The sequence below is a fragment of the Frankia sp. CgMI4 genome (assembly GCF_001756285.1).
In the GTDB taxonomy this organism is placed as follows: Bacteria; Actinomycetota; Actinomycetes; order Frankiales; family Frankiaceae; genus Frankia; species Frankia casuarinae.
Map to the genome: position 1 here is coordinate 1 of NZ_MAQZ01000077.1, position 52,820 is coordinate 52,820.

General features: G+C 67.5%; 33 protein-coding genes, 1 tRNA gene and 3 pseudogenes. 16 read left to right on the plus strand and 21 right to left on the minus strand.

The features are described 5' to 3' along the window. Positions 1 to 196: 196 nt before the first annotated feature. A complete protein-coding gene (locus Manayef4_RS13225) occupies positions 197 to 1,768 on the plus strand; it encodes an aldehyde dehydrogenase family protein (protein ID WP_070131808.1) in 1,572 nt (523 codons plus the stop codon). On the opposite strand, the gene Manayef4_RS13230 is transcribed toward Manayef4_RS13225, so the two are convergent. After that, a complete protein-coding gene (locus Manayef4_RS13230) occupies positions 1,753 to 2,529 on the minus strand; it encodes a polysaccharide deacetylase family protein (RefSeq protein WP_254665633.1) in 777 nt (258 codons plus the stop codon). The two genes, Manayef4_RS13225 and Manayef4_RS13230, sit on opposite strands and share 16 nt — an antisense overlap. A 348-nt stretch (positions 2,530 to 2,877) precedes the next feature. Here Manayef4_RS13230 and Manayef4_RS13235 point away from each other — a divergent pair, with 348 nt between their 5' ends. Further along, positions 2,878 to 3,615, plus strand: a complete 738-nt coding sequence (locus Manayef4_RS13235; RefSeq protein ID WP_070131792.1) for an SGNH hydrolase domain-containing protein — start codon at positions 2,878 to 2,880, stop codon at positions 3,613 to 3,615. Positions 3,616 to 3,721: 106 nt separating this feature from the next. On the opposite strand, the gene Manayef4_RS13240 is transcribed toward Manayef4_RS13235, so the two are convergent. Both Manayef4_RS13240 and Manayef4_RS13245 read right to left on the minus strand, forming a co-directional pair. Further along, complete coding sequence (locus tag Manayef4_RS13240; RefSeq protein WP_011435485.1) at positions 3,722 to 4,036, minus strand: hypothetical protein; 315 nt, start codon at positions 4,034 to 4,036, stop codon at positions 3,722 to 3,724. Between the two features lie 144 nt (positions 4,037 to 4,180). Then, positions 4,181 to 8,044 carry an ABC transporter ATP-binding protein gene (locus Manayef4_RS13245; RefSeq protein ID WP_070131809.1) on the minus strand — a complete coding sequence of 1,288 codons (3,864 nt, stop codon included), beginning with the start codon at positions 8,042 to 8,044 and terminating at the stop codon, positions 4,181 to 4,183. 663 nt (positions 8,045 to 8,707) lie between these two features. On the opposite strand from Manayef4_RS13245, the gene Manayef4_RS13250 reads away from it, so the two are divergent. Then, a tRNA-Lys gene (locus Manayef4_RS13250) sits at positions 8,708 to 8,780 on the plus strand. A gap of 26 nt (positions 8,781 to 8,806) precedes the next feature. Here Manayef4_RS13250 and Manayef4_RS26685 read toward each other — a convergent pair. The 6 genes from Manayef4_RS26685 to Manayef4_RS13275 all read right to left on the minus strand — a co-directional run bounded on the left by Manayef4_RS26685 (position 8,807) and on the right by Manayef4_RS13275 (position 15,264). Then, positions 8,807 to 9,268 (minus strand): tyrosine-type recombinase/integrase, encoded by a 462-nt coding sequence (locus Manayef4_RS26685; RefSeq protein WP_082456848.1) that lies wholly within the window; start codon positions 9,266 to 9,268, stop codon positions 8,807 to 8,809. Between the two features lie 87 nt (positions 9,269 to 9,355). Next, positions 9,356 to 10,345 carry an XRE family transcriptional regulator gene (locus Manayef4_RS13255; protein ID WP_254665634.1) on the minus strand — a complete coding sequence of 330 codons (990 nt, stop codon included), beginning with the start codon at positions 10,343 to 10,345 and terminating at the stop codon, positions 9,356 to 9,358. A gap of 339 nt (positions 10,346 to 10,684) precedes the next feature. Further along, complete coding sequence (locus tag Manayef4_RS13260) at positions 10,685 to 11,878, minus strand: hypothetical protein (protein ID WP_083282441.1); 1,194 nt, start codon at positions 11,876 to 11,878, stop codon at positions 10,685 to 10,687. Between the two features lie 23 nt (positions 11,879 to 11,901). Further along, a complete protein-coding gene (locus Manayef4_RS13265; RefSeq protein WP_011435464.1) occupies positions 11,902 to 12,174 on the minus strand; it encodes a hypothetical protein in 273 nt (90 codons plus the stop codon). Positions 12,175 to 12,176: 2 nt separating this feature from the next. Then, positions 12,177 to 13,580, minus strand: a complete 1,404-nt coding sequence (locus Manayef4_RS13270) for an SUMF1/EgtB/PvdO family nonheme iron enzyme (protein ID WP_070131795.1) — start codon at positions 13,578 to 13,580, stop codon at positions 12,177 to 12,179. A 232-nt stretch (positions 13,581 to 13,812) separates the two neighbouring features. Continuing rightward, a complete protein-coding gene (locus Manayef4_RS13275) occupies positions 13,813 to 15,264 on the minus strand; it encodes an alkaline phosphatase D family protein (protein WP_070131796.1) in 1,452 nt (483 codons plus the stop codon). Between the two features lie 493 nt (positions 15,265 to 15,757). Here Manayef4_RS13275 and Manayef4_RS13280 point away from each other — a divergent pair, with 493 nt between their 5' ends. After that, positions 15,758 to 16,966 carry an acyl-CoA dehydrogenase family protein gene (locus tag Manayef4_RS13280; RefSeq protein ID WP_023841286.1) on the plus strand — a complete coding sequence of 403 codons (1,209 nt, stop codon included), beginning with the start codon at positions 15,758 to 15,760 and terminating at the stop codon, positions 16,964 to 16,966. Positions 16,967 to 17,607: 641 nt separating this feature from the next. Then, positions 17,608 to 18,132 carry an arsenate reductase ArsC gene (locus tag Manayef4_RS26015; RefSeq protein ID WP_349257444.1) on the plus strand — a complete coding sequence of 175 codons (525 nt, stop codon included), beginning with the start codon at positions 17,608 to 17,610 and terminating at the stop codon, positions 18,130 to 18,132. Here the strand turns inward: Manayef4_RS26015 and Manayef4_RS13290 are convergent. The 8 genes and pseudogenes from Manayef4_RS13290 to Manayef4_RS13315 all read right to left on the minus strand — a co-directional run bounded on the left by Manayef4_RS13290 (position 18,087) and on the right by Manayef4_RS13315 (position 24,783). Beyond that, entirely contained in the window at positions 18,087 to 18,632 is a 546-nt protein-coding gene (locus Manayef4_RS13290) for an MOSC domain-containing protein (protein WP_070131798.1), read from the minus strand. The two genes, Manayef4_RS26015 and Manayef4_RS13290, sit on opposite strands and share 46 nt — an antisense overlap. A gap of 13 nt (positions 18,633 to 18,645) precedes the next feature. After that, positions 18,646 to 18,735, minus strand: a pseudogene (locus Manayef4_RS26020) (cyclase); the annotation flags it as partial. After that, positions 18,735 to 19,553 (minus strand): GvpL/GvpF family gas vesicle protein, encoded by an 819-nt coding sequence (locus tag Manayef4_RS13295; RefSeq protein WP_070131799.1) that lies wholly within the window; start codon positions 19,551 to 19,553, stop codon positions 18,735 to 18,737. The pseudogene Manayef4_RS26020 and the gene Manayef4_RS13295, both read right to left, overlap by 1 nt. Before the next feature lie 5 nt (positions 19,554 to 19,558). Beyond that, positions 19,559 to 19,990 (minus strand): gas vesicle structural protein GvpA, encoded by a 432-nt coding sequence (locus Manayef4_RS13300; protein WP_070131810.1) that lies wholly within the window; start codon positions 19,988 to 19,990, stop codon positions 19,559 to 19,561. 175 nt (positions 19,991 to 20,165) lie between these two features. Then, positions 20,166 to 21,017, minus strand: coding sequence for a GvpL/GvpF family gas vesicle protein (locus tag Manayef4_RS13305; RefSeq protein ID WP_011435456.1), 852 nt, complete (start codon positions 21,015 to 21,017; stop codon positions 20,166 to 20,168). A gap of 45 nt (positions 21,018 to 21,062) precedes the next feature. Further along, entirely contained in the window at positions 21,063 to 21,215 is a 153-nt protein-coding gene (locus tag Manayef4_RS25005) for a hypothetical protein (protein WP_157493315.1), read from the minus strand. A gap of 372 nt (positions 21,216 to 21,587) precedes the next feature. After that, on the minus strand, positions 21,588 to 23,765 hold the full coding sequence (locus tag Manayef4_RS13310) for an EAL domain-containing protein (RefSeq protein WP_070131811.1): 2,178 nt from the start codon (positions 23,763 to 23,765) through the stop codon (positions 21,588 to 21,590). A 199-nt stretch (positions 23,766 to 23,964) separates the two neighbouring features. Continuing rightward, positions 23,965 to 24,783: an SAM-dependent methyltransferase gene (locus Manayef4_RS13315; protein WP_035730986.1), complete on the minus strand. Its 819-nt coding sequence runs from the start codon at positions 24,781 to 24,783 to the stop codon at positions 23,965 to 23,967. 500 nt (positions 24,784 to 25,283) lie between these two features. Here Manayef4_RS13315 and Manayef4_RS13320 point away from each other — a divergent pair, with 500 nt between their 5' ends. Next, on the plus strand, positions 25,284 to 25,838 hold the full coding sequence (locus Manayef4_RS13320) for a flavodoxin family protein (protein WP_070131812.1): 555 nt from the start codon (positions 25,284 to 25,286) through the stop codon (positions 25,836 to 25,838). An 84-nt stretch (positions 25,839 to 25,922) separates the two neighbouring features. Here the strand turns inward: Manayef4_RS13320 and Manayef4_RS13325 are convergent, their stop codons facing one another. Further along, positions 25,923 to 26,678 (minus strand): group II intron maturase-specific domain-containing protein, encoded by a 756-nt coding sequence (locus tag Manayef4_RS13325; protein WP_070131800.1) that lies wholly within the window; start codon positions 26,676 to 26,678, stop codon positions 25,923 to 25,925. A gap of 961 nt (positions 26,679 to 27,639) precedes the next feature. Here Manayef4_RS13325 and Manayef4_RS13330 point away from each other — a divergent pair. From Manayef4_RS13330 to Manayef4_RS13345, 4 genes are all read left to right on the plus strand, one after another. Continuing rightward, positions 27,640 to 27,984: a helix-turn-helix domain-containing protein gene (locus Manayef4_RS13330; RefSeq protein ID WP_023841291.1), complete on the plus strand. Its 345-nt coding sequence runs from the start codon at positions 27,640 to 27,642 to the stop codon at positions 27,982 to 27,984. Between the two features lie 4 nt (positions 27,985 to 27,988). Further along, positions 27,989 to 29,767, plus strand: a complete 1,779-nt coding sequence (locus tag Manayef4_RS13335; RefSeq protein WP_070131801.1) for a 3-hydroxybutyryl-CoA dehydrogenase — start codon at positions 27,989 to 27,991, stop codon at positions 29,765 to 29,767. Positions 29,768 to 29,807: 40 nt separating this feature from the next. Next, the gene (gene ccrA, locus Manayef4_RS13340) at positions 29,808 to 31,145 is read left to right on the plus strand and encodes a crotonyl-CoA carboxylase/reductase (protein ID WP_070131802.1); all 1,338 of its coding nucleotides are present in this window, start codon (positions 29,808 to 29,810) and stop codon (positions 31,143 to 31,145) included. A gap of 955 nt (positions 31,146 to 32,100) precedes the next feature. Further along, positions 32,101 to 32,841 (plus strand): alpha/beta hydrolase, encoded by a 741-nt coding sequence (locus tag Manayef4_RS13345; protein WP_175443384.1) that lies wholly within the window; start codon positions 32,101 to 32,103, stop codon positions 32,839 to 32,841. Between the two features lie 1,295 nt (positions 32,842 to 34,136). On the opposite strand, the gene Manayef4_RS13350 is transcribed toward Manayef4_RS13345, so the two are convergent. The 3 genes from Manayef4_RS13350 to Manayef4_RS13360 form a co-directional block, all read right to left on the minus strand. After that, positions 34,137 to 35,495: a cation:proton antiporter gene (locus tag Manayef4_RS13350; protein ID WP_070131804.1), complete on the minus strand. Its 1,359-nt coding sequence runs from the start codon at positions 35,493 to 35,495 to the stop codon at positions 34,137 to 34,139. 158 nt (positions 35,496 to 35,653) lie between these two features. Further along, positions 35,654 to 36,628 (minus strand): hypothetical protein, encoded by a 975-nt coding sequence (locus Manayef4_RS13355; protein ID WP_011435445.1) that lies wholly within the window; start codon positions 36,626 to 36,628, stop codon positions 35,654 to 35,656. After that, positions 36,625 to 38,583 carry an FAD-dependent oxidoreductase gene (locus Manayef4_RS13360; protein WP_254665636.1) on the minus strand — a complete coding sequence of 653 codons (1,959 nt, stop codon included), beginning with the start codon at positions 38,581 to 38,583 and terminating at the stop codon, positions 36,625 to 36,627. Before Manayef4_RS13360 ends, Manayef4_RS13355 begins: the two co-directional genes overlap by 4 nt. A gap of 515 nt (positions 38,584 to 39,098) precedes the next feature. Here Manayef4_RS13360 and Manayef4_RS25390 point away from each other — a divergent pair. The 6 genes and pseudogenes from Manayef4_RS25390 to Manayef4_RS13385 form a co-directional block, all read left to right on the plus strand. After that, entirely contained in the window at positions 39,099 to 41,537 is a 2,439-nt protein-coding gene (locus Manayef4_RS25390; RefSeq protein WP_139140083.1) for a LuxR C-terminal-related transcriptional regulator, read from the plus strand. Positions 41,538 to 41,787: 250 nt separating this feature from the next. Further along, the gene (locus Manayef4_RS13370) at positions 41,788 to 45,018 is read left to right on the plus strand and encodes a type I polyketide synthase (RefSeq protein ID WP_070131807.1); all 3,231 of its coding nucleotides are present in this window, start codon (positions 41,788 to 41,790) and stop codon (positions 45,016 to 45,018) included. A 24-nt stretch (positions 45,019 to 45,042) separates the two neighbouring features. Further along, positions 45,043 to 46,026 carry a beta-ketoacyl-ACP synthase 3 gene (locus Manayef4_RS13375; RefSeq protein WP_254665637.1) on the plus strand — a complete coding sequence of 328 codons (984 nt, stop codon included), beginning with the start codon at positions 45,043 to 45,045 and terminating at the stop codon, positions 46,024 to 46,026. Between the two features lie 145 nt (positions 46,027 to 46,171). Next, a pseudogene (locus Manayef4_RS26690) lies at positions 46,172 to 51,648 on the plus strand (carboxyl transferase domain-containing protein). Between the two features lie 427 nt (positions 51,649 to 52,075). Then, positions 52,076 to 52,246, plus strand: a pseudogene (locus tag Manayef4_RS26695) (metalloregulator ArsR/SmtB family transcription factor); the annotation flags it as partial. Positions 52,247 to 52,558: 312 nt separating this feature from the next. Continuing rightward, the coding region (locus tag Manayef4_RS13385; protein WP_254665638.1) for a transposase at positions 52,559 to 52,820 on the plus strand (262 nt) is incomplete at its 3' end.

Sequence of the window (52,820 nt, forward strand, 5' to 3'; positions counted from 1 at the left end):
CAGCACCAGCAGCACCAGCAGCACCAGCAGCACCAGCAAGATCATTGGATATCGAGCGGGGGCGATGAGTGACCACATGACGATTTATGCAGGAAATTACCGAGAGTTATTAATCTGATACAGTCATCTAAGAATCCTCGAAATAGTGGGCCGCTTTGCCTGGCGTGATCGGCGGATGACCGTCAATATCACCGGTATGGCCGCAGCATCCAGCAGCTCCCAGCCACGACTCCACATTAAGCCGGGTACCACCTGGTCCGAGGCGTTCACCACCTGCCGCCAGGTTGCCCCCGAGGCGTTCGACGAGGACCGCCTCCGTAATCTCTGGGGCGGGCACTGGCATCGAACTGGAAATCCACTGCACAGCCTGTCCCCCGTCGACGGCACACCGATCGCCGGGCCCCCGATGATCGAGCAGGACGAGGCCCGGGATGCGATCCGGGCCGCTCTCGACGACCACAAGCACTGGCGCGACGTGGCGCTGCCCGAGYGCAAGGCCCGAGTACGCGCCGCCGTTGACGCCATGGACGCCCACCGCGACCTGCTGGCTCTCCTGCTCGTCTGGGAGATCGGCAAGCCCTGGCGACTGGCGCGCACCGACGTCGACCGTGCCCTCGACGGGGTGCGCTGGTACATCGACGAGATCGACGGCATGATCGCCGGGCGCACCCCGCTACCCGGTCCGGTGAGCAACATCGCCAGCTGGAACTACCCGATGAGCGTGCTCATGCATGCCGTGCTCGTCCAGATCCTCGCCGGCAACGGCACCATCGCCAAGACCCCGACCGACGGCGGCGCCGCCTGCCTGACCCTGGCGAGCGCACTGGCCCGCCGGGAGGGTCTGCCGGTCTCGCTGGTCTCCGGATCGGGTTCCCGGCTGAGCTCGGCGCTGGTCCGCGCCCCCGAGATCGGCTGCCTGGCCTTCGTGGGCGGCCGGTCGGCGGGTGGCCAGGTCGCCGCTGCCCTGGTCGACACCGGTAAGCGCCACTTCCTAGAGCAGGAGGGCCTCAACGCCTGGGGTATCTGGGATTTCTCCCAGTGGGACGTGCTCGCCGCCCATCTGAAGAAGGGCTTCGAGTACGGCAAGCAGCGCTGCACCGCCTACCCCCGCTACGTCGTCCAGCGCCAACTGTTCGACAGGTTCCTCCAGATGTACCTGCCGGTGGTCTCCGGCGTCCGGTTCGGCCATCCCCTCGCCGTCGCCGACGACACCGACCAGCTGCCCGAGCTGGACTACGGCCCGGTCATCACCGCGGACAAGGCGACCGAGCTGGCCGCGAAGATCGACGAGGCGATCACGAAGGGCGGCGTGCCGATCTACCGCGGAGACCTCGCGGACGGCCGGTTCATCCCCGGGCAGGACACCTCCGCCTACGTGCCGCCGGTGGCGATCCTGAGCCCGCCGGCGTCGTCCGCGCTGCACCACGCGGAGCCGTTCGGCCCGGTCGACACCATCGTCGTCGTCGACTCGGAGGCTGAGCTGCTGGCGGCGATGAACGCCTCCAACGGCGCGCTGGTTGCCTCACTGGCCTGCGACGACGAGTCCCATGCCCGCCGGCTCGCCGGGGAGCTGCAGGCGTTCAAGGTCGGAGTCAACAAGCCGCGCTCCCGCGGCGACCGGGACGAGCCGTTCGGTGGCCGCGGCGCCTCCTGGAAGGGGGCCTTCGTCGGCGGTGTCCATCTGGCCAGGGCCGTCACCGTAGGCACGGACGCCGACGAGCGGCTCGTCGGCAACTTCCCGAGCTACTCCCTCTACCCGGCCGTCTGACCTGCCCGGCCGCTCCTGCCAGAAGGAGGATTCGACCAGGCCGGTAGGCCGTGCTCGGCGAGTGGTCCAAGGCGCAGGCCGGCGTCGTCGCAGCGCGCGGCGATCCCGGGCAGAGCCCCGAGCGCGCTGCGCCAGGCCCCGGGGGCCGATGTGCAGTCACAGTCGTGCAGCAGCACCGTGGCGCCCCCGCACAGGTCGGGGGCGAGGGTGCCCAGCACGCTGCCCGGCGTCGCCTCGGCCGTCCAGTCGCGTCCCCATGCCGACCACAGGACGGGGCTGAGGTCGAGGCGGCGGGCCGCGACGAGCAGCCCGGCCGAGAGGATGCCGTGCGGCGGCCGGACGAACCGCGGCGCGCGACCGGTGATCTCGACGACCAGGTCCCGGGTGCGGGCGAGATGGTCGTGCGTGGAGCGGGGACCGCGCAACAGCATCGGGCGATGATCCCAGCCGTGCACGGCCAGCTCGTGCCCGGCGGCGGCCATCTCCCGCGCCAACGTCGGTGCGCGTTCCAGCAGACCACCGAGGACGAAGAACGTCGCCCGCACGTCGAGTTCGGCGAGCACGTCGAGAAACTGTGGCGTGGACACGGGATCCGGACCATCGTCGAAGGTGAGCGCGACGTGATCGGGCGCGCCGAGCCCTGCGAGCGCCGGCGTCCACCGCAGCCGTAGTCGACGCAGTGTGGTGAGCGACGGAATGCCGTAGGTGAGCCMGGCCGCGCCGCCCAGGGTCAACGCCGTGGCGGCGGCACGGCGTGCCATGGYGGGCCTGCGCGTCGCAACGGACCGCGTCATGGCAAAAACTCTCCCACAGATCCGGTCTCGCCTTCCGACCGGCGCCCCCATGCCCACCGCCACGGGTACCGCCATGYCCCGCCCCCAGCCTCCGTCTCGGCCACGACCGCCCGCGCTAGCGGAGCTACTCGGGTCTCTGGATAGAACAGCTATGGGCGGTACGTTCAGTAATGTCCGCTCGTGGGGACGGCACACCCGTCACCAGAACAGCGCCGGGCAGGAAGCACGATGAGGTGGTGGGCAGCCGGGCAGGGTCGGACGTGATCGGGGATCCGGTGATACCGGCCGGCGCGGCGGGGCAGGAAGGGGCGGACCGTGCGGATCGGACGGCGGGGACCGATCGGCTGGCTGTTCGTCGTCGCGATCGTCCTGGTCGGGGGTGCCCTGGTGGTGAACAGGACCTCCGACGACAGGCCACGGGTGGCGTTGTGGGGCGACTCGCTCGCCTGGGAGGCGGGTGACGCCTTCGACGAGGCGGCCCGCGCGGACGGCGGGACCGCCGTGCTGGTGCGCACCTGGGGTGGCAYGGCTCCCTGCGACTGGCTCATGGACATCCGCGACCAGGCGCGGCGTTGGCGGCCGACCACCGCGGTTCTGGTGTTCTCCGGCAACCAGGTGACGCCCTGTATGCAGGGTCGTGACCTGGTGACGGCCTACCGGGAGGACGTGACGAAGGCCGTCACGATGCTGACGAATCAGGGCATCGAAGTYGTCCTCGTGGATGCGCCGCCACGGCGTGACCAGACGGTCGACGAGGCCGGGATGACCCCGTTGGACCGCCTGTGGCGCCAGATCGCCGCGGAGCACGAACGTACCCGGGTGGTCCCCGCGGGTCGGGTCCTGACCATGGACGGCCGGTTCACCTCGACGATGCCCTGTGCCGCGGGCGAGACCTGCGAGCCCGGCGGGGTCGTCACGGTCCGCAGCCCCGACGGGGTCCACTTCTGTCCGTTGCCCCAGAAGCCGATGACAGCCTGCCCGGTCCCGTCCCCTGGCGCCGTCCGCTTCGGCACCGCGATCGCTCGGGAGACCCTCCAGCCGGCCGCGGGCTGACCGCCAGCCGACCGATCGGGGGCTGACCGAGGGCTGACCGGGCCGATCCACCATCTTCTAGGCTTCCCGGGCTTCCCGGGACCTCGTCGAGAATTCGCCGGAATGTTCAGGCGACCTTGCGGTGCATCCCGATCCGACGGCCGCTCAGCGAACGACGATGATCACCCAGCTCGTCGTGCCAGGAGAGGAACGTCTGATCGGGCGCGCCAACCTGGGAGAGCTTATAGGCGAGTTCGGCAGCRAGCGCCTCGACCTGGTGCGGCTGGTGGACCCGGACCCACAGACCGTGCTCGTCGAACGCGGCGACCCTGGCGCGGTCCCGCAGGTCGGCGTCCAGCCGGTCGGCGAGTTCACCTGGTGTGGCGATTCCGCTGGGCAGCCGTGGCCAGGCGATCTCCATCAACAGACCGTTCGCCTTCATGATCCCCTCCTCTGATCGCCGCCGGCCCCGGGTGACCGCTCGGTCGATCGGGGCGGCGGGCGGGCTCGCTCGTCGCCCCGTGAGGGCATCCCCTCAGACTTGAGGGCGAACCATGACATTACGGAATGAGGTCGCCCTCGCCGGTCAGCCAGCCGCTCGCCGGTCAGCACCGCTGTCCGCGGTCGGGCTGAGATCCACGGGCGTGACGGACTCCGCGGGCGTGACCGACTCCGCGGTGAAGGCGGCCCACAGGCGGGAATACGGGCCGCCGGCGTGCACCAGCTCGGCGTGCGGCCCCTGCTCGACCACCCGGCCGTCCGCCATCACGACCACCCGGTCGGCCCTGGCCGCCGTGGTGAGCCGATGGGCGACGATGATCGTGGTCCGCCGGGTGGCCACCGCCTCCGAGGCTGCCGTGACCGCAGCCTCCGTCGCGAGGTCGAGCGCCGCGGTCGCCTCGTCGAACAGCAGGATGTCCGGGTCGGCGAGCTCCGCGCGGGCGAGCGCCAGGAGCTGACGCTGGCCGGCGGACAGTCCCCGGCCGCGTTCGCCGACCAGATGATCGTAGCCGTCGGCCAGGCGGGTGATGAACGCGTGGGCGCCGACCGCCCGCGCCGCCGCCACGACCTCGGCGTCGGAGGCATCCGGCCGAGCGTAGGCGATGGCGTCCCGGACCGTGCCGGAGAACAAGAACGGCTCCTGCGGAACGACGCCGAGCCGTCGCCGGTAGGCGGGCAGGTCGAAGTCGCGCACGTCAACACCGTCCACCCGCACCGCGCCCTCGGTCACGTCGTAGAACCGGGCGATCAGCTTCACCACCGTGGACTTGCCCGCGCCGGTCTCCCCGACCAGGGCGACTGTCTCCCCCGGGGCGATGCGCAGGCTCACCCCGTTCACGGCGTTTCCCGCCGGCCCCGCGTTTCCCGCCGRCCCCGCGTTCTCCGTCCGCGCGGCAGTGCCTCCCACGTAGGCGAACCGGACGCCGTCCAGGACCACCTCGCCGGCCAGCCGTCCGACCGGTCGCGGGTACTCGGCCGACGGCGTCGAGGTCGGAGTCCGCAGCAGCTCGGAAAGCCGRCGCAGACCGACCCGGGCCTGCTGATAACCGTCGAACACCTGGGACAGTTGCTGCACCGGCGCGAAGAAGAGGTCCACGTAGAGCAGGAACGCGAGTAGTGCTCCCGGCGACAGGGATCCGCCGACGGCCAGGTGGGCRCCGATTCCCAGCACGAGAGCACCCGCGATCCGGGAGAGGAACTCGACGAACGGGAAGTAGAGAGCGATCATCCGTTGTGCCCGCAGCCGCGAGCGGCGGTAGCTGTCCGCGAGCTCGCGGAACCTCGCCTGGTTGACCGCTTCCCGGCCGAACGCCTGGGCGATGCGCAGCCCGGTCAGGTTCTCCTGCAGCGATGCGTTGACGGCGCTGACCCGTTCCCGGGACTCGGTGTAGGCGGCGGAGGAGCGACGCCGGAACACCACCGTCACCACGATCAGGATCGGCAGTACGGCGACGACGACCAGGGCGAGCTCGGCGTCCAGCACGATCAACGCCACCAGGACGCCGAAGAAGGACAGCAGGCTGACGATGGCGGTGGTCAGGCCGGTCTGCAGGAAGGTCGACAGGGCGTCGACGTCGGTCGTCATCCGGGTCATGATCCGGCCGGCGAGCTCGCGCTCGTAGTAGTCGAGCCCGAGGCGCTGCAGCTGCGCAAAGGTCTTCACCCGCAGGATGTAGAGCAGCCGCTCCCCCATCCGGCCCGTGACACGGGTCTGCCACACCTGCACCGCCCAGTTGACCAGCACCACCGCCAGCGCGACACCGGCGGTGGCGAACAGGACGTCACGTGCCCCGACGCTCACGCCGGCGTCGACGGCATGCCGCACCAACGCTGGCAGGGCGAGACCCGCGACGGCGTCTGCCGCCACCAGCAGCAGGCCCAGGATGAGCGGCCAGCGGACCACGGCCAGCAGCCGGTGCAGCGAGAATGCCGGGTCGGGGGCGGCCGCCGCAGCCTGGTCGACCCGCGGCTCGTCGAGCGCCGGGGGCAGGGCGTCGACCCGGGCGAGCAGGTCGGGGGTCGCCGGCATGTCACCGAAGGGGCCCCCGCCGCCGAGCCCCCGGCCGAGACCACCCCGGGTAGCACCACCCCGGAGAACATTTCCCTTTCTTTTCCCTTGCCTACTTCCTTTCYCTTGCCTACTTCCTTGCCTATCCAGAGCCTTTTGCGTCTGATTTATCCCTCTGGACAGGCAAGAAAGGCCGGGGTCGGGAGACGGGGACGGGGACGAGAGCTGGTCGGGAAGGCCCTCGCCGGGGCCGGCGAGCAGATGGCGGAACAGAGGACATCGGGCCGTCAGTTCGGCCTCGGTCCCGACGTCGACGATCCGGCCGGCGTCGAGCACGGCGATCCGGTCGGCAAGGCGCAGGGTGGAGCGYCGGTGCGCGATGAGCAGAGTGGTGCGGCCACGCATGATCGTCCGAAGCGTGTCATGGATCTCGGCCTCGATCCGGGCGTCCACGGCCGAGGTCGCGTCGTCGAGGAGCAGGACGCGGGGATCGGTGAGTAGCGCGCGGGCGAGCGCGACGCGCTGGCGCTGGCCGCCGGAGAGGGTCAGGCCCTGTTCTCCCACGACGGTGTCATAGCCGTCGGGCAGGCCGCGGATGAAGACGTCCGCCTGCGCCGCCCGCGCGGCCGCGATGATCTGGTCGTCCGTGGCACCCGGCCGGCCGTAGGCGATGTTCGCGCGCACCGTGTCGGAGAACAGGAAACTGTCCTCGAAGACGACCCCGATCTGCGCCCGCAGCGACGACAGTGTCACCGTGCGGATGTCCACACCGTCAAGGCGGACCGTCCCGGCCTGGGGGTCGTAGAACCGCGGCAGCAGCATCGCGACCGTCGACTTACCCGAACCGGACGTGCCGACGAGGGCGACCGTCTCCCCCGGTTCGATCCGCAGGCTCACGTCCCGCAGCACGGGGCGAGACGGAGCGTAGCCGAACGTGACACTGTCCAGGTCGACCAGCCCGCGGATCCGGCCAAGGCGCACGGCGTCCGGCCGGTCCGTGATCGCCGGCTGCGAATCGATGATCTCGAAGATGCGTATCGTGCTGGCCTTGGCCTGCTGGCCCACGGTGAGCAGACCGGCGAGGGTCCGCGTCGGCCCGATCAGGGCGCCGAGATAGGTGCTGAACGCGAGGAAGGTACCGAGGGTGATCCGGTCCGTCAGCGCCAGCCAGCCGCCGAGCGCCAGCACCGCGACCTGGCCGAGCGCGGGAACGGYCTGCATCGCCGCACCGAACCTGCTGGTGATGCGCACCGCACGCATCCGAAGCGCGAACAGCCACCGGGCGTCCACCGCCAGCCGGTCCAGCTCGCGGGCCTCCTGTCCGAACCCCTTCACCACCCGGACGCCGGCGACGGCCTCTTCGACCGCTCCGGCAACCTCGCCAGCCTGCTGCTGCGCCGCCCAGGTCGCCGGGAAGACCGTGCGTCGGGCGCTGTAGCCGACGATGAACAGCGCCGGCCCCAGCGCGAGCGCGATGACAGTGAGCAGCGGGGACAGCCAGGCCATCACCACAAGGGACACGACGAAGAGCACCAGGTTGCCGCTCATCATCGGCAGGTAGGACAGCAGACCCTGGACCACGGTGACGTCCGAGATCGCCCGGCTCACCACCTGCCCGGTCTGGAGCTGGTCCTGCCGGGCCCCGTCGAGGCGCTCGATGGCGCTGAAGACGGCGTCGCGCAGGTCGTACTGGACGTCGAGGGAGAGCCGACCACCGACGTAGCGTCGGACGAACGCGGCGGCGAAGACGACGACCCCGGCCCCGAGCAGAATGGCGACGTAGGGTGCGAGAGAGTGGCGGTGCGTGACTACGACGTTGTCGATGACCTGCCGCTCGACCAACGGGACGGCGGCCGTGACGAGCGTGCCGAGCAGCGCGGCGCCGAAGGCCAAGGCGGCGTTGCGGCGGTACACGAGGATCTCGCGGAGAATCCTGCGCAGCCAGCCGGCCGCCGGTTTCTCCGGCCCGGCCTCCTCGGCTTTCTCCGGCCCGGGCGCGGCAGGCTCCTCGGCTGGTTGGGGCCGTGGGCGTGGGCTGGGCAACTGCGATCGCTCGACGGGAGCCAGAGCCGGATGCGGACTGGGGTCCGGCCGATCCGGCGGTCCGTGCGAGGGACGGGCCGTGTCAGCGGACGATGCTTCGGAGCTCGCGGTGGGCCTCCAGGTCGTCAGGTCCGATTCGGTACCCGCGTGACGCCGGTCCGGATCGGACGCGAAGGCTGGGACGAGACGCCAAAGCCGCCGCGTCCCAGCCTCACCGCGGTGTCCCAGCCTGACCGTACGTCCGGCAGGCCCGCGGCGTCGGCCACGTCATGTCTATCAGCGAAACATTCCTGGAACCCCGCTGATGCCCGTCACGGCTCCGAGCCGAGACCACAGGAAGCCGCGGGTCCCGAGCAAGGTCCCGAGCGAGCAAGGTCCCGAGCAAGATCAGCCCCGGAGGACACGCAGGGACCCCGGAGGACACACAGGGACCCCGGAGCCCCCGCCATCGGCGATCTCCAAGGTGGCCGCCGGTACCGAGCGCCGCGCCCGCACCCCCCGGCCACTCGTCTCCAGCGCCTGGTAGAGTTCTGCATGTCGCCGCGGGGACGCGGAGGCAACGCGCCGCTAGCTCAATTGGCAGAGCAGCGGACTCTTAATCCGCGGGTTCGGGGTTCAAGTCCCTGGCGGCGCACCCGTACGCAGGCCCCTGACCTGCAGCTAAGCATTTCTCTCCCTATCCCCGGAATGCTCCTTGATCGTTGTGGGCGGCACGTGGGCGCGGGGAACTGCATTCGCGATTGCCTCCGCTGCGGCCCGGCCCGTCGACCGCAACAGATGGGCGTACAGATCCCCCGTGATCCGGGTAGAGCTGTGCCCGTGGCGTTTCGAGACGAGCGTGATGTCGACCCCCTCAGCGAGCTGGATCGAGGCCGAGCTGTGCCGCAGATCGTGTAACCGCCGCCGGGACAGCAGATCCCGGCCGAGCTCGTCACCGGGCAGGAGCTCGAAGGGAAGCGGGCCGTCGAGGGTGAGGGCCGCGCCCGCCCCGCGGCGGCGCGGGCTGCCACCTCGTAGTCGTAGGCGCTGACCTTCAGCGCATGCTCGCCCGCTTCGAGGAAGAGCCTGGCGAGGACCTGGAGCTGGGTGGTTGCCCGGCCGGGGAGGATTCTGGCGGCCCAGGGGACGAGGCTGGCCAAGGAGTCACGATCGACGGTGAGACGCACCCGCCCATTGTGCGCCTCGTACGAACGGATGTTCGGATACGGCTCAGGTGGCGGTTGGAGGAAGTGYGGGCCGTTCGGCGGCCTGGACGAGTACCCCCAGGTCGTGGACTGCGGGCAGGGCGGGCCAGCGGGCGTCCATCTGCCGCCACATCTGCCCGGCGACGTCGACAACCCAACTCGTTCGCTGTTCCCCGACAGCGGCCAGCGCGGAGCGTGCGGCATCGGCGGCCCGTTCGGGGTCCGGCTCGGGTCGGCGTAGGTAGCTGCGTGCGAGGGCGTTGTATGACCCCCCGAGGTTCCCGGCACGCCCGGAATCCGCGTAGGCCGCGATAGCGCGCCGGGCGTGCTCCTCGCTCGCGGGATCGGCGAGTTGAGAGAGGATCGCCGCGCTCTGGGCGAGGGCTTGATCCTCGTCAACGGCGACCGTTCCGGGCAGAGGGCCACCGGTCCACAGGTTTGCCCACATGTCGTCGAGGGCGTGGCGGGCTGCCGCCGGATCGCCCGCACGGGCCGCGGCGCGGGACTCGCAGGCGCCGAGCATGGGCCGGGCGTAGGGGTGGGCGTAGGGGTGGGCGTCCTGGCGCCGTTCGGCGGCGACGGCTTGGGCGCGGTGCGGCTGGTTACGGAAGAACGCGAACGAACTGTCGAGCACGGCGACGCAGTCCGCGAGGAGCCGATCCCCGGCCTCGTCTGCGTGCTGGCCGGCGAGGTCGAGGTAGGTGTCGGCTGCCTGGGTGTGGCCGAGGTCGTTAGCGGTCAACGCGAGGTAGAGCGCGTACTGGYCTGCGCGGGTGTCCAGGGTGGTGCGGGTCCGGCCGCGGACCCGGCCGTCGAGGAGCCGTTCTACGGCGAGCCAGCCCGTTTCGACCCGGGGCACCAGCAGGCCCGCGGGTGTGGCGGTATAGGCCGCGGCGATGTCGTGCACGTCCCGTTCGATCTCGCGGAGGGTGCGAGGAGCCACAGCCGATTCGGCGATGCGGTCGGAGATCGCCGCCGAGGTGTCCGCGGTGGCGAACAGGCCGGCTGCTGCCATGCTGCCGCCGATGAGAGTGCGTCGGTTCRTCGGGCTCGTCGGACTCACCTCCTCCGCTGGTTCCACTGTCGGGTCATTCCCCGTTGTCGCGCTACCCCTTCGCGCGAGATTGGGGCGGAAYCAAGTGGTCATGGCGACACATGCCCTGCCAGYGGATTGTCGAAAACTTCGACTGGCTTCGCACCGTTCAATGTCTGCTGTGGCGTCTGCCGYGGCCGTCCAGTCAACTGTGCGGCCGCAGTATCAAACTCCGCCGCCATCCCGGTGCGCTGGCGACGGAGCGTCCCTTTCCGGGGCGTGGCCGAGGTTCCGCTCGGCTTCGGGAGCCCGTTACTCCGGTTACCGGAGAGAACGGAGCAGGAGCCGGCCGAACCGGGTGAGGAGCAGGGCGCCGGAACCGGCGAGCGCGGCGAGCACGCCGATGAGGAGGTCTCGCGCCGAGTTCACGCCGAGGACCTGGAGTACCGCGAAGGCGGCGCCGAAGGGCAGGCCGACGACGGTGATGACGCCGAGYGCCGCGCCGACCTGCTGCCCCTCCTGGGTCTGGGCGATCCGGTTCAGGTCGACGATCTCGGTGAGCACGGCGTCGAACCGCTCGGGCAGATGGTGCTGTGCCTGATAGGCGGTGAGGATGTCGTTCGCCGGGCCGTGGGCGCTGGCGTCCCGGAGCCAGTAGATGTTGCGGAATCGCGCGGCCCGTTCTTCGAGACGAGCAAGATGACGGGTAAGGTCCTGGGCTTCGAACGCGCGGGCCGCCTCGGCGATCATCTCGGTGATGGCCACGTTCTGGATCATGCCGATCAGGACCGCGTCGAGGTAGGTGGTGTGGGCGTAGAGCTGGGCGAAGCCGAAGAACGCATCGTCGGCGCCGTCGTCGGGGCGTAGACCGAGAAAGGCGGCGCCGTCCCGGGTGACGAGCCCGCGCCAGTCTGCGGAGAGAATCACTCGTCTGTCGAGGAGCTGGTCGGCGTGGTCGGGATCCGGCGGGTAGTCGGCGTTGGCGGTACGGGATGCGAGATGCCACAGCCAGGTGTCCGCGGTCGACCAAGAGTCGATTCGGGCGGCGTCAACGGGTCGCGGCGGGTCGGCTTCGGGAAGGGTGGGGAAGGTCAGGAAGGCGATTGTGAACCTTCGGGCCGACGGCGCCAGGCGGGCCCAGGTGGGCAGCGCCGAGCCGAGGTCGGGGGGTGGGGTCGCACTGCCGCGCCGGCCGGCGACGGCGCGCAGGACGTCGAGGAGCTCGGACCCGCCGGTCTGGATATGGACATGGACGATGACGAAGGCGCGATCCGGCCGGTCCGGGTCGGGTAGGAGGATCTCCGTCCCGAAGATCGGGCTGTCCGTCTCGCCGGTGGGTGCGGTGCGCTGCCAGCGACTCGGCCGGTCAGGCGTGCCGTAGAGGATGCGTGCGCAGGCGGCGCTGAAATAGGTGCTGCGTGCGGCGGTGGTCGCTTCGATTTCCTTGTGGCGTAACGGCAGCGGACCTTCCGGCCAGTCCGGGGTGCCGGTGAGGAAGGCGGGACAGACGACCACGAAGGAATGCCGTCCCGGCTGGTCTACCGGTAGAATTCGTCGACCTCCGGAAGGTCCAGTCTGATCACGAAGTGAGCTCGGCCGGTGGACGGGTCGACCTCGAAACGCACACGCTCCCCGACGATGATCGTGCGGAATCCTTCGGTGACGATGTCGCTGTAGTCGAAGCCGTGGATCTCGCCGGTCTCRTCGTCGCGAACCAGGTAGGTGGCGGTGACCCGGTGGGGTCCGCTGCCCAGCGGCTGGCGGTCGACGATCCGGCCGAACCGCTGCCCGCTGTCCGGCTCGCCGGTCATGGTCACGCGACCTCCYGCACGCAGCGGAACCCGACGGCGTTACTGCTGCCCCGACGTAGGTACAGGGCCTTCGACGAAGTCTGCACCGCCCGGTACGGGTTGTCGTAGGAGCCGCCKCAGATCACCGCGGAGTTGATCCCGTCGAACACGGTCTCGGTCCATTCCCACACGTTGCCGGACATGCCGTGCACCCCGAACGGGGACAGGTTCGCCGCATGATCGGTCACCGGGGTCGGGGCGCAGYCCCGCAACCGGCCGCCGTCGATCTCCTGCTTCCAGACCTCGTAGGTCACCAACGGCCGGCCGCTCCACRCGTCGGCGCAGTTGACCGCGGCCAGGTCGACGCCGTCTCCCCAGGGGAACAGCCGGCCATCCGTGCCCCGGGCGGCGGCCTCCCACTCGACGCAGGTCGGCAGCCGCTTGCCCTCGAAGCGGGCGAAGGCGTAGGCACTCCACCAGTTGACGCAGTTCGCCGGGTAGTTATCGTACACCGGATCGGTGAAGTACTCCGGGTTGCGCAAGCGTTCCTGCCATGGTTCGTGGCTGTGGCCTGGCGGAGTGTCCGGATGATCCCACTGCGCGCAGCCCTGCTCGGCGACCGCGGCGAGGAACGCCTTGTACTGCCCGACCGTCACGGGGAACTCGTCGAACAGCACCGGCTTCTCGATCTTTCGAAGAAGGAGGCGGTGGCTCGGCCCGACCAGGTACGTCGCTGCCGGCAGCGTCCGCGGGGGCGCGGGGATCGTCTCGGCGCCGAGGTGGACGAGGAACTCCCGGACCTGCTCGGTCAGAATCGGTTCGGCGTTGCTGCCCGCGGCCTCCCGTCCGGCCGCGGTCCGCAGGTAGCGCGCGGCGAAATACTCCTGGAAAACGGTGTGCACCAACGCCACCGTGCCGGCGCCGGCCGGACGGAACAGGGGCGCGAGCAGTAACGTCTCCAGCGTGACCCGTCCCTCGGCGAAGCATTCGATGCCGACGTGGGTGCAGATGTCCGCCAGAGTGAACACCGCCTGATCGGCCAGGAACGCCGGGCCGAAGTAACTCTCCAGCCTGGGCTGGAGATCAGCGAGCCCGGCGGTGTTCAGGACCTGCCCGATGCGGGCCGGCACCAGGTCCGCGAGGTGCCTGGCCGCATCCACGGCGGGCCCCCGCGCGAGCTGGCCGGTCTGCTGAGCGAGCCGCAGTTCCAACGGCGAGACCGAGTAGACCCGCTCGTCCGCGTGCAGCTTCAGGTCACCGAGTCGGACCACGCTGAACTGCGGAAGCTCCAGCGGATCGACGCCGTTCGCGTGCAGCTGCTGGACGAGCTGCTCCGAGATCAGCGACGAGCTGTTCAGCAGCCGGCGGACCTCGGGCGAGTCGGCGAGGAACGAGTAGTGGTTACGGAATTCCACGTAGATCCGCACCGGCCGGCACCGGCGCTGGTGACCTCCGGTGGGTACCATCCGGACCTCAGCAGCGTCGGGTCCGTCCAGGAAGCCGTCCCGACCAGAATGTCACCCACGCCCGTCGCCTCCTCGCCGGGTTCCACGCTCACGAACCGGTACCCGCCCGCAAACGGCATGGTTGGYGCAGGACCCGTCAATCCGGGGCGGTGACCGGTCAGGAGGCGGTGACCGGTCAGGAGGCGGTGACCGGTCAGACGACGGCGAGCGTGGTCGACCAGAGCACCGCACCGCCGGAGTCCCGCAGCTCCACGGTGAGCCCGCCACCGGGATCGAGGTGCACGCGGCCGAAGAACTGCAGACCGGCCGAGGGCGGCAGGTTGGACTGACCCGCCGGAGGGGCCTTCACGAAAACAGCCTCGGGGCCGAAGGTGGGATCGAGCGTGTTCGGGCCGAACGTGCTGGCGTTCAACGGCCCGGAGACGAACTCCCAGAACGGGTCGAAATCGGTGAAGGCAGCCCGGTCCGGGTGGTAGTGGTGTGCCGCCGTGTAATGGACGTCAGCAGTCACCCAGACCACATTGCGGACCCGGTGCCGGCGGAGGCCGGCGAGGAGGTCCGCAATTTCCACCTCGCGCCCCAGCGGGGCACCCGRCCGGCCCTGCGCCACCGCCTCCACGCCGCTCGGGTTGTCCGGCACCAGCAGCCCGAGCGGGAGATCGGCGGCKACCACCTTCCAGGTGGCGCGGCTGGCGGCGAGCCCGGCCAGCAGCCACTCGCTCTGGTGGCGGCCGAGTATCGCCACGCCGGCGGGATCCTCCTGGGCGTCGGGATTCGGGTTCTTGAACGAGCGCATGTCCAGGACGAAGACATCGAGCAGCGGGCCGTAGGAGATCCTGCGGTAGATCCTCCCGCCCGGGTCGGCCCGACCGGGAATGAACGGGGTGTACTCCAGGAACGCCTGCCGCGAGCGCGCCGCGAGGACGTCCACCCGTTTCTCGCTGTACCGGGAGTCGTCGAGAATCTCACCGGGATACCAGTTGTTGAGCGTCTCGTGGTCGTCCCACTGGAACACCCACGGCACCTCGCGGTTGAACGCGAGCAGGTTTGCGTCGAGCAGATTGTACCGGTAGTTGCCGCGGTACTCCGCGAGGGTCTCGGCGACCTTGGACTTCTCCGGGACGACGAGGTTGCGCCACACCGAGCCGTCCGCGAGCGGAACCGTCGGGAGGATCGGCCCGTCCGCGTACAYGGTGTCCCCGGAGCAGATCGCGAAGTCCGGSTTCAGCCGGCGCATCGTCTCGAAGATCCGCATCCCGCCGAGATCGGGGTTGATACCCCACCCCTGGCCGCAGATGTCACCAGACCAGACGAACGAGACGTCGCCAGCACGGCCGGGGGCGGTCCGGAACCGGCCGGTCGACGTCTCGCCGACGAGCGCCGGGTCATCCGCCGAGGCGAGGCGGACCCGGTAGAACACCTCCTCGCCGGCAGGCAGGCCGCGGACCGGCACCGAGGTGGTGAAGTCGGTCGCCGCGTCCACCCGGACGACGCCGACCCGCCGGGCTGCGGTGAACGTCTCGGTGGCTGCCACGTCGACCGCGAGCACCGCCGGCCGATCGGCCCGTGCCCACACCACCGCGCTGTCCGCGGTGACATCGCCGGACTGCACGCCGGAGGTAAACGTGGGCCGGCCACCCCGCACCTGGCCCGGGGCCCGGTCCGCGACCGCGGCCCGCGCCGCCGGACCCCCCCGGCGGTGCCGGCGGCGGCCGCCAGGGACGCCACCGTCGCTCGGGCCAGCACATCCCGTCGGTTCGGCATGCGTTCCTCTGCCATCTCGCCCGGCCCTCCTGTCACTGTCCGTATGGCCGCAGTCCCCCGACGTCGACCATCACAGTGCAGGTTCCGGGCAGCCGTCGGCCCCCGTTTCGGAAGCGAAAAAGTGAACTGTGCGTGGCGTCCCGCACCGCCTGCCGCAGAGCCGCAGAGCCAGGGAAACCCTGGTAATCTGGGCCGCTCTCACGGCCCCTTAGCGCTTTCGCGATCCGTATCTACGTAGAAATTGCTATGATCTATCCGTAGATGCGGCTTCAGTCGGAGCTTTGCCGTCGGTGACCAGCCTTTACCTCCCTCGACGAGAAAGGGACGGACGATGTCTCCGCAGATCAGGCGGTTGATCAGAGTGGATGCGTGACATGTTCTGGCCAGGCCCCGCCCACCCCGACGACGAGACCAGGCACTGGCTCGCCCGGGTCGAGAAAGTCGCCCCAGTCCTGGTCCAGCACCGTGAACAGGCCGAACAGGAGAGAATGACGCCGCCCGACGTCATCGACGCCCTGCGTGAGCAGAACATCCACCGGATGTGGGTCTCCCCGGCCTTCGGCGGCGGCGGGGTGAGTGTCCGGACCGGTTCCGCGGTGCTCCAGGCGCTCGCCCGGATCGACGCCTCCGTCGCCTGGCAGATGGGGGTCCAGGGCGTCATCGGCCGGATGTCGGACTACCTCCCGGAGCAGACGGCCGGCCGGATGTTCCGGGAGAGCGATGGTCTCGTCGTCGGTGGGATCAACCCGTCGGGCCACGCCGAGGCCGTCCCCGGCGGTTACCGGGTACGCGGTCGGTGGTCCTTCGCCAGCGGCTCCACCCACGCCGACTGGCTGGTGTGCGCCTCACTCGTCACCGAAACCAGCGCGGCCGGCGAGGTAGCCGCGGGAAGTAAGGCGAACTCGTCGGCCCCGGCCCCGCCCACAACCCGGATGATGTTCGTTCCGCGGGATGCCGTCCGTTTCACCGACGACTGGTTCACGATAGGGCTGCGCGGCACCGGGAGCGTCAGCTTCACTGTCGACGACCTCTTCGTCCCCGAGGAGCACACCGTCGACGGCGGGCTGCTGCGCCGGCTGCCCGCGGCCCGGCCCTCGCGCGGCTACCCCATCGCGTACTACGACTTCGGCCCGTTCACGACCGCGTCAACGGCGCTCGGCATCGCCCAGGACGCGCTGAGCGCCTTCCCGGGGCTGGCGGTCAGCGCGGTTCCTGCCCGCGGGACGGAGACATTGGCGTCCAGCCATACCGTTCAGGCCGGCCTCGCCCGCGCCGCGGCCCTGGTCAGGGCGGGTGAACTGCTGCTCGACGATGCGGCCGGCCACGCGAGTGCCCGCCTCATCGGCGGGGAGAAGCTCAGCGCCCTGATCCGGCTCGCCGCCACCGCCGCCGGCGAAAACACCCTGAAGGCCGTGGACACCCTGCACGGCCTGGCCGGCACCAGGGCCCTGGGCGCGGCAGGCCGGCTCGACCGCTGCTTCCGCGACATCCACACCGTGGTCGCGCACATCACCCTGGCGCCGACGAACTTCGAGATGGTCGGGTCGTATCTCCTGGGCGGCTCGTTGCTGATGCGGCGCTGACCCCGTCCGATGCCCCGAGTCCCTACCCCCGAGCCCCGAGCCCCCGGGGACGGTCTGACGAGTGCCATCGCGGCGAAGGTCTGCCTGGTCGCCCGAGTGCCGTCAGGCGTTGGCGAGGGTCGCCTCGAAGGCACGGTCGACCGCCTCGGTGACCATCACCGCCACCGGCTTCGGCATCTCAGCGATCTTCCCGGCTGCCGCCAGAGCCTCGCCCACCAGAAGTGATCAGGGCGACGCCGGGACTTCGTCACCCCCGTGGGGAGCACCCGGTGGCACCCGTGGGAGTATGCCACTGGCAACCCACGGCCGACGCGAACGATTACATCAGTGTTATCAAAATGTTGTTGACAATGACCGGCGGCGTTTACGGTCGGCAATGGTCGCGCCGGCAAGACTCGTAGTCGGCGAATATTCGGTCCATGAAATCACGGTCCGCGATGCCGCACCCGGCGAAACCGTGTTCGACGATACCCCATCGAGACATACCCAACATCCGTTGCAACGGAAGCCCGCGAAAACATCAACATTCAAACAAGTTCCTGACATCGCGACCTGGCATCCAGATCCGAAGAAAATACATTCCGCCGCAACCCCGGCAACCCGTTATCCCACCGTTCCAGCACGGCCGACCAGGAGYGTTCGTGGCTCGTCCGCCCGAAGTGCTGTTCGTCTGCGTCCACAACGCGGGCCGTTCTCAGATAGGCGCCGCCCTGCTCGACCGACATGGTCGTGGCCTGTTCCGCGCCCGATCCGCCGGCACCGCCCCGGCCCCGGCCATCCACCCGGGAGTCGTCACCGTCATGGCCGAGGTAGGCATCGACCTGTCCCGGGAGTCCCCGAAGCGACTAACCAACGAGATGGTCCGCGACTCCATCGTCGTCATCAACATGGGATGCGGCGACGCCGTTCCCAGCTACCCCGACACGCGCTACCTCACCTGGAAACTGGATGATCCGGCGGAGTGCACGCTCGAGGAGATCCGGTCGATCCGCGACGAGATCGACGCCCGCGTCCGGGCACTGGTCTACAGTCTCGGCGTGGCCGCCCGCGTCGGGCTGCTGAAGAACCAGCCCGGTTACACCGGGATCCCGCCTGGCGGTACTGACCCGGATGCGTGGCGCTATCCTCCACCGGTCGGGGCGGGCRCACCCGACGCGACCGCGTGATCCGGCACGACCGCGTCGACGGGCTCGGCCTCCCGGTGCGGGATGATGATCGTCGCGCCGATCGGGACGGTGCCGCCACGCACGACGTCTGCGCGCAGGCCACCTCGGTCGCGTAGCGCGCTCCAGACCCCGGGGCGGGTGAGCTGTTCGAGGTAGGAGCACGGTGGGCAGGGCYGGACACCGAGCAGGACAACGTCGTCGATGCGGAAGGTCCGCCCGACGAGGTCGAGCAGCGCGACGCCCTCCGTCACCAGGTTTCGCCTGGTCTCCCACTCGGCCAGAGCCACCCCGGCATCCGCGGCCACGGCGGCGATGACCTCACGCTCGATCAGCGTGACGGCGCGACCGGCGCCACCGCGCGCGGAGTAGGTCCCGGTGCCGGTGGCGTAGCGGTCGCCTTCGAGACCGTGACCCTCGATCATTCGAACGGCCTCACGGGCCCGCATCCGGGTACCCCGGATCGGCGTGGTATAGATCCCGACCAGGCGTCCCGCGACCATGATGCCGACACTACCCGCTGGGACAGTATTCCATGGTCGGCAGGATCCGGGTGAGGCCGTCAGCGAGCGGATGAAAAGTGACGGCGCCCCTGGTGGAGCCCTTCATTGATCATTCCCTTCCCAGATGTCGGAGTCCGAGCTCCAACCCCATCTGCCGGTCCCCCCGAAGGCGTCGGCGTCCGCCGTGTCACCGGCTCCGGGCGGACCCGTGGGGTCCTCGGCGAAGTCGATGGCGGGAAGTGGGCCGACGTATTCGATCGTGAAGTACGGACAGGCGCGACGGAGATCGGCGACGGCGGCGTCGAACGCATCCACGGCGGCATCGCGCAGCAGAAACGCCCAGCTGAGCACCGGGTCATCCGCGCCGCCGTGCGGGCGCCGTGGCCGGTCGGACAGCGCCAGCGGACGCAGCAGGTCGAGGATCGCATCGGCCTGGCGCTGCCGGCGGGCGATGACCAGGTCGGCCACCTGCTGGCCCAGCCTGATCCGCGCGTCGAGATCCGCGGACGGCGTGACCCCGACGAACGGGCTGCCCGGCAGTACCTCGGTGAGGGCGGACCGCTCGTCCTCCTCCACGTCGAGATGCAGCTCCACCAGCCCTTCGAGCGCATCGARCCGATCGGGCATCTCGTCGGCGAGCGGGGCGAGGACCTCACGGCATACGGCAGCCTCGTCGGGGGCGAYGGTCCCGAACCGCAGCGGCAGCACGGGGCCTCCGGCGAGAAGTCGCTGCAGGATATCCAGATGACGCACGGCCTCGGACTCGCCCAGAATCCCGACATCCGCGGTGACGCTGACCGCCGCCGCCAACGGCCCGAACCGCACCAGGTGCACCTGCCCCGGAGGGTGTCCGATGCCGGGCGGCGGTGGCATCGGCGCCGGATGCCCGGACCGCGTGATGCCATAAATGATGAYAGACATGGCGATCATCCCTCTCGGCCGCTGCGGCGGTCGCCCGGCGCGCTGCGCCCGGCCGGCAGATCCCGCCGGGCGTGCTCCTCGGACGATCCGCCASGCAGCGAGCCCACCGCCTCCTCGGCGGTATCCTTCAATCCTTCGAGCGCCCCCTTCGACTTCTGCCTCGCGGTGCCGTCGGTGACCTCATGCATGAGTCCGGGCAGGCCCGGGACCTGCTCCTTGGGYGCGAGGTCCAGCCGGTTCACCGCCTCGGCGAACCGGAGGTAGGTGTCCACGGTCGCGATGACGACCCGGGCGTCGRCCGTGAGGACCTCGATGCCGACCAGCGCGACCCGCGCGTAGGCGTCGATGACGATTCCCCTGTCGAGCACGACGTCGAGGACATCGGCCAGGCTGCTGGGCTTCGGAGCCCGGTTCATGGACTGGCTGGAGACGGTCATGGCGCTGTCCTCGCCTTCTTCCATCGTTCTTCGTCCRCGGAGGAGGCGGAGCGGGCCCTCGACACGCCGGGGGGGTCGGGGCGATCCCGTCTCCCCCGGCCCACCGAAGCACCCTGCCCCCGCACAGCGCCCCGTCCCGGCATGGCCCCCCCGGGGAACCAGCACCTCGCCGAGCTCAGTCATCGCCGCCACCATGCCGTCCTCCGACAGCACCATGCCGTCCTCCGACAGCACCATGCCGTCCTCCGACAGGACCCGGGACCCGATCGGCGTCCGGAACCCGATCGGCGGTGCGCACCCGGTCAGTGGTGCGCACCCGGTCAACCACCGGCGCTCCACCGCCGGGCGAGTCCTCGTGACCGTCGAAGGTGCCGCCCAGATGCTGGTAACCACCCAGCGTGATATGGACAAACGAGTAGGGCGGCCAGGGACCCGTCGCCTCGGCGGGGCACCCCGCCGCGTCCAGCTCCCGCGTCAGCGCGGTCGCCGTGGTGAGGAACGCATCCTCCTCCGAACGCGGCACGAGGTACGCGCAGTCGAACATCCGCCCCGGCCGACCGGTGTGCCGACGGGCGTCATCCCGCGCGATCGCGTCCACCTCGGTGTCGGCGCCCAGCCCATCGATTCCGGCGGTGTCGCTCGCCGCGGGGATGATGCCGTATACGTAAAGACCGCGGTCGGTCCGGGACACGCGCGAGGACGGCCGGATGCCAGGCCCGACCACGCCCACAGTTGCGACAGTCGACTCCGGAACGGACTCCGGAACGGACTCCGAGACGGACTCCGAGACGGACTCCGACTCCGGAACCGACCCCGACTGCGAGACCGGAACGGGAGGAAGGTCCCGAGGCGGGGTCACGGCCGGCCTGATGCCCTCCATCGCCACCCGGGTGATCTCACGGGCGAGGCACTCGACGATCTGATGTCGGGCGAGTTCGCGGGCCTCTCGAACGGCCTCCTCGACGACCTCGGGCGCGAGTCGCCGGGCGAGGGCCGTGAGATCCTCAGCCCCGGCCGTCGTGCTCATGGCCGCTACTCCCTCGTGTCGCGTCCCTCGACGGCCGATGCCCGGTCAAGGCCGATCCCCCTGCGCCAGCCAGGTGCCGGCCCCGCCGAAGAGCCGCTCGACCGCGTCCGCCGGATCCCGGCCCGTCGCCCCTCCGGTGGCGCGGTCGGTGAAACGGCCGGTGAAACGGCCGGCAGCCCGGTCCCTGGGCTCCTCCACACCCTCCCCGGCACGATTCACGATCTGCGCGGGACGGTCGGCGATCCGCTCAGGATGATCCTCGGCCCGCCCGGCGACGGGCGGTCCCGTCCTCGTCTGGGCTCATGGTTTCTGGACTCATGGTGTCTGGGCTCAGGGCCGGTGCGCGGCCCCCGTCCGCCCCGCCTCCAGGACAGGGAGGACCGAGGCGTCGAAGACATCGACACGCCGCCCATTCCCGGGACTACCGACTCCAAACTCCCAGCGTATGACGGGTGCCGACCGCAGATCACCGACCGGCGCCCCGCCCCGGAGGAGCCCCCGCCCGGAGGAGCCAAGGCCATCCAGGCCGAGGGTCCACTGGGGGTGGAGAGGTCAGCGCGTCCTACGGGATCAGCGCGCCCATGCCGCCCGCGCTGCCTGCGTGGGGCTCKAAGATGTTCGGTCCGAGCCAGCGGACCGGGTGAGGATCCTCTGGGTGATCTCCTCAGCCGTCAGCGGCGGCGCGAAGAGAARGCCCTGCGCGCTGTCGCAGGCGGCCGCGCGCAGCCGCTCGGCCTGCATCGGGGTCTCGACGCCCTCGGCGGTCACCGTCAGGCGCAGGGTGTGGGCCAACGTGACCAGCGTCTGCACGATCTCCTCATCCCCCGGGTCGGCGTCCCGCGCCGAGTGGAAGCCCTCGACGAACGGTCCGGCGAGCTTGAGCGTGTGCACCGGCAGCCGACGCAGGTAGGCGAGGTTGGAATAACCGGTGCCGAAGTCGTCRATAGCGATCCGCACGCCCATCTCGGCGAGCCCGCGCAGGACCCGCAGCGGCTCGTCGGCCGTGCCCATGAAGGCGCTCTCGGTAAGTTCCAGCTGGAGCAGGTCCGGGGAAAGCCCGGTCTCGTCGAGAATGCGTCGGACCTGTTCCACCAGGCCGGCCTCGCGGGTCTGCCGGGCGGCCAGGTTGACGCTGACGAACAGGGCGTGCGGATGACACTCCTGCCACTGCCGCGCCTGCCGACAGGCGAGCTCCAGCACGCGCCGGCCGAGGGGCACGATCTGCCCGGTCTCCTCCGCCATCCCGATAAACAGATCGGGGGGCAGCAGACCGAGGCCAGGATGCCGCCAGCGGACCAGCGCCTCCACCCCGACCATCGCCCCGGCGGCCATCCTGGCACCCGCACCGTCGCCGAGGGCGATGATCGGCTGGTACTCGACGACGAACTGGTCCTGTTCGAGGGCGCGGGGCAGCATGGTCGACAGAGTGTGCCGGGTCACCTGCCGGGCGCCTCGCTCCGCCTCGAACAGGGCCCAGCGACCCTTCCCCTCCGCCTTCGCCCGGTAGAGCGTGATGTCGGCGGCCCGTAGCAGATCGGCGTAGTCCCCGCCGGCGACGGGCCGTTCGACGATGCCGATGCTCGCTCCGATGGACAGCGCGTGGTCACCCACCCGCAGCGGGCTCGCCAGCGCCGCCAGCACGGTCTCGGCGACGGCGACGGCGTCCGCCGTGCCGGCTGTGTCGGCGACAAGGATCACGAACTCGTCACCACCCATCCTGACCAGGAGCTGCTCCGGGGACAGCACCCGACGCAGCCGGTCCGTGACGGCGACGAGCAACCGGTCGCCGACGTCGTGGCCGAGGCTGTCGTTCACCATCTTGAATCCGTCCAGATCGATGAAGCACAGCCCGATGCGACGTTCCGGTCCCGTGGCCATCAGTTCGTGGACCCGTTCGATGAGTACCGTCCGGTTCGGCAGGCCGGTGAGCGGGTCGTGCCRCGCCTGGCGGCGCAGCTGGTTCTGCAACAGATGCCGGTCAGTCACATCCACGATCATGGAGAGCTGCGCACGGCACCGCCCGTCGTCGTCGCGCAGACACGACGTGGTCAGCTCGGCCCACACCACCGACCCGCCGATCCCGGTGAACCGCCACTCCATCCGGATGTGCTCCGGTCCGGCGGTCCGCTGGGCGGCATAGGCCTCCCGGAGCTCCCTCGCGTCCTCGGGATGCGCGAACTCGTCGATTGACCTGCCCTGCACCTGACCCGGGCCGACTCCGAGCATCCGCAGAAAAGCGTCGTTGGCGTCGATGATCCGTCCGCCTCCATCATTGATCAGGATTCCGATCGCGGAGCCGGTGAAGATCATCCGGAAGCGGGCATCGCTCGCGTGCAGAGCCGCGCGATGGATCGAGTCCTGCCCGGCGAGGATCCGCTCCCGCAGCGCATGGGCGTATCCCTGGGCCAGCCCGCCCTGCAACGCCGCCAGCCGGGCGCCGTACCCGTCGGCCGTCCCGAGTCGTAGGTCGGTGAGCAGTCTGGTGCCACAGATCTCGATGGTTCCGGCCAACGCGTCCGCGGCGCCGAAGGTGTACTCGACGACGGCAGCCCCGACCGCGGCCGCAGGGTCGGCCGTGAACGGTTCGGCGAGCAGGGCGTCGACGAGCCGGTCGCTCAACGCCCGTAACCGCTGCTCGACGTCGATCAGGCCGATCGCCGGATAGCTGGCGCCGAGGATCTCTCGGGCCCAGGCCTGGGCGAAGCGCGCGACGCCCTGCTGGCGGGCTGTCTGGGGCAGGGACCTCACCGCACGCACTCCTCATCGCACGCATTTCTTGCCGGACCATGACAAACCTTGGGCCTGACCCGCCCTGTGACAAAACCTCGGCCGCTGGCCGGAAAAGCGCCGGAAGCCGGAGAAAAACCAATAAAAAATTAAAAAAGTAAAGATAGCCAAGAAAAATCATAAAAACCAAGAACAGTCAGGAACAGGCGGGAACGGCGAGCTACCGGCGCCCGACCGCGGCAAGTATCGTGGAACGCACCGGGTTGTCCGCGAGGGGATCGGCGCCCATGCTCGCCGCGTCCGGGCGCCAGGCCGGCAGGTAGACCAGGCCCGGGTCAACGAGCTCGTATCCGCGGAGCAGACCGGCGATCTCCGCACGGGAACGCGGGGTCACCCCGGTAGGGGTCTCGTCGTAGACCTTGCCGGCCTGGTTGATCCCTACGGCCCGCTCGTCCGCGATCACATGCGAGATGGCCAGGTAGCTGCCCGGCGCCGTCGCCTCCCGGAAGGAATCGATGACGCCAGCCGGGTCATCGCTGTCGGGGACGAAATGCAGAACCGTCACCATGAGCACGGCGATCGGTTGAGAAAGATCGAGCAGCTCGGCCACCGCGCTGGAGCCGAGGATCGACGCGGGCTGCCGAACATCCGCCTGGAGCACCGTGGCCCGCGGATTGTCGGCCAGCAGCATCCGGGAGTGGATGACGGCGACCGGGTCGATGTCGACATAGACGACCCGGGCCTCCGGATTCACCCCTTCGGCGATCTCATGGACGTTACCGACCGTCGGCACCCCGGAGCCGAGGTCCAGAAACTGTGTGATCCCGGCCTCGGCAGCGAGGAAGCGCACCGCCCGGTGCAGGAACAACCGGTTCGATCTGGCGATCAGCAGGGCGTCCGGGAGGATCTCGATGGCGGCGCGCGTCGCCTCCCGRTCCACCGCGAAATTGTGCGATCCGCCGAGCGCGTAGTCGTACATCCGTGCGGCGCTCGGGCGATTGACATCGATCCCCGCGGCCCACTCGGGCAACTCCTCCATGATCATCTATTCTCCTGTGCGACCCGCTAGACGACGTACGGTGAGGAGATTGTCTACCATCGCTACCTTCGTCACCACACCGGCCGGTGTCGCTACGGAGACCAGCACCCTCCACACCGCGTTCGCTCGTTTCACCGCACGCCCGCCATACCTCCCGCCCGGGCCTCCCGGCGGCGCGGACCGACCTCCGGCGGCGGCCCATGGGGAAGCCGCCGACCGTGCCGAATGTCCGGTTTGACCAGACCGTCCTACCCTGCCCTGCGTGGCCGTCCACGGATGACACTGGTCTGGAACCTGGATCGAGGGTCGACGCCCGCGACGGCCGAGGAGACCCCTAYGGCCGCAAGAACCGGAAGAACCGAAAGAACCGGGAGGACCGGAGCTCGCGGCGGCAGCCGACAGACCGACGGCGGCCGGGACAGCGCGGGTATTCGGGCGTCGCCCTCGGCCGGGACCGTACGAGGCTCCGGTACGAGGTTCCGGGTGAGGAGTGGGACGAGATGCGCGCCCTCGTCGTGTATGAATCGATGTTCGGCAACACCAGGGTGATCGCGGACGCCGTCGCGATCGGCCTGTCGACGTGGTTGGACGTCGGACTCGTAGAGGTCGGCACCGCGGACCCGGCCCTGAACGACGATGTCAGGCTCCTCATCGTCGGCGGGCCCACCCATGCGTTCGAGATGAGTCGGCCCGAGACCCGGCACGACGCCACCAGGCGGACCGAGGGCAATGTCGTGTCGCCGRGGATCGGGATCCGGGAGTGGCTCGAGGCACTGCCCAGGCAACCGAGTGGGTCGCCCGAGGGGACGCCGCTCACCGGAGCGGCCACGTTCGACACGAAGGTCCGTCACCCCCGTCCCGCGGGTTCGGCCGCGGCCGGTGCGGCAAGGTGCCTGCACCGTCTCGGCTTCTCCCTCCTCGACCGTCCACGGAGCTTCTACGTCGACGGCCCGCCGGGCCCCCTGGTGGCCGGCGAACCCGAACGTGCCCGCCGCTGGGCCGAAAGCCTCGGATGGATGGTCMCTGCCTCGGCGAAGGGTAACGCGCTTTCCTGAGGTCGGGTGGCCCAGGGGAATTGCACCCCTGGGCTCCAACAGAACGGAGCGTGACAGTCTCCCGTCACTCCGCTCTTGTCATCCTCATCGCCAGGCGTTGGACGTCCATGCCCAGTGGGCGAAGAGCCCGGGGCGTTGGCGGGTGATGCGTTGCCAGCAGGCCAGGGCCTTATGGAACGGTCTCAGCCGTTTGTACTTCTTGCGGAGCCAACGCACCAGGTAGGCGTTGATGCGCTGTAGGAGGGGAAGCAGCGCGGAGCGGTAGAACGCCCCGTAGTACTGCGCCCAGCCGCGCACGATCGGGTTGATCTTTCGTGCCAGCTCGTCGAGGGTGTGGCCGGTCCGCAGGTGTAGCCGCCATCGGCGGACCTGCCCGCTGACCTTCTTCTGGGCTTCCTTGCTGATCGCGGGCAGGAAGTTCGTGAAGAACTTCCCGTGCCTGCTGCGTGCCTTGCGGGCGCGGAAGGTGTAGCCGAGGAACGTGAACGACGTGTGCTCATGGGAGCCGCGCCGGTTGCTGTCCTTRCAGTACACGATCCTGGTCTTGGTCGGGTGCGGTCGCAGTCCGACCTGTCCCATCCTGTCGTCGAGCGCGGCCAGCACGTGGCGAGCCCGRCTCCTGCTGTCGCAGTGCACGATCGCGTCGTCGGCGTAGCGCTCGAACGCGACGCCCGGGTAGGTCCGGGCCAGCCACGCGTCGAACGCGTAGTGCATGAACAGGTTCGCCAGCACGGGTGAGATCGGAGAGCCTAATGAGCAGCGCTGGATTATGCGCAGTGCTGRCCTGTCGGGCCTGGTGAGGACCCGATCGGGGCTTGAGCGCTGCGCATAACCTGTCAACCTGTCAGCGGCGGGGGCTCACAGCGAGGTGAGCCAGTTGAGCAGGTCGGGGTCCTGGTTCCACTCGGGGAGGKCGTCGGTGACGATGTCGGTGTAGGCGGCTTCGAGCGCCTTGCGCTTGGCTTCGGTCGAGGCCCGTGCGTAGATTTCAGTGGTGGACAGGTCGACGTGTCCTAATATGTCGCGGATGTAGGGCAGGGGAATGCCTGCCTCCCCCTAGCTGCATGTGGCGGTAGCTGCATGTGGCGGCTTGGAGCCTCCCTCCGCAGAGCGACTCCGAAGGGCCAAATCCTTCATCTGCTACACAGCACCGCAGTCAGAAGCTCTTCCTACAATTCACTCCCTTCCACGTTCGTGGCGCACCTTGTCGTTTAACTTGTCGGTCCTTCAGGTCCTGCGGTCGTTGACCTGTCCGTGGTCTTCCCGACCGGTTGGATGATCGCTTGTCGTCGGTTGGYGTGGCCGGGTGGGCTGCCGGGGCCGTGGCGGGGTGGCCGGCCGGACGCCTTCGGCGGGCGGGGCGGGCAGGCKGAAGACCCGGTCGCAGCGCAGTCGGCCGACACCGAACCACGCACCCGGCGGAACACACCACTTCCRAGCACCTCAGACGAGACTCGAGCGATCACAAGCGATCACGTAGATCGCAACCACTCAGCCAGTTGCCCGTTACAGAGAGACGTTCCTAGCGCCAACCGCCGCCGTCTGGCGACAGTCGCGAAGCTGCAGGTCATCCTGCCATCCCTTGGCTTCCAGCGCCAACCACGGCGGGTTCGGGCRGACCGTCCGTCATCAAAAATGATCATGTTCGCCACCGCGCCGCCAGACCATAGGTGACCGCAGGCCTCACGCGTCGCCCCGAGGACGCCCATATTCATCCGTACAGTTGACGACATGGGCCACTCGGTGGGCTATCGTAAACGAATCAGCTGATGTATCGTGGTTGCAGGGGAAGGTCAGGATCATGTTTCAGATCTTCGAGGCTCTTGCGAATCCGCCCTGGTGTGACCTGATCGAGCGGCTGAGCGACGGCGACGCCACGGTCGGCGAGCTCGCCGAGTGGTGCAAGGCCGACGTGCAGACGGTCTGCAAGCACATCGAGGTACTCGAGCAGGCCGGCCTGGTCAGCCGCACCGGGGATGCCCACCGCAGCCTGGTGCGCCTCAACGCGGAGGTGTTCGACCTGATAACCACACGGATTGTCGACGGCTTCCGTCCGGAGCATTGGGGCATCGCCCCAGACAGGGCGCAATTGATGGGGATAATAGTGAAGAATCCGGGGCGAGCGCACCGGATCGTCCACCGGTGACCTGATGGATATCCAGCTCAACGGCACGAAGGTCGGAGTTGTCGGGCTCGGCACGATGGGCGCCGGCATCGCCGAGGTAATGGCGCGCGCCGGCATCGAGGTGGTCGGCGTCGAGCTCAACGACGAGACGCTGGCCCGTGGGCTCGATCGGATCCGGCACTCCACGGACCGGGCGATGAGCCGCGGCAAGTTGACCAAGGTCGAGCGGGACGCCCTRCTCGCCCGTATCCAGGCCGGAACCGGGATCGAGGCCGTGGCCGACTGCCAGCTGGTCATCGAGGCGATTCCCGAGCGGATCGAGAAGAAGCTCGGGCTCTTCGCCGAGCTGGACAGGCTGTGTCCGCCAGAGACGATCTTTACGACGAACACCAGCTCCCTGCCAATCATCACGTTGGCCGTCGCTACCTCACGCCCCTCCCGGGTTGTCGGGACCCACTGGTCCAACCCCGCACCGGTCATGGGCCTGGTCGAGATCATCCATACTGCGGTCACCGACCCGTCTGTACTGGAGGATGTCGGGACGCTCGTCGCGAAGGTCGGAAAGACCGCGGTGGTCGCCGGGGACCGGGCGGGTTTCATCGTGACCGCCCTGCTGTTCGGGTACCTTAACAGCGCTGTCCGGATGCTGGAGGCGTGCTACGCCACCCGTGAGGACATCGACGCCGCCATGCGGTTCGGCTGCGGTCACCCGATGGGCCCATTGGCACTGCTCGATCTGATCGGTCTCGACTCCGCGTACGAGATTCTCGACTCGATCTATCACACCTCCCGCGACCACCTGCACGCACCGGCCCCGCTGCTCAAGCAGCTAGTGACCGCCGGCATGCTCGGCCGCAAGACCGGGCGGGGTTTCTACACCTATGCCGCCCCTTACTCCTCCGAGATCGTCGACATGGTCGAACCACCCCAACTCGGCTTCTTCGCGGTCCCAGGACGGCCGGTGCACACGATCGGCGTGGTCGGCACCGGCACCATGGCCAGCGGAATCATCGAGGTCTGTGCCCACCATGGCTACAAGGTGGTGTTCCGTGCACGGAGCGAGAAGAAAATCGCCGCTGTCCGGACGAAGATCGAGCGGTCACTGGACAAAGCGGTCGAACGGGGAAAGATCTCATCGGACGAGCGTACTTCGACACTGGCACGGGTTCKAGCTTCGACCGATCTGTCCGTCCTCRCCGAGTGTGACCTCATCATCGAAGCGGTCGTTGAGGACTTGGACGTCAAACGGGCGCTGTTCGCTGAACTCGACACGGTTGCACGCCCGGGAGCGGTCCTCGCGACGACCACGTCCTCGCTGCCAGTGATCGAGTGTGCCACCGCCACGTCCCGCCCGCAGGATGTGGTCGGTATGCACTGGTTCAACCCAGCGAAGAAGATGCGCCTGGTCGAGATCGTGCCGACCATCGTAACCGCGGACGACGTGACCGCGACTGTCTTCGACGTGGCCAGGACGGCGGGCAAGTACCCGGTCCGGTGTGCCGACCGCGCCGGCTTCATCGTCAACACCCTACTGTTCCCATATCTCAATGACGCGGTGAAGATGCTGGAGTCCCATTACGTGGATATCGATGTGATCGATACAGCCATGAAGGTCGCCTGCGCACACCCGATGGGGCCGTTCGAACTCGCCGATGTCATCGGCCTGGACGTGACACTCGCCATCCAGCGCGCCCTGTACCGGGAGTTCCGCGAACCCGGGTACACCCCGACGCTCCTGCTGGAAGACCTCGTCAGGTCCGGATGTCTGGGGTACAAGACCGGGCGGGGTTTCCGGGTCTACTGAACATCTGCTCGATGTCGGCATCGTATAGGAGAGTTCGACCGTGAAAGAAATAAGGTCAGCTATTCTCGCCGGTGACACGCCCAAGGAGGCCTTTACATCCCTCCGGGTGYMGGAGACCTACCGGGGAGTSGTCGTCCGAAAGGAAGACGTCAACATTTTCAGTGGGCTCGCATCCCGCGACAAAGACCCCCGACGTTCACTGCACCTGGACGAGGTCGCGACACCGGAGATCGGCCCCGGTGAGGCGCTGGTCGCCGTGATGGCGTCCTCGATCAACTACAACACGGTGTGGACGTCGGTCTTCGAACCCCTGCCGACGTTCGGTTTCCTGGAGCGCTACGGCCGTCTCTCCCCGCTCAGCAAGCGACACGACCTGCCTTATCACGTCGTAGGGTCCGATCTCGCCGGTGTCGTGCTGCGCACTGGGCCGGGGGTACACGCCTGGTCGCCAGGTGACGAGGTGGTGGCCCACTGCCTGTCGGTCGAGCTGGAACGGCCGGAGGGCCACAACGACACGATACTGGATCCGGAGCAGCGCATCTGGGGTTTCGAGACCAACTTCGGTGGCCTCGCCGAACTGGCTCTGGTCAAGGCGAACCAGCTCATGCMGAAACCGGCGCATCTGAGCTGGGAGGAGGCCGCGGCATCGGGCCTGGTGAACTCCACCGCATACCGTCAGCTGGTGTCGCGCAACGGCGCGGACATGAAGCAGGGAGATATCGTGCTGATCTGGGGCGCGAGCGGGGGTCTGGGCTCCTACGCCACGCAGCTGGCGGTGCGCGGCGGTGCCATCCCAGTCTGCGTTGTCTCTTCTTCCGAGAAAGCCGAAATTGCCCACAGGATGGGCGCCGAGCTGGTGATCGACCGGACGTCGGAAGGCTACCGGTTCTGGACGGATGAGCACACCCAGAACCCGAAGGAATGGCAGCGCTTTGGCAAGAAGATCCGGCAGCTCACCGGCGGGGAGGATCCGGACATCGTTTTCGAGCATCCCGGACAGGAGACCTTCGGCGCCTCGGTCTATGTGGCCCGCCGCGGCGGAACGATCGTCACCTGCGCCTCCACCAGCGGCTTCGYCCACTCCTACGACAACCGCTATCTCTGGATGAATCTGAAAAAGATAGTGGGGTCGCATTTCGCGAACTACCGCGAGGCCTGGGAGGCCAACCGATTGATCACCAAGGGGCTGGTTCATCCGACCGTGTCACGGGTGTATCCACTGGACGAGACCGGCCAGGCCGTCTACGAGGTGCACCGCAACCTGCACCAGGGCAAGGTCGCGGTCCTGTGCCTCGCGCCRCAGGAGGGCCTCGGCGTGCGCGACAACGCGATACGGACCCGCCATCTGGAAGCGATCAACCGCTTCCGCGAGACGTGATCATGAATTTTGGATTTTCCGCGGGAATAGCGGAGGTCGGAATTCGCCAGCCTCCCCGGCCCTGCCGCCACYAAGACGGACGTGTACCGCGGTGTTGTTGCACGCGGCCTCCACCTCCTACGGATCGCGAGGATCATCGGCGGGGGATCACCCCCGCATCAGGGAAGGGGCTCCTGTACCGCCATCACCGGACGMTGAAGGGAGGGGATGTGGCGTGGCCTCCGAACTGTCGACCTCGGACTAGCAAGTCAACAATCTAAGCTAATCCAACATCAATGGAGGTTTGCCTTCATGAGCGGCGTAACCAGTTCGGATTTTTCGGACCACCTCGATACGCATGGACCTTTGCTAGTCGGAGCATGGAAGCTTGTCTCGTTCATCGTTACTGACCGCAATGGAATAATTCTCAKCATGCCCATGGGCACCCAACCGAGCGGTCTAGTGATCTACGCGGCCGACGGCCACATGTCCGCACAYCTGCGCGACCCTCAGCGTCGCACCTCAAGCGCATCCGTCTCCGAATTCATGAATAGCTCGCAGGTCGACGCCGAATCGATCGCCATGAACCATCCCTACATCGGATACTGCGGAACCTATTGCCTAGAGGATGATCAAGTCATCCATCATGTGCAGGTGGCGTCTGTTCCCGAATGGATTGGAGGGAACCAGGTTCGCAATTTCGCGTTGAGAGAGAATGTGTTGACGCTGTGTTGTCCGGCGAAGTGGGACGGCTCTGGCATCCGGCTTCCGTACCTGACGTGGGAGYGGATCCGGCCCGCGGAATCGCCAGCTGGTGCGACCGTAGCACCATAGCGGCCACCGCTGACGAAGAAAAGAGCCTGCCATGACGGGCGCACACGCTGGCCGTRCCAATTTTGGCTGGCACGCACGATTCATTGATCTGCCTGCCGGCCGATTCAGCTATCGGGTCTGGAGTGAAGATCGAGATGAACGAATGCGGGTCGTGTTGCTGCATGCCAACGCGGGATCGGCTGCAAGCTKGTCTCGTGTCGGCCCCGCGCTGGGGGATAGGTACCAGGTGTTCGCGCTCGATCTGCGAGGACATGGTGCCAGTGTTCGAGCACCCATCGGGTCGTACGGCCTACGCAAGGCCGCTGATGATGTGGTGTCCTTCCTGACCGCCCTGGGGGTCGAGGAGCCGATGCTGGTCGGCCACTCGTGGGGAGCCGCCGTGGCCCTGGTCACCGCGACCGGTGCCGAGTCGGAGCAGCTTCCCCCGACGGTGTCGAGTCTTGTTCTTGAAGACCCCCCGGTGATGATGTCACCAAAGCTGCAGCGCGAACAGATCAACGATCTGATCAAGGCCATCGCACTGCCCGAAATAGAACTGCGGGAAATCCTCGCCATGGTTCATCCCAGCTGGCACCCCGATGATGTGGACAGTCTGCTGGAGGGTTTCCGGTACGCCGACCCTGCCATCGTCGAGAGCCTGGTGCGCGATGGATCCTGTACGGKCTCGCTACTCCCGCTCCTAGGTCAGCTCACTGTTCGGACCCTTCTCATCCGCGCCAACCCGCTGCGGGGCGGACTGTGGTCCGACGAGGAATGGGCGCACGCACGCCGCATCCTGCCCGCCTGCTGCACCACCGTCGAGTTGCACAACGCATCACACGACGTGCACCGTAGCCAGTTCAACCAGTTCATCCAGGCCGTTCGCGAATTCGCAGAGATCTGAGAAGGTGTTTGAGATTGTCGGTCAGAAGGGGTTTGAGAATGGAGGTTGATAACGGTATGTGACCCGCCGGTGTGCGGGACGATGGCACCCAGACCCGCTGCCTGGACACGACGGCGAGCCGGGCCGCGTTCGGCCCGTCGGGCACCGCCGACGACCCGCCCCACMTACTTGTGCGCGCCGCGCTCATGACCACCTACGCGTCGCGAGCGACGCTCGGGGCCGCGATCGACGGCTCCCACGTCGGCGAGCAGACGCTGGCCGCCCGATCCTCGCCGAGCAGCCGGGGRTGTTCAACGCCCTGCGGACCTGCCTCGAACCGGAGTGGCAACGGTTCGACCAGCTTCCACAACTCGTCCGGGACCGGACGTAGAGCAAGCCGCTCTCCATCACATCCATGATCGTTTATCTACCGGGAACCGCCGCGTGAGACACGCTCTTAAAGTACTTCCATTGAGCTCACACCTGATCATCAATGGCACCAGCAAGGTTCGGAAGAGGCGGGCTGGTTTACCCGCCGAAGGTACTGATGTGATCACCGGAAGGACGCTTCAGGATCTTTTTGACCTCGCGGACGGGTGGAAAACCCGGCCTCTCGGGTAGGTGGAAAAGTTGCGCATAGGGCAGTAGACTACTGAATCATTATGGACACCATACATTCCTTCCAATCCCGATGGCCCCGGACGCCGAGGCACCGTGGCCGTCGAGCCATGGTGACGGTGCTTGGCGCCCTCGTCATCCCATCGACTCTGTTCCTCAGCGGTTGCGGCCAGAACTCCAAGCAGGACAACGGCGGCGCCGTACCCGTACCACGGGCCAGTATCGAGAGTCCGCAAAGTGCGACACCCCGGCCGGCGCCAGCCGGGGCCACCAGCCACGTTGCGGTCATAGCCCAGACAGCGGTCCCAACCCCTCCCGGAGGAAAATTCTAAGAACCTATTTTAGATCTTGCTCTAACCTCGGACGCATGCTGGGCGCCAGAGGATCGGACTCCGGCGCTCGGCGTGCCAACCGGTCGACAGCCCGCTTTATCGGGTCGGGATATGGGACCAGGGTAATTCCAAAACAGCTTCTTGGGTCGGGTGGCCCAGGGGATTCGCACTCCTGGGCTGGTAGGGGCAGGGCGACTCCGAAGGGTCAAAATCCTTCATCTGCCACGCAGTCGTTGGCCTGTCCGTGGTCTTCCCGACGGGCTGACGAGCGGGAGTGAGCCGGTCGGGTCGCGCGGGTCGAGCACACCCCGACCCCACCCACACCAYACCCGATCGAGTTACGAAACAGCCTTTTGCAGGATGYGGTTATTTGACGTCCATGCCGGCGCTAGCGTCGGGCACCGGAATGTGCGCTTTCGGTGTCGCCGGGGGGTCCAGTCGCCGTAGTGTCTCGTCCGCGGTGTGCTCCACCCGTCGCATCGTGAGGTGCAGGATCGGCGGAGTTACCATGGTGGTGATGAGTGCCACGAGGACCACCACCGTGTAGGCCGCCGTGTTCAACACGCCGAGGCGCAGCCCCACTCCGGCGACGACCAGACCGATGACCCCGCGGGCGTTCAGCCCGGCGCCGAGCGCGAGGGCCTCCCAGTGGCCAAGCCGGCTGGCCCGGGCTCCGAGGTAGGCGCCGGCGAACTTGCCCGCGACGGCAAGCAGCAGGACCACCAGGCCGGCGGCGAGGACCGACAGGTCGGTGAGCTTGCCGAGATCGACCCGTAGCCCGGCGGTGGCGAAGAAGATCGGCGCCAGCACGGTGAGCACCACCGTCCGCAGCGGCGCGACCCGGTCGGGAGCGAAACCCCGGCTGGACCCGATGACGACGCCGGCGATGAACGCGCCGAAGATCGCCTCAAGCTTCAGTGCCTCCGTGGCCGCCGCCGCGGCCAGGATCAGTACGGTGACGACCACGATGTGGCCACCGCCGTCGCGCGCCGTGCTGGCGTATCGAAGTGCCCGTCGGACCGTCGGAGGACCGACCACCAGGGCGGCCAGCACGGTGCCGAGCACGCTGACCACCGGCACGGCGATGTCACTGCCACGCACGCCCGTGGTCGCCATCGCCGACACTATGGAGAGTGCGAACCACCCGGCCACGTCGTCGACTGCGGCCGCGGCCAGGGTGAGCTGGCCGACGTTGCGGTCCAACAGGTTCATGTCGATGAGGATCTTCGCGGCTACCGGGATYGCGCTGACCCCGAGCGCTACGCCGAGGAACACCGCGAACACCAGCCGATGGGCGCCGTCCGCGACGAGAGAGTCAGGCAGCAGTAGACCCGCCGAGACGCCGAGGCCCACCGGAACCAGCAGCCCGGCGAGGCCGACCCGGGCGGCGGCCAGACCCCGGCGCCGCACCATCTGGATGTCCATCTCTATGCCGATGAATCCGACCAGCAGAATCACGCCGAGCTGGCCGACGGCGTCGAGGAGATGGAACTGGTCGGCCCGTGCGGGCAACAGCCAGCCGGCGAAGCCAGGCGCGAGCGCGCCAAGCAGAGATGGCCCGAGGATCACGCCGGTGAGGAGTTCACCCACCACTGCCRGCATTCCCAGCCGCGTTGCCGCCCGCCCGAGGAGATAAGCTAGCCCGAGCAGGAAAGCGATCTGGAGCAGGAAAACGAGAAGCGCATGGGGCGACAGCGCGGCTACCGGACCGGATGCGTTGACCATCACTACTCCTGGGAAGGTCAGGCGGACGTCTAAACCGACGGTGACGCCGAGCACGAGCGAGAGTGGCAGGATGAGGTAAACCGCCGGTAGATCCGATGCGCTGCGTGCGTAACCGTTACTCCCCGGGGCCGGCGAGCGTTTCTCGGTAGGTCATCGGGTCARCCGCCAACCGCCCGCGCGATGGTCTTTGCGTACGTGTCGTAGGCGTTGCCCTCGGTCAGGAGCAGACGGGGGATGACGAGCTCACATTCCAGTAGCCGCAGCACACGGTGTTCGTCCCGCAAGCCGTCAACCCGGCCGAAGATCAACGGTCCGTATCGGTTCTCTAGTGCTTCATATACACAGTACGCCCACTCACGCTCGGCTGGTGTCGGCTGGATCACTTCATTCCGGCCACCGAACCGTTCGTGTGCCCACCAGCCGCCGTCCCGGGCGACTCTTTTGCGGACCGCGTGGCTCAACTTTCCGCCTAGGAAGACGAAGGAGAGTTCACCGTGAGCCAGGATCGATGAAAGAAAGGGCTGGACACAGACGTGATGGGTGGACACCAAGTCACGGAGCAGTGTCTCGGGTTCYGTGTCGCGGCGTGGTGCCACGCCCGTCGCCGACGTTGCTTCGTGGCCGTGCCGGACGAAGTGCGTTGCTGAGGTGCTCGGCCCGCTCCGTGAGACCCGGAAGGTGCGCCAGGAGCCGGCCGAGACGGTTGGCTTGATGACGACATGGTCCCATCCGGTCTGGGTCATGAGCGTGTCAATCGTCACGTCCTCGCCCCGGGAAACCCACCGGGTCGGGATCACCGCGATGCCGTCCTGTTCGAGCTCTGACAGGTACCGACGTTTGTCGAGCGTCCCGACGGCCACCCGCATCGAGTTCAGAATTGGAATCTTCCCGTCCAGCTCCAGATACAGTCTCCGGATCCTGTCAAGAAAGTCGGGCCGCTCGTGGAAGCCGCGGCACATTCGTAGGTTCACGCCGTCGAACGCTGTCCAGTCGACGGTGTGCACGTTGTCGAGATGGACCGCGACTGCCGTGACACCGTAATCAGCCAGGGCGGTAACGATCTGTGGGTACTCCGCGTGCGGCGAGTCCAAATGTAGATAAGCGATCGGTCGCCCAGTGGTAACGGCTTTCATTCATTCTTCCTTAGCAAGGCCTCGTGGTTAGCGAGTTCGCTGGCCGTCGCGCTGTCGCTGGGGCGGCGTACAAGCAGGCGCAGGCGTCGGATCGCCGTGTCCGCCCCGTCCCACAGATAGGCAGCGGAGAATCCGGCGAGCAGGGCGTACGGCCGCAGCCGGATCACCCATCGCAATCGGGTGTTGGCCGGCACGGGCAACCGGTCCAACCAGGTCGCGGTGCCCTCTGGTCGTAGTTCCGCGGGTTCCACCAGGTCATGAGCTGAAATATCTCGTCCGCGGTCCCCGCCGATCGCCAGCCACCACAGCTTAGGCAGCGGCGCGGTGACGTTCTGGACACTACGGACCGTTGGTAGCTTGACACCGTGATCCAGCCGCCACCGTGCGCGGGCCGCGAGGTTGGCCTGTAGCCGGCTCTGTATCCAATGCACGGTTTCCGGCGGCAACCACCGCCACAGCGGGGCCCGGGAGTAGAATAGCGTGGATTGCAGACGCCGCCGGACGCGGCGGTTCTTCGGGGTCTCCCGAGTGGTGTCGCCCTCGGTGTCGACGAGCCATCGGGTGAGCGCTGAACGGGTGYTGCCCACCGACCAGAACACCATCATATCAAGCACGTGGGACAACACGAAGAAGCGAGGATCCGCGATCGCGGCAGTGTACTTTTCGCGGACCATCGCGCGCAGCATGTGCCAGTCCTGGCGAGTGGCTCGGTTCACCCGCTCGATATACGCCCGGTCCAGGTTCCCGGAGCGGACGTCGTCCTGGACAATGTTGGCGAGATGCCAACTGGTCACCAACGCCAGCGCGATTCCCTGGCTGTAGTAGGCGTCGATGATGCTGCCCGCGTCGCCTACCATTGCATAGCGCTGCGGGCTGACGAACGTGTCGGTCCAGTGCTGGACGTTCCGGTAGGTCCGGAACTCAAGGAGTGACTCCGGTGCGATCACCTTGTCGAGGACGGGGTGCCGCCGGATGAGATTCCAGAACTGCTCCTGCGGAGTTCGGCCGGGTGGCGCCGACCGCTGGTCGAAAGTCGCGCCGACGCTGATCCGTTCCTTCGAGAGCCGGATGACCCAGATCCAGTAACCGGCCCCCCACAAATGTACGGTGTACAGGTCGCGTTGCGTATCGCGGCCGTTAGGGAAGGTATGCGTCCACTCGTCACCGAACAGGCCGTCGGTCACGCCCTCGAACTGGCCCCAGACCGCTGTCGTCTGAAATCCGTCAGTCAGTTCCCGCCGCTCCGCGGCATGTCCGCGGCCGCGGGCCAACAACCGGTTGCGTCCAGAACAGTCGACGACCCAGCGCGTTCGGATGATGTTGCTGTGCCCGGTTGTGCCGTCCAGCCATTCCACCTGGTGCCAGTCCGCTCCCGGGGAGATCTGTATGTCGCTCACTCGGGCGGTGTCGACGAAAGTGATTCCAGCACGCCGTCGGACGGCCGCACACATCGAATCCTCCGCTTCGGGACGGACGATCTGCATGTCGAGGAACATGCAGCGGAACCACTTCTTGTCGGGCGCAAGATCGTAGAGATAATGYGGCGGATGCGGGTCGGCGTTGATGGCCCACTCGGTGGCGTCGTGGAAGTCTGATCTGTTCTCCGTGCCGTGGGAGAACCATACACCGAGTTTCGCGAATGATTCCTCGGTGATGAACTCATCCAGCTCGCCCACAGTGCGGAGAAAAGCACTTGTGAAGACTAGGAACGACTCTCCAACCTTGTAGCTGTGTTTCTTGTCGCGAAGGTTGTCGATCAGCGTTACTCGCAGGCCTCGTTTGGCAAGCTGAAGGGCGTTCGCCAGGCCTATGATGCCGGCACCGACTACCACGACATCAGTTTCGGAGGTCGTCTGCCGAATCACCGGCAAGCCCTTCGGTGAATGCGCTTTCTCGTTGGTCATCAAATCAGATCTTTGTCGAAGTTTCCGGGAAACGCGGTCGGCCTCGCCCACCGGCTGGATTTTCGCATCTGGTCTCGCGTGCTTAGTCTCGCATAAATTTACTTCGTCATAAGCGCACAGGACTGGTGTCGACGATACCAAGGGACTTTGTTGGCTAGCTCCGCAACCAGATCCGGCCGCCACGTTAACGATCTTCCTAACTGCCCTGCTTCGCAGGGTCTCCCCCAACTCTGGCGTCATCTCATTGCATGGAACACGGATGTACAACACCCGACTATTACRATTGATTGGCCTGTGGATGTGCCATTGCCCTGGCTGCCTACACCCGCTCCAGCCGGTCGGCTCCGGTCCCCGGCATCCCAAGGCTGCTGGCAGTGCAGTCTGCGTCCTCGGCATGGGTGCAGCCTGAGCGACGGACCRGTGTGCGGGGACGGGAGAACTACCTGTCTCACTACCTGTCCGCTCGCCTGCCCACCTGTCTGTCCCAGTTGTCCACCTGTCCGTCCCAGTTGTCCACTTATCCGACCAAGTTGTGTCCCCCCACAGGTAGCGGGACGGTGTTGTGTGTGTCCGGACGTGGAAGGTCGAACCTGCCGGCGGAACTAACCAGCTTCGTCGGTCGCAGACAGGAGCTGGCAGAGGCATTGCGGTTGCTGGCCGGCGCCCGGTTGCTCACGCTGACCGGGCCCGGGGGGGTCGGGAAGACCCGCCTCGCCCTTCGGCTCGCGGCGGACCGGCAGCGCGCGTTCCCCGACGGTGTCTGGATCGCCGAGTTGGCCGACCTCGACGACCCGTCACTGGTCGTCGACGCGGTCGCCGAGGCGATGGACCTGCAGTTCCTCTCCGGGCGATGGACCGCGGCGACGCTCGCCGCGCACCTTGCTCCGCGCAGGATCCTGCTCGTGCTCGACAACTGCGAGCACCTCGTGGACACGTGTGCCCGGCTCGTCAACACCCTGCTGCGCGCGGGCCCGGACCTGCGGGTCATCGCAACCAGCCGCCACCTGCTCGGGGTGGCGGGGGAACGGGTGCTGAAGGTGCCCCCGCTGAGAGTACCCCCGGTGCCGGCCCCGGGCGCGGACCAGTCCGCGTTGGCTGGCGGGCTCATCCAGTACGAGGCGGTGAGCCTGCTGGYGGAGCGCGCGGCGGCGGTACTKGGGGAATTCAGCCTCGACGAGGGCAACTGGCGGACCGTCGCGTCGCTGTGCCATCGCCTGGATGGCATCCCGCTGGCGATCGAACTGGCGGCTGCTCGGCTCCGGACGCTGTCCCTGGAGCAGATCCTCGATCGGCTCGACAACCGCTACGCCCTGTTGACGCGAGGCAACAGGGCCGGACCCCGCCGCCAGCAGACCCTGCGCGCGCTGATCGACTGGAGCTTCGGCCTGTGCAATCCCGAGGAGCAGCAGATGTGGGCGTGCCTGTCGGTGTTCGCCGACGGGTTCACCTTGGAGGCGRCTGAGCAGGTGGAGGGCGCCAGGTACCCGCCGGCAGTCGTGCTGGACGTGCTGAGCGGGCTGGTTGACAAGTCGATTCTGGTCCGTGACGACGACGAGGGGATGGTCCGGTTCCGGATGCTGGACACCATTCACCAGTACGGCCAGGACCGCCTGCGCGAGTCCGGTCGGGAACAGGACGTGCGCCGTCGGCATCTCGCCTACTACCGCCGGATGGCGGCCCTCGCCGACGCTCAGTGGTGCAGCCCGGCCCAACTGGACTGGATCCGGCGGATCCGGAACGAGCAAGCGAACCTACGGGTTGCGCTGGACCTCTGCCTCACCACACCGGGCCTGGCGGAGACCGCTCTGTCCATCATGGTGGCCTTGTGRCAATACTGGGCCGCCATCGGGCTACTCAGCGAGGCGCGCTTCTGGTTTGATCGGGGGCTGAGCAAGGCCACGGAGCCGGACGGGATCCGGGCCATCGGTCTGCAATCGGCCGCCCACGCCGCGTCCCTCCAGGGCGACATCACCGCGGCGGCGTCGCTGCTGGCCGAGGCTCGCGATCTGGCCGCCAGGCTGCACGAGCAGCGGGTGCTCGCACGCATCGCCTGCGTCGAGGGCAGGCTCGCCGCCATCAGCGGGGACACGTCGGCGGCGGTGGAGCGCAGTCAGGACGCCCGCCGCCGGTTCACTGACCTCGACGAGCCGCTCGGTCTCGCCCAATCACTGCTCTATCTCGGGCTGGCCCACGGAATCCGCGAGGAACAGGACGCGGCGGCGACCGTCTTCGCGGAATGCGTGGCGTTGACCGAGCGCTTCGGCGAATGCTGCTTCCGCTCGTTCGCTCTGTGCGGCCTCGGTCTGGCGGCCTGGCAGCTAGGCGAGTTGGAGCAGGCGATGGAGCACCATGCCGCGGCCATCTCCCTCAAATACGCGTTCCACGACCATGTCGGCATCGCCGTCGCGCTGGAGCAGCAGGCGTGGGTCATGGCCTCGGCCGGTCGGCACCACGAGTCCGCGGTCCTGCTCGGCGCGGCCGGGCGGATCTGGCGTGAGACCGGGGCGTCGATCGCCGTCTTCGGGCTCGCCTCGTTCCACCACCGATGCGAGGCGTCCCTGCGACGCGTCCTGGATCAACGGAAGCTCGAACGCGCCCTAGCGCAGGGCGCGGAACTCGACCTGGACGAGGCCGTCGCCGCGGCTACCCAGGGCACCGGGACTCCCGTCGCCCACCCCGTCGTTCCCGCCGGCGAGCCGGAGGTGCCCCTGACCCCTCGGGAGCGTCAGGTGGCGGACCTCGTCGCCCGCGGTCTGAGCAACAAGGAGATCGCGAGCTACCTGGTGATCGCCCAGCGCACGGCGGAAGGTCACGTCGAGCGCATTCTCGGCAAGCTCGGTTTCACCTCACGGGCCCAGATCGTCGCGTGGGTTAAGGACAGCAGCAGGAGCCCCCAGGAACGTACGTGTGAGCCGCAGCGACATGTTGGCGAGCGCGAGCGGAGCGCCTCCACCTCACCCCCGCCTCCTCATGGAGAGTCTGGAGGCGTACAACCTCACGGGTAGTCACGGGCCGCGACTTCGCTGGCGGCTGTGGATCATCTGACGGGGCCTCATCACAGATCTCATCAGAGCGCAGATCTCCGGACCGGGACACCAGGCACCTCCTCCTGCGTGGGCCCGGTCGAGGCCCGGCGTGTCCGCCCCGCCGACAACCACACCAAAGTGGAATATATATTAACCAAGTGGTTGATAAGCGACCGGATTGGGGTACTCYTCCTTCATCATCTCAACCGAGTCGCTGAGGAGCGTCCTCGTGTCGAAGCAGAGGAAGAGCGACGATCGACTGCCCCGGGTCTCCCCGGATCYTGCGGACCCGATCCGGCCCGTCCTGGTCGAACAGCTGACCAACAGTGACATCACGGTCACTACAACCGACGACTCCGCCAACGACGCTCCGGTCAAGAAGGCGGATCAGACCATCCGCGCGGATCCGAGTAAGGGTTCGGGTGAACGGACGCGGGATGCTGGGGGAAACACCTCCAGCGCGGTTGCGGTGATTGGGATCGGGTGCCGCCTTCCTGGCGGCGTTGGTTCCGCGGCGTCGCTGTGGGATTTCCTCCGCGACGGTCGTGATGCGGTCACCGATGTGCCATCAGAGCGATGGAGTGAGGCGTCGCGGGAAGCATCGCAGGCAGAGACCGATCGGAACGTGCTGTGGCGTGGCGGGTTTTTGTCGGAGGACGTCGGCGCCTTCGATCCAGAGGCCTTCGGTATCGACCCGACCGAGGCAGAGTTGATCGATCCTCAACATCGGCTGTTGCTGGAGGTCGTGCAGGAGGGGTTCGAGCACGCTGGATTGCCAACCGATGACCTGGTAGGGAGCAGCACTGCTGTGTTCGTCGGCATGTCCAACTTGGACCATATGCTCCACGCACATCAGCTCCCGAGCGGCGGGGGCCCCTACTTTGTGCCCGGTAACCAGGCCGGACCGGCATCCGGTCGGATATCGCACGTCTTCGGTTTGCGCGGTCCCAGCATGACCGTGGACACGTCGTGTTCGACAGGGTTGRCCACCGTGTACCTGGCATGTAACAGCCTTCGGCAGGACGAGTGTGACCTCGCGATCACTGGCGCGGTCAACCTGCTACTCAGCCCCCGAACGTTCCTGGCCTATAACGAGTTGGGAGTGCTATCTCCCACCGGGCGATGCTTCAGCTTTGACGAACGAGCGGACGGCTACGTTCGGGCCGAGGGCTGCGTGGTCCTCGTACTTAAACGTCTCGACGACGCGATGCGTGACCAGGACCGCGTGCTCGCCGTGCTACGGGGGGTGGCGGTCAATCATGACKGGAAGACGTCCCCGTTCACCGTTCCTTCCGAGCAAGCTCAGGAAGAGGTGTTCCGTACCGCCCTGAGTATTGCCGATGTCGACCCGGAAGAAATTGGAATGATCGAAGCGCACGGCACCGGAACCATCGTTGGCGACCCGATCGAGTTCCGTTCGCTGGCCGCCGTCTACGGACGGGGACGAGGCCGGTGTGCATTGGGTTCGRCTAAGACGAACTTCGGCCACGCCGAACCCGCCGCGGGCATGGTGGGGCTACTCAAAGCCATATTGGCGGTGTACCACGGTGAGGTCCCGGCGTCCCTGCATTTCCGACGGTGGAACCCCGCTATCAACCCGTCCGGCACCAGGTTGTTCGTTCCGACCGTAACGACACCATGGCCAGTCACCGGTGGTCCGCGCCTCGCGGCCGTGTCCTCCTACGGTGTGGGCGGGACCAACGCGCATGCCATCGTGGAGGAACCGCCGGATTCCAGCTCCCCGGTCGCGCCGAGGTCGTCCAGCAGCAGCGACGATTCCGTTCTCACGTTCCTGCTGTCGGAAGKATCAGAAACTGCGCTGCAGCATTCCGCGATCAGGCTCGCCGACTGGCTCATCCGCTCCGGCGCGACGACACCCTTGAARGATATCGCGCACACGCTCGCGGTACGCCGCTCGCACGGCCCCGAGAGACTGGCGGTCGTCGCTCGCTCCCGGGACGATCTCGTCAACCGCCTACGCGCATATGCCGACGGGACACACCCCCGTCCTGAAGGCATGGTCAACGATTATGTCCACGCCGAGCACGCAACGGGACCGGTGTGGGTGTTCAGCGGCCACGGCTCGCAGTGGCCCGGTATGGGGCGAGACCTGTTCGCCACCGAACCCGTGTTTGCCGACACGATCGCGGCGCTCGACCCCCTGATTCGCGCCGAGTCGGGTTTCTCGCCGGAGGAGGTGCTGCGGGCCGGTGACGAGGTGACCCGAATCGACCAGGTACAGCCCTTGATTTTCGTGGTACAGGTCGCTCTGGCGCGCACCCTGCAATCCCACGGCATCCACCCCGCCGCCGTAGTAGGACACTCCATGGGTGAAATCGCCGCCGCCGTGATCGCGGAGGCGTTGACCGTGGAAGACGGCATCCGCGTCATCTGCCGTCGGTCTYGGCTGTGCGTTCCCATCGCCGAAGCCCGCGTTGCGGCGATGGCGGTCGTCGAACTGGATGCGGCCACGGTCCAGGCAGAGATCGACCATCTTCCCGACGTGGCTGTCGCGTTCTTCGCCGCACCCCGGTCCACCGTGATCGGCGGTACTCGAGTCGAAGTCGAACGCCTGGTCGAAAGCTGGACATCCCGCGACGTTCCCGCGCATATGATCAATGTCGATGTCGCCTCGCACTGTCCCCTGATCCATCCAGTCGCCGACGCGTTGACCGCTGAGCTCAGCGATATACGGCCTAGGCAGCCGACGATCCGTTTCTATACCACGGTTCTGCCTGATCCGCGGCAGACACCCACATTCGATGCTGCCTACTGGGGTGAGAACATGCGCTGCCCGGTTCGGGCGGTGGATGCCACGACCGCCATCGTCAACGACGGACACCAGCTTTTCCAGGAGATCTCTCCACATCCGGTGGYAATCCACCCGCTTATTCTGACCCTCCAGGCGGCCGGGGCGCCGGAGGCCACGGTTGTACCGACTACCGATAACAGGCACGATCAGGCCACAGCCCTACGAACGAGCATCGCAGCGCTTCATTGCGCCGGGCTCGACATGAATTGGCGGCGGTGGCACGGCGATGGAGCCATCGCGGACGTGCCGCCTACGACGTGGGACAGACGCACCTATCTGATCAAGCTACTCAGGAACCTGGCGCCCCCGACCGACTCGGCCCGGTCAGCGCATACAGAGCCGACCGAGCAACGTCCGGACACTGGGACGGACGCCGACATCAGCGCCGAGATTTCACAGGCTACCAGAGATGAACGCCTCAAGATCATCAGAAAGATGATCTTTGAAATCTTGCGTGAGATCCTCAGCTTGCGAGCGCGTCGACTGAGCCCTAGTGCCGCCTTTTCGGAACTCGGTCTGAACTCCCTACGCGCCGTGGAATTCCGCGGACGAATCCAGCAAATATTCAAGGTCTCCATCTCGCTCGCCGCAATCCGGGAGCATCCCACAATCGCAGAATTCAGTGAGTATATCGCCGAACTGCTGTAACCTCGACCCCTGAAAGGATTAATCGTGAACACAGCCATTCTGGGAACCGGGTCATACGTCCCAGAAAAAATTTTGACGAGTGAAGAAATGGAAGATCGCCTCGGTCTCGACCGTGGCAAGATCTTCGAGAAGACCGGCATCCGCGAACGCCGTGTGGCAGCACCGCACGAGGCCACCTCGGATCTGGCTGCCCACGCCGCACGACAGGCGCTCGCCGCGGCAGGCATGCAGGCCCGGGACATCGATCTGATCGTGCTTGCCACATCCACACCCGACCAGCCCATGYCCGCCACCGCATGCCACGTTCAAGCATCCATCGGCGCCACTCGAGCGTTCGCCTTCGATATTCAAGCGGTCTGCACCGGCTTCATCTACGCGCTGAAGTGCRCCGACTCCCTACTTGCCGCGGACCCGGATTACTCCACCGCCTTGGTTATTGGCGCCGACACCTATTCGCGCATTCTTGACTACACCGACTACCGCACCTCGACTCTTTTCGGAGACGGTGCTGGCGCGGTCGTCCTCGGCAAGGTACCTGACGGACAAGGCCTGTTGGCGAGCACCCTGTACTCGGACGGGCRCAACAAGGACTTGATCCAGATCCCAGGCGGAGGCAGTCGAATACCTCCGAGCCATCTCAGCATCGAGAAACATCAGCACTACTTCATGATGAACGGCCGGGAGGTTCGTCGCCTGGCAACCGAGAAGTTGGCAGCAGTCGTGACGGAACTGYGCACGACTGTGGGTATAACGCTGCCCGACGTTGATCTCATCGTGTCTCATCAGGCGAACGGCGTGATGCTGGCCGACCTGGCTGAGAACCTGGGGCTCGCCTCGGGAATGTTGCATCTCACCGTCGGCAAGTACGGCAACACCGGTGCCGCTTCCGTGCCGATCACACTGGATGACGCTGTACGGGCCAGTCGGCTCCAGCGGGACTCCCTGCTCCTTATCGTGGCTTTCGGCGGCGGCGCGACGTGGGGTGGAGTCGCCTTGCGCTGGGCGTAGGCCCGATATCAAGCAGTCGCCGATCCCGGCGCGGTCATCGCGACCGGCCGGACGCCATCCCCACATTCCGGTCAGTCACCAGTCGCGAGGACGAACCGGCCACCCGCCAGCCGAATGATGTGTCTTGAGCAGGAAGGACTCAGCCGTGTTCCGCTGCGTCGCCATCGTCAACCGTGGTGAGGCCGCGATGCGCCTCATCCGAGCCGTTCGGGAGATAGTCGCCGAGACCGCGACAGCGATCGAGACCGTCGCCCTGTACACCGACGTCGACCGCACCGCGACGTTCGTGCGCGAGGCCGACAGGGCCTACTGTCTTGGCCCGGCCGCCGCGCGTCCCTATCTCGATCTGAGGGTCCTAGAGCGCGCGCTGGTGGAGACTGGGGCCGACGCCGCGTGGGTCGGCTGGGGCTTCGTCGCGGAGGACCCGGCGTTCGAAGAGCTTTGCGAGAGGCTCGGGGTCACCTTCATCGGGCCCAGTTCCGAGGCCATGCGTAAGCTCGGCGACAAGATCGGCGCGAAGCGGATCGCCGAGGAGGTCGGCGTGCCGGTCGCGCCGTGGAGCCGCGGTCCGGTCGAGAGCCTGGACGCCGCCCTGGCAGCGGCTGCCAAGATCGGTTATCCGCTTATGCTCAAGGCAGCCGCGGGCGGCGGCGGTCGGGGCATCCGTGTGATCAGGGACGAGTCCGAGCTTGTCAACGCCTTCGAGCGCACCAGGCAAGAGGCCGCGCGGGCGTTCGGCATCGATGTCATGTTCCTGGAGCGCCTAATTACTGGGGCCCGGCACGTCGAGGTCCAGGTGATTGCCGACGGCCAGGGCACCGCGTGGGCGCTCGGCGTCCGTGACTGCTCGGTGCAGCGGCGCAACCAGAAGGTAATCGAGGAGTCGGCCTCGCCGGTGCTCAGCCCGGAGCAGGCGGCCAACCTCAAGGCCGCGGCCGAGCGGCTGATCGTCGCGGTCGGCTACCGGGGCGCGGCGACCGTCGAGTTCCTCTACCACCCCGGCGACAAGCAGGTCACGTTTCTCGAGGTCAACACCCGCCTGCAGGTCGAGCACCCGATCACCGAGGCCACAACCGGGTTCGACCTGGTCAAGGCCCAACTACACGTGGCCTCGGCCGGCCGGCTGCAGGGCGTGCGGCCGGTCGAGCGCGGACACRCCGTCGAGGCCCGGCTCAACGCGGAGGACCCCGACCGCGACTTCATGCCGTGCCCGGGCCACATCACGCGGCTGGAGCTRCCAGCCGGACCCGGCATCCGCGTCGACACTGGCTTCAGCGAGGGCGACACCATCCCGGCCGACTTCGACTCGATGATCGTGAAGATCATCGCCTACGGCCGCGATCGCGACGGGGCGCTGGGCCGGCTGCGCCGGGCGATTCAGGAGACCAAAGTGATCATCAATGGTGGTGTCACGAACAAGAGCTTCCTGCTGGACCTGCTCAACCGGCCCGAGGTGATCGACGCCAGCGCGGACACCGGCTGGATCGACCGCGTCGGGGACGGGCTTGTCTCGCACCGGCACTCCGCCGTGGCCCTGGTGGCAGCGGCCATCGACGCGTACGAGGAGAAGGAGCACGTCGAGCGGCAGCGGCTGCTGTTGACGGCGTTCGGCGGACGCCCGCAGGTGCAGCACGACAGCGCTCGGCCGCTGGACCTCAAGTTGCGCGACGTCGGCTACCGGGCGCGCGTGGCGCGGCGGGGCCCGTGCCGGTTCCACGTCAGCCTCGAAGCGGGCGCCGACGTCCGCACCGCTGACGTCAAGATTGACCGCTTCGATCGGCACACCGGGCAGATCGTCGTCAACGGTGCCCGGTACCGGCTACTCGCCGACATCCACGGGCCCGTCCACCTGATCGAGGTGGACGGCGTCACCCACCGGGTCAGCCGCGACGAGGGCGACGTCGTCCGCTCGCCCATGCCTGCCATGGTTATCGCCACGCCGCTGGAGGTTGGCGCCGAGATCGAGGCGGGCGCACAAATCCTGGTGCTGGAGAGCATGAAAATGGAGACGGTGCTGCAGGCGCCGTTCAAGGCGCGGGTGAGGGAATACTTCGTCTCCGTGGGCAGCCAGGTAGAGGCGGGTGCGCCGCTGCTGCGGCTGGAGCCGATCGCCGGCGCCGAGGTCGAGGACAGCCCGGCCGCCGCGGCGGCCGGGCTGGACCTGCCGACCGCGCCCGAGGAGGTCCCGGCGCGTGAGCGCACCGCGCGCGGCCTGGAGGATCTGCGCGCTTTGCTGCTGGGCTTCGACCTGCACGATGAGCGCCAGGTGCTCCACGACTACCTCGCCGCGCGTCGGGCGGCCACCGAGGAGGGCCACCAGCCGCTGGCCAAGGAGCTAGAGATCATCGAAATATTCGCCGACCTGGCCGAGCTGAGCCGGAACCGGCCTGCCCGCATGGACGTCGGCGATGAGGGCCACCTGCGCAACCCTCACGAGCACTTCCACACCTACCTGCGCAGCCTCGACGTCGAGCGGGCCGGGCTACCGGAGGCGTTCCAGGCCAAACTGGCCAAGGCGCTCGGGCATTACGACGTCACCGACCTGAAACGCTCCCCCGAGCTCGAGGCCGCGGTGTTCCGGATCTTCCTCGCCCGGCAGCCCGCCACCGCCAAGGTGGCCGCCAAGGTAGTTGCGGCGCTGCTGGAATCGTGGCGGTGGGAGCCGCCGCCGGACAAGTCCGTGCACAAACCGGTGCGTCTGGCGCTGGAGCGGCTGGTGGCCGCCACGAAGGGCCACTTCCCCGTGGTTGCCGACCTCGCGCTCGACGTGATGTTCGCCTGGTTCCAGCATCAGCAGTTGCTGCGCCGTGCCCAGGAGCGCATCCGTATCTTCGAGCACCTGCTCCACCTGGACGCCTACCCGGACGCGCCGGATCGCACCGAGCGCATCGCCGAGATGGTGCGCAGCACCGAGCCGCTGGTGCCGCTGCTGGGCCAGCGGCTGCTGCGCGGCGACCGGGATAACACGGTCATACTGGAAGTGCTGACCCGCCGGTACTACGGCAACAAGGACCTCACCCACATCCGCGCCACCGAGTACGCCGGCTACCGGTTCTGGGTGGCCGAGCGCGCGGGCTCCAGGCTCGTCTCCTGCGCAGTTGGCTTCGACGCGCTGGACGCGGCGCTGGGTGGGCTTGCGGAGCTGGCAGGCGGCGAGCGCTCCGTCGATGCTGACATCTACCTGTCCTGGGAGAACCAGCCGGCGGACTCCGACGTGATGGCGGCCGCGCTGGGCGAGGCCGCCAGCGCGCACCCGCTGCCGCCCCAGGTGCGTCGGCTCACCATCACCATCACCCCGGAGGCAGCCGCACGATGACCCACCACTTCACGTTCCGGCCGTCGGACGCCGGGATGGCCGAGGAACGGCTGATCCGCGGCCTRCACCCGTGCATCGCGCAGCGGATGCAGCTGGAACGGCTGAGCAAATTCGACCTCACCCGGTTGCCGTCGTCAGACGAGGATGTCTACCTCTACCAGTGCGTGGCGCGGGAGAATCCGTCGGATAACCGCTTTGTCGCGTTCATCCAGGTACGCGACCTGTTTAGGGAGCACGATCATGATGGCCAGCTGGTCGCGTTGCCAGCGGCCGAGGACGCCGTGGCCGCCTGCGTCGACTCGATCCGCCGCGCTCGGTCGCGGCGACCGTCGGACAAGCGTTTCAACACCAACCGGATCGTGGTCTACGTCTGGCCGCCGAGCGACATCACCCGCACCGAGCTGGAGATGATCGCTGAGCGTGTGCTGCTGATGACCGCGGACGCCGAGCTGGAGGAGATCCTGTTCATCGCCCAGCAGCGCAGCCCGCAGACCGGCGAGCTGTCTGAGATCGCCGTGTGTGTCTCCTTCAAGACCACGGGCGCCGAGCTGACCGTTGGCGAGCCTTCGGTCGAGCCGGTCGAGCCGATCGACGATTACCGGCTCAAGGTGCTACGCGCGAGCAACCGCAAGATGATGCACCCGTATGAACTGACCGACCTGCTCGGCGACTTCGTCGAGTACGACCTCGACGACAACTGCGCGCTGGTGCCGGTCGACCGGCCGAAGGGGCACAACACCGCGGCGATCGTCGTGGGTGTGGCCACCACCCCGACCAGGCTGCACCCGCAGGGTGTCACCAGGGTCGTACTGCTCAGCGACCCGACGAAGTCGCTCGGCGCACTGTCAGAGCCGGAGTGCCGCCGCRTGATCGCCGCACTGAACCTGGCCGAGCGGAGGCGGTTGCCGCTGGAATGGTACGCGCTGTCCTCCGGTGCCCGGATCTCCATGGAATCGGGCACGGAAAACATGGACTGGGTGGGCGCGGCACTCAAGCAGATCGTCGAGTTCACCCAGGCCGGCGGCGAGATCAACATCGTGGTCACGGGCATCACCGTCGGTGCGCAGCCGTACTGGAACGCCGAGGCGACGATGCTCATGCACACCAAGGGCATCCTGGTGATGATCCCGGACTCGACGATGGTGCYCACCGGCAAGCAGGCAGTGGATGTCTCCGGCGGCGTGTCGGCCGAGGACAACTTCGGCATTGGCGGCTACGACCGAGTGATGGGCCCGAACGGGCAGGGGCAGTATTGGGCGCCGAACCTGACCGCCGCCGTGGACATGCTGATGGCATACTACAATCACACATATGTCGCCCCCGGCGAGGATGGTCCGCGGCGAGCGGAGACGAACGACCCCGTCGACCGCGACATCTCCGACTACCCTCACTCGGTGGCTGGCAGCGACTTCACCTCCGTCGGTGAGATCTTCTCCGCCGAGGCCAACCCGGACCGCAAGAAGCCCTTCGGCATCCGCCCTGTGATGGAGGCGCTGTCCGACCAGGACCACCCGGTGCTGGAACGCTGGAAGCACATGGAGAGCGCGGAGACCGCGGTGGTGTGGGACGTACACCTCGGCGGCATACCGGTATRCCTGATCGGCATCGAGTCGCGCGCTGTGCCGCGGCACGGTTTCCCGCCCACCGACGGCCCGGAAATCTATACTCCGGGCACGCTGTTCCCGCAGTCCTCGAAGAAGGTCGCACGGGCGATCAACGCGGCAAGCGGGAACCGGCCGCTGGTGGTGCTGGCGAACCTGTCGGGCTTCGACGGCTCGCCGGAGTCGATGCGCAAGCTGCAGCTGGAGTACGGCGCCGAGATCGGCCGCGCGATCGTGAACTTCCGCGGGCCCATTGTATTCTGCGTGATCTCGCGGTACCACGGTGGCGCGTTCGTGGTGTTCTCGAAGGCGCTGAACCCGAACATGACCGTGCTGGCGCTGGAGGGCTCGTTCGCCTCGGTTCTCGGCGGCGCTCCCGCCGCCGCGGTGGTATTCGCCCGCGAAGTCGACGCCCGCACCGCGGCCGACCCGCGGGTGCGCGGCCTGGAGGCCCGCGTCGCGGCTGCCACCGGCGCCGACCACACCGCGCTAACCGCGGAGCTCGACGAGCTCCGCGTCTCGGTCCACGCGGAGAAGCATCGCGAGATGGCCACGGAGTTCGACCGCCGGCACACTATCCAACGCGCGGTCGAGGTCGGCTCCGTCGACGCCGTCATCCCCCCCGCCGAATTGCGCCCGCGGGTCATCGAGGCCATCGAGGCATCAAAGCCCGTGGGCGCTGACCCCGAAAATGAGGTGAGGTGACGGCGTGCCGGGGCCCGGTGGCCGTCGAACGTGAGATCGAACGCGTTCAGAGCGGGGCGGTCCCAACCGATCGGTGYGGTCCCACCGCCCTGCCGACGCGTCTCGAACCGAGGGCAGCAATGCTTCCACCAGCTCCCACAGATCGTCCGGGACCAGTCGCACCGCGAGGCTGTTCTCCATTACGTCCATGATCAGAGATGCACCCCGCGCACCCACACGAGACACGCTCTTATACGTCGCCATGACCACTTGATTCCGCCCTCAATGATCTGCCACTAACATATAGATGCTGACGCATCGACTCCTTGAGACCGCCCGGATAATCCGAATTATGTATTATCGCGGGCCGGGACTTCATCGATAATTTATCTTGATTGAGAAATTCGGATAATATTATTAATTGGATAAGCGATAGGATGAGCGATAGATGGATGAATTTTCTAGAATTTTCGCGGCCCTTGCAGACGCGACCCGTCGCAACATGGTCGAGCGACTTGTCAAAAATGACGCCACAGTAGGTGAGCTTGCCGAGCCGTATGAGATAAGTCTCCAGGCGGTCTCCAGGCACCTCAAGGTGCTTCAGGAAGCCGGCTTGATCCGCCGTCCTGGAGGTTGCCACCGCAGCCCGGTGCGTCTCGAAGAGGATGCGCTCGGCCCAGCGGCCCGATGGATCCAGGAATTTTACAGCTCTCGCCTCAGATCTAGAGTTTCGCAGTTTTCTTGATCCAGATCAGTGTCTGGCAACGGCTGGATAATTTTCCCGATTGCTTTCGGGTGGATGATTCCCTGGTGCCTGCCGGTGGTATCGCGGTGCGTGGCGGAGGGGTGGAAGGCCAGCGCGAGGGGCTGGTGGCGGGAGCATCAGCGTTTCCTGTACCAACCCGAAAGTTGGACGCCGATGCTCCCGGACGTGACGATACCGGTTTCTCTGGCGGTGCTGCTGGAGGGTTTCCGGCCGTGTTTCACCGCGCCGTCGTTCCGGACGTTCCGGGCGCTCGTCGTGGGGATGCTCGCCACCGGCGGGCGGCGCACGGTGTGCGGGATGCTCGTCGGCGCGGGCCTGTCCACGCTGTGGCCGCACGACCGGGCGCACCGGTTTTTCGCGCGGGCGGTCTGGTCGCCGGAGAAGGTCGGCCTGGCGCTCGCCCGGCTCGTCGTCGACCGCCTCGTCC

Coding starts and splice junctions, on each gene's coding strand:
- Manayef4_RS13280 (WP_023841286.1), top strand. CDS start 15,758: ATGTTCTGGCCAGGCCCCGCCCACCCCGACGACGAGACCAGGCACTGG.
- Manayef4_RS13305 (WP_011435456.1), bottom strand. CDS start 21,017: ATGAGCACGACGGCCGGGGCTGAGGATCTCACGGCCCTCGCCCGGCGA.
- Manayef4_RS13330 (WP_023841291.1), top strand. CDS start 27,640: ATGTTTCAGATCTTCGAGGCTCTTGCGAATCCGCCCTGGTGTGACCTG.